At 54.3% G+C, this 53,932-nt stretch carries 67 protein-coding genes and 2 pseudogenes (1 of these 69 cut by a window edge); 16 read left to right on the forward strand and 53 right to left on the reverse strand.

The genetic code is table 11. The annotated features are described in order from the left end of the window. From ACJBF3_RS21780 to ACJBF3_RS21890, 23 genes are all read right to left on the reverse strand, one after another. Positions 1-2,755 (reverse strand): host specificity protein J (locus ACJBF3_RS21780; RefSeq protein ID WP_406545249.1); only part of this gene is annotated, 2,755 nt, incomplete at its 3' end. A 55-nt stretch (positions 2,756-2,810) separates the two neighbouring features. Continuing rightward, positions 2,811-3,404, reverse strand: coding sequence for a tail assembly protein (locus ACJBF3_RS21785; protein ID WP_045418842.1), 594 nt, complete (start codon positions 3,402-3,404; stop codon positions 2,811-2,813). Continuing rightward, on the reverse strand, positions 3,392-4,123 hold the full coding sequence (locus ACJBF3_RS21790) for a C40 family peptidase (RefSeq protein ID WP_406545250.1): 732 nt from the start codon (positions 4,121-4,123) through the stop codon (positions 3,392-3,394). Before ACJBF3_RS21790 ends, ACJBF3_RS21785 begins: the two co-directional genes overlap by 13 nt. Before the next feature lie 12 nt (positions 4,124-4,135). Beyond that, positions 4,136-4,906: a phage minor tail protein L gene (locus ACJBF3_RS21795; RefSeq protein ID WP_406545251.1), complete on the reverse strand. Its 771-nt coding sequence runs from the start codon at positions 4,904-4,906 to the stop codon at positions 4,136-4,138. Beyond that, a complete protein-coding gene (locus tag ACJBF3_RS21800; protein WP_024160043.1) occupies positions 4,906-5,256 on the reverse strand; it encodes a phage tail protein in 351 nt (116 codons plus the stop codon). Before ACJBF3_RS21800 ends, ACJBF3_RS21795 begins: the two co-directional genes overlap by 1 nt. Before the next feature lie 97 nt (positions 5,257-5,353). Further along, positions 5,354-5,782 (reverse strand): hypothetical protein, encoded by a 429-nt coding sequence (locus ACJBF3_RS21805; protein ID WP_406545252.1) that lies wholly within the window; start codon positions 5,780-5,782, stop codon positions 5,354-5,356. After that, positions 5,779-6,273: a Panacea domain-containing protein gene (locus ACJBF3_RS21810; RefSeq protein WP_205416902.1), complete on the reverse strand. Its 495-nt coding sequence runs from the start codon at positions 6,271-6,273 to the stop codon at positions 5,779-5,781. Before ACJBF3_RS21810 ends, ACJBF3_RS21805 begins: the two co-directional genes overlap by 4 nt. A gap of 494 nt (positions 6,274-6,767) precedes the next feature. Further along, positions 6,768-7,154 carry a hypothetical protein gene (locus ACJBF3_RS21815; protein ID WP_406545253.1) on the reverse strand — a complete coding sequence of 129 codons (387 nt, stop codon included), beginning with the start codon at positions 7,152-7,154 and terminating at the stop codon, positions 6,768-6,770. A gap of 56 nt (positions 7,155-7,210) precedes the next feature. After that, positions 7,211-10,264, reverse strand: a complete 3,054-nt coding sequence (locus ACJBF3_RS21820; RefSeq protein WP_406545254.1) for a phage tail tape measure protein — start codon at positions 10,262-10,264, stop codon at positions 7,211-7,213. After that, the gene (locus ACJBF3_RS21825) at positions 10,264-10,551 is read right to left on the reverse strand and encodes a DUF1799 domain-containing protein (RefSeq protein WP_016247126.1); all 288 of its coding nucleotides are present in this window, start codon (positions 10,549-10,551) and stop codon (positions 10,264-10,266) included. Before ACJBF3_RS21825 ends, ACJBF3_RS21820 begins: the two co-directional genes overlap by 1 nt. Before the next feature lie 17 nt (positions 10,552-10,568). Continuing rightward, positions 10,569-10,907: a phage tail assembly chaperone gene (locus tag ACJBF3_RS21830; protein ID WP_406545255.1), complete on the reverse strand. Its 339-nt coding sequence runs from the start codon at positions 10,905-10,907 to the stop codon at positions 10,569-10,571. A 65-nt stretch (positions 10,908-10,972) separates the two neighbouring features. Continuing rightward, the gene (locus ACJBF3_RS21835) at positions 10,973-11,905 is read right to left on the reverse strand and encodes a phage tail tube protein (protein ID WP_406545256.1); all 933 of its coding nucleotides are present in this window, start codon (positions 11,903-11,905) and stop codon (positions 10,973-10,975) included. Between the two features lie 46 nt (positions 11,906-11,951). Next, on the reverse strand, positions 11,952-12,383 hold the full coding sequence (locus tag ACJBF3_RS21840) for a phage tail terminator-like protein (RefSeq protein WP_232477516.1): 432 nt from the start codon (positions 12,381-12,383) through the stop codon (positions 11,952-11,954). 7 nt (positions 12,384-12,390) lie between these two features. After that, positions 12,391-12,990, reverse strand: a complete 600-nt coding sequence (locus ACJBF3_RS21845; protein WP_406545257.1) for a hypothetical protein — start codon at positions 12,988-12,990, stop codon at positions 12,391-12,393. A 1-nt stretch (position 12,991) separates the two neighbouring features. Next, positions 12,992-13,345, reverse strand: a complete 354-nt coding sequence (locus tag ACJBF3_RS21850; protein WP_045286695.1) for a hypothetical protein — start codon at positions 13,343-13,345, stop codon at positions 12,992-12,994. Between the two features lies 1 nt (position 13,346). Beyond that, the gene (locus ACJBF3_RS21855) at positions 13,347-13,829 is read right to left on the reverse strand and encodes a DnaT-like ssDNA-binding protein (RefSeq protein ID WP_406545258.1); all 483 of its coding nucleotides are present in this window, start codon (positions 13,827-13,829) and stop codon (positions 13,347-13,349) included. Between the two features lie 2 nt (positions 13,830-13,831). Further along, positions 13,832-14,137 carry a hypothetical protein gene (locus tag ACJBF3_RS21860; RefSeq protein ID WP_406545259.1) on the reverse strand — a complete coding sequence of 102 codons (306 nt, stop codon included), beginning with the start codon at positions 14,135-14,137 and terminating at the stop codon, positions 13,832-13,834. A 39-nt stretch (positions 14,138-14,176) separates the two neighbouring features. Continuing rightward, complete coding sequence (locus tag ACJBF3_RS21865) at positions 14,177-15,316, reverse strand: P22 phage major capsid protein family protein (RefSeq protein WP_406545260.1); 1,140 nt, start codon at positions 15,314-15,316, stop codon at positions 14,177-14,179. A 17-nt stretch (positions 15,317-15,333) separates the two neighbouring features. Continuing rightward, positions 15,334-16,086 (reverse strand): DUF6651 domain-containing protein, encoded by a 753-nt coding sequence (locus tag ACJBF3_RS21870; RefSeq protein WP_406545261.1) that lies wholly within the window; start codon positions 16,084-16,086, stop codon positions 15,334-15,336. A 124-nt stretch (positions 16,087-16,210) separates the two neighbouring features. Next, a complete protein-coding gene (locus tag ACJBF3_RS21875) occupies positions 16,211-17,314 on the reverse strand; it encodes a phage minor head protein (RefSeq protein WP_406545262.1) in 1,104 nt (367 codons plus the stop codon). Between the two features lies 1 nt (position 17,315). Next, positions 17,316-18,716: a DUF4055 domain-containing protein gene (locus tag ACJBF3_RS21880; RefSeq protein ID WP_406545263.1), complete on the reverse strand. Its 1,401-nt coding sequence runs from the start codon at positions 18,714-18,716 to the stop codon at positions 17,316-17,318. Between the two features lie 4 nt (positions 18,717-18,720). Beyond that, positions 18,721-20,025, reverse strand: coding sequence for a terminase large subunit domain-containing protein (locus ACJBF3_RS21885; protein WP_303757357.1), 1,305 nt, complete (start codon positions 20,023-20,025; stop codon positions 18,721-18,723). After that, positions 20,003-20,992, reverse strand: coding sequence for a terminase small subunit (locus ACJBF3_RS21890; RefSeq protein WP_406545264.1), 990 nt, complete (start codon positions 20,990-20,992; stop codon positions 20,003-20,005). Before ACJBF3_RS21890 ends, ACJBF3_RS21885 begins: the two co-directional genes overlap by 23 nt. Before the next feature lie 58 nt (positions 20,993-21,050). Here ACJBF3_RS21890 and ACJBF3_RS21895 point away from each other — a divergent pair, with 58 nt between their 5' ends. Continuing rightward, positions 21,051-21,482: a hypothetical protein gene (locus tag ACJBF3_RS21895; RefSeq protein WP_231107245.1), complete on the forward strand. Its 432-nt coding sequence runs from the start codon at positions 21,051-21,053 to the stop codon at positions 21,480-21,482. A gap of 27 nt (positions 21,483-21,509) precedes the next feature. Here ACJBF3_RS21895 and ACJBF3_RS21900 read toward each other — a convergent pair whose 3' ends face one another. The 21 genes and pseudogenes from ACJBF3_RS21900 to ACJBF3_RS22000 form a co-directional block, all read right to left on the reverse strand. After that, a complete protein-coding gene (locus ACJBF3_RS21900; protein ID WP_406545265.1) occupies positions 21,510-21,980 on the reverse strand; it encodes a lysis protein in 471 nt (156 codons plus the stop codon). Beyond that, positions 21,977-22,417, reverse strand: a complete 441-nt coding sequence (locus ACJBF3_RS21905; protein WP_063409928.1) for a lysozyme — start codon at positions 22,415-22,417, stop codon at positions 21,977-21,979. Before ACJBF3_RS21905 ends, ACJBF3_RS21900 begins: the two co-directional genes overlap by 4 nt. Before the next feature lie 96 nt (positions 22,418-22,513). Continuing rightward, on the reverse strand, positions 22,514-22,795 hold the full coding sequence (locus tag ACJBF3_RS21910; protein ID WP_074162809.1) for a phage holin family protein: 282 nt from the start codon (positions 22,793-22,795) through the stop codon (positions 22,514-22,516). Then, positions 22,782-23,168, reverse strand: a complete 387-nt coding sequence (locus ACJBF3_RS21915; protein WP_213839338.1) for a phage holin family protein — start codon at positions 23,166-23,168, stop codon at positions 22,782-22,784. The genes ACJBF3_RS21910 and ACJBF3_RS21915 overlap by 14 nt, the downstream gene beginning before the upstream one ends. Positions 23,169-23,642: 474 nt before the next feature. Beyond that, complete coding sequence (locus ACJBF3_RS21920) at positions 23,643-24,452, reverse strand: antitermination protein (RefSeq protein ID WP_406545266.1); 810 nt, start codon at positions 24,450-24,452, stop codon at positions 23,643-23,645. Then, a complete protein-coding gene (locus tag ACJBF3_RS21925) occupies positions 24,449-24,589 on the reverse strand; it encodes a YlcG family protein (protein ID WP_406545267.1) in 141 nt (46 codons plus the stop codon). The genes ACJBF3_RS21920 and ACJBF3_RS21925 overlap by 4 nt, the downstream gene beginning before the upstream one ends. Further along, complete coding sequence (locus ACJBF3_RS21930; RefSeq protein ID WP_116330018.1) at positions 24,586-24,942, reverse strand: RusA family crossover junction endodeoxyribonuclease; 357 nt, start codon at positions 24,940-24,942, stop codon at positions 24,586-24,588. The genes ACJBF3_RS21925 and ACJBF3_RS21930 overlap by 4 nt, the downstream gene beginning before the upstream one ends. Further along, positions 24,939-25,219, reverse strand: a pseudogene (locus ACJBF3_RS21935) (hypothetical protein). Before ACJBF3_RS21935 ends, ACJBF3_RS21930 begins: the two are co-directional and overlap by 4 nt. A 2-nt stretch (positions 25,220-25,221) precedes the next feature. Continuing rightward, the gene (locus tag ACJBF3_RS21940; RefSeq protein WP_406545279.1) at positions 25,222-25,428 is read right to left on the reverse strand and encodes a hypothetical protein; all 207 of its coding nucleotides are present in this window, start codon (positions 25,426-25,428) and stop codon (positions 25,222-25,224) included. Next, positions 25,428-26,027, reverse strand: a complete 600-nt coding sequence (locus ACJBF3_RS21945; RefSeq protein ID WP_406545268.1) for a DUF1367 family protein — start codon at positions 26,025-26,027, stop codon at positions 25,428-25,430. The genes ACJBF3_RS21940 and ACJBF3_RS21945 overlap by 1 nt, the downstream gene beginning before the upstream one ends. Positions 26,028-26,431: 404 nt before the next feature. Next, a complete protein-coding gene (locus tag ACJBF3_RS21950; RefSeq protein ID WP_048986190.1) occupies positions 26,432-26,665 on the reverse strand; it encodes a DinI family protein in 234 nt (77 codons plus the stop codon). Positions 26,666-26,808: 143 nt separating this feature from the next. After that, positions 26,809-28,884 carry a DNA cytosine methyltransferase gene (locus tag ACJBF3_RS21955; RefSeq protein ID WP_406545269.1) on the reverse strand — a complete coding sequence of 692 codons (2,076 nt, stop codon included), beginning with the start codon at positions 28,882-28,884 and terminating at the stop codon, positions 26,809-26,811. Continuing rightward, positions 28,881-29,138 carry a hypothetical protein gene (locus tag ACJBF3_RS21960; RefSeq protein ID WP_214596935.1) on the reverse strand — a complete coding sequence of 86 codons (258 nt, stop codon included), beginning with the start codon at positions 29,136-29,138 and terminating at the stop codon, positions 28,881-28,883. Before ACJBF3_RS21960 ends, ACJBF3_RS21955 begins: the two co-directional genes overlap by 4 nt. A 1-nt stretch (position 29,139) precedes the next feature. Continuing rightward, positions 29,140-29,448: a hypothetical protein gene (locus ACJBF3_RS21965; protein WP_252053121.1), complete on the reverse strand. Its 309-nt coding sequence runs from the start codon at positions 29,446-29,448 to the stop codon at positions 29,140-29,142. Beyond that, positions 29,445-29,639: a hypothetical protein gene (locus ACJBF3_RS21970; protein ID WP_252053123.1), complete on the reverse strand. Its 195-nt coding sequence runs from the start codon at positions 29,637-29,639 to the stop codon at positions 29,445-29,447. The genes ACJBF3_RS21965 and ACJBF3_RS21970 overlap by 4 nt, the downstream gene beginning before the upstream one ends. A gap of 17 nt (positions 29,640-29,656) precedes the next feature. Beyond that, a pseudogene (locus ACJBF3_RS21975) lies at positions 29,657-29,896 on the reverse strand (DUF977 family protein); the annotation flags it as partial. Continuing rightward, positions 29,883-30,575, reverse strand: coding sequence for a DUF1627 domain-containing protein (locus ACJBF3_RS21980; RefSeq protein WP_406545270.1), 693 nt, complete (start codon positions 30,573-30,575; stop codon positions 29,883-29,885). The gene ACJBF3_RS21980 and the pseudogene ACJBF3_RS21975, both read right to left, overlap by 14 nt. A gap of 41 nt (positions 30,576-30,616) precedes the next feature. Next, positions 30,617-31,306, reverse strand: a complete 690-nt coding sequence (locus ACJBF3_RS21985) for a replication protein P (protein ID WP_406545271.1) — start codon at positions 31,304-31,306, stop codon at positions 30,617-30,619. Next, complete coding sequence (locus tag ACJBF3_RS21990) at positions 31,290-32,282, reverse strand: replication protein (protein WP_406545280.1); 993 nt, start codon at positions 32,280-32,282, stop codon at positions 31,290-31,292. Before ACJBF3_RS21990 ends, ACJBF3_RS21985 begins: the two co-directional genes overlap by 17 nt. Before the next feature lie 435 nt (positions 32,283-32,717). Beyond that, positions 32,718-33,260: a toxin YdaT domain-containing protein gene (locus ACJBF3_RS21995; protein WP_406545272.1), complete on the reverse strand. Its 543-nt coding sequence runs from the start codon at positions 33,258-33,260 to the stop codon at positions 32,718-32,720. A gap of 2 nt (positions 33,261-33,262) precedes the next feature. Next, complete coding sequence (locus ACJBF3_RS22000) at positions 33,263-33,490, reverse strand: YdaS family helix-turn-helix protein (protein WP_214596928.1); 228 nt, start codon at positions 33,488-33,490, stop codon at positions 33,263-33,265. 115 nt (positions 33,491-33,605) lie between these two features. Here ACJBF3_RS22000 and ACJBF3_RS22005 point away from each other — a divergent pair, with 115 nt between their 5' ends. The 10 genes from ACJBF3_RS22005 to xis all read left to right on the forward strand — a co-directional run bounded on the left by ACJBF3_RS22005 (position 33,606) and on the right by xis (position 41,449). Beyond that, a complete protein-coding gene (locus ACJBF3_RS22005) occupies positions 33,606-34,019 on the forward strand; it encodes a helix-turn-helix domain-containing protein (protein WP_406545273.1) in 414 nt (137 codons plus the stop codon). 17 nt (positions 34,020-34,036) lie between these two features. Next, a complete protein-coding gene (locus tag ACJBF3_RS22010; protein WP_406545274.1) occupies positions 34,037-34,411 on the forward strand; it encodes a helix-turn-helix domain-containing protein in 375 nt (124 codons plus the stop codon). Between the two features lie 412 nt (positions 34,412-34,823). Further along, positions 34,824-35,021 carry a DUF1482 family protein gene (locus tag ACJBF3_RS22015; RefSeq protein WP_213839327.1) on the forward strand — a complete coding sequence of 66 codons (198 nt, stop codon included), beginning with the start codon at positions 34,824-34,826 and terminating at the stop codon, positions 35,019-35,021. A gap of 10 nt (positions 35,022-35,031) precedes the next feature. Beyond that, complete coding sequence (locus ACJBF3_RS22020) at positions 35,032-35,190, forward strand: YdaE family protein (protein ID WP_250133110.1); 159 nt, start codon at positions 35,032-35,034, stop codon at positions 35,188-35,190. A 138-nt stretch (positions 35,191-35,328) separates the two neighbouring features. Further along, positions 35,329-38,700 carry a RecE family exodeoxyribonuclease gene (locus ACJBF3_RS22025; RefSeq protein ID WP_406545275.1) on the forward strand — a complete coding sequence of 1,124 codons (3,372 nt, stop codon included), beginning with the start codon at positions 35,329-35,331 and terminating at the stop codon, positions 38,698-38,700. A 9-nt stretch (positions 38,701-38,709) separates the two neighbouring features. After that, a complete protein-coding gene (locus ACJBF3_RS22030; protein ID WP_406545276.1) occupies positions 38,710-39,795 on the forward strand; it encodes a RecT family recombinase in 1,086 nt (361 codons plus the stop codon). A gap of 34 nt (positions 39,796-39,829) precedes the next feature. Then, positions 39,830-40,186: a hypothetical protein gene (locus tag ACJBF3_RS22035; protein ID WP_127851136.1), complete on the forward strand. Its 357-nt coding sequence runs from the start codon at positions 39,830-39,832 to the stop codon at positions 40,184-40,186. Beyond that, positions 40,179-40,889, forward strand: coding sequence for a hypothetical protein (locus tag ACJBF3_RS22040; protein ID WP_406545277.1), 711 nt, complete (start codon positions 40,179-40,181; stop codon positions 40,887-40,889). Before ACJBF3_RS22035 ends, ACJBF3_RS22040 begins: the two co-directional genes overlap by 8 nt. Further along, a complete protein-coding gene (locus tag ACJBF3_RS22045) occupies positions 40,876-41,118 on the forward strand; it encodes a DUF4060 family protein (protein ID WP_042889500.1) in 243 nt (80 codons plus the stop codon). The genes ACJBF3_RS22040 and ACJBF3_RS22045 overlap by 14 nt, the downstream gene beginning before the upstream one ends. A 46-nt stretch (positions 41,119-41,164) precedes the next feature. After that, on the forward strand, positions 41,165-41,449 hold the full coding sequence (xis, locus tag ACJBF3_RS22050) for an excisionase Xis (protein WP_022651668.1): 285 nt from the start codon (positions 41,165-41,167) through the stop codon (positions 41,447-41,449). Here the strand turns inward: xis and ACJBF3_RS22055 are convergent. The 6 genes from ACJBF3_RS22055 to rseD form a co-directional block, all read right to left on the reverse strand. After that, positions 41,427-42,656, reverse strand: a complete 1,230-nt coding sequence (locus tag ACJBF3_RS22055) for a tyrosine-type recombinase/integrase (RefSeq protein ID WP_406545278.1) — start codon at positions 42,654-42,656, stop codon at positions 41,427-41,429. The genes xis and ACJBF3_RS22055 overlap by 23 nt on opposite strands. 431 nt (positions 42,657-43,087) lie before the next feature. After that, positions 43,088-43,564: a SoxR-reducing system protein RseC gene (gene rseC / locus ACJBF3_RS22060; protein ID WP_023308850.1), complete on the reverse strand. Its 477-nt coding sequence runs from the start codon at positions 43,562-43,564 to the stop codon at positions 43,088-43,090. Further along, entirely contained in the window at positions 43,561-44,514 is a 954-nt protein-coding gene (rseB, locus tag ACJBF3_RS22065; protein WP_023308851.1) for a sigma-E factor regulatory protein RseB, read from the reverse strand. Before rseB ends, rseC begins: the two co-directional genes overlap by 4 nt. Beyond that, entirely contained in the window at positions 44,514-45,164 is a 651-nt protein-coding gene (rseA, locus tag ACJBF3_RS22070) for an anti-sigma-E factor RseA (RefSeq protein ID WP_045326111.1), read from the reverse strand. The genes rseB and rseA overlap by 1 nt, the downstream gene beginning before the upstream one ends. A 31-nt stretch (positions 45,165-45,195) precedes the next feature. Beyond that, entirely contained in the window at positions 45,196-45,771 is a 576-nt protein-coding gene (gene rpoE, locus ACJBF3_RS22075; RefSeq protein ID WP_045326113.1) for an RNA polymerase sigma factor RpoE, read from the reverse strand. Further along, positions 45,768-45,851, reverse strand: a complete 84-nt coding sequence (gene rseD, locus ACJBF3_RS22080) for a rpoE leader peptide RseD (RefSeq protein WP_223605340.1) — start codon at positions 45,849-45,851, stop codon at positions 45,768-45,770. Before rseD ends, rpoE begins: the two co-directional genes overlap by 4 nt. A 344-nt stretch (positions 45,852-46,195) precedes the next feature. Here rseD and nadB point away from each other — a divergent pair, with 344 nt between their 5' ends. Then, positions 46,196-47,815, forward strand: coding sequence for an L-aspartate oxidase (nadB, locus tag ACJBF3_RS22085; protein WP_045326114.1), 1,620 nt, complete (start codon positions 46,196-46,198; stop codon positions 47,813-47,815). Here nadB and ACJBF3_RS22090 read toward each other — a convergent pair. Continuing rightward, positions 47,800-48,537: a tRNA1(Val) (adenine(37)-N6)-methyltransferase gene (locus ACJBF3_RS22090; RefSeq protein WP_045326116.1), complete on the reverse strand. Its 738-nt coding sequence runs from the start codon at positions 48,535-48,537 to the stop codon at positions 47,800-47,802. The two genes, nadB and ACJBF3_RS22090, sit on opposite strands and share 16 nt — an antisense overlap. A gap of 132 nt (positions 48,538-48,669) precedes the next feature. Here ACJBF3_RS22090 and srmB point away from each other — a divergent pair, with 132 nt between their 5' ends. Then, a complete protein-coding gene (gene srmB / locus ACJBF3_RS22095) occupies positions 48,670-49,998 on the forward strand; it encodes an ATP-dependent RNA helicase SrmB (RefSeq protein WP_023344704.1) in 1,329 nt (442 codons plus the stop codon). 52 nt (positions 49,999-50,050) lie between these two features. Here the strand turns inward: srmB and grcA are convergent, their stop codons facing one another. Then, positions 50,051-50,434, reverse strand: coding sequence for an autonomous glycyl radical cofactor GrcA (gene grcA, locus ACJBF3_RS22100; RefSeq protein WP_008502190.1), 384 nt, complete (start codon positions 50,432-50,434; stop codon positions 50,051-50,053). Positions 50,435-50,747: 313 nt separating this feature from the next. Between grcA and ung the strand changes: the two genes are divergently transcribed. Continuing rightward, positions 50,748-51,437 carry a uracil-DNA glycosylase gene (gene ung, locus ACJBF3_RS22105; RefSeq protein WP_045326118.1) on the forward strand — a complete coding sequence of 230 codons (690 nt, stop codon included), beginning with the start codon at positions 50,748-50,750 and terminating at the stop codon, positions 51,435-51,437. Between the two features lie 39 nt (positions 51,438-51,476). Here ung and ACJBF3_RS22110 read toward each other — a convergent pair whose 3' ends face one another. Next, the gene (locus tag ACJBF3_RS22110) at positions 51,477-52,607 is read right to left on the reverse strand and encodes a tRNA/rRNA methyltransferase (RefSeq protein ID WP_045326120.1); all 1,131 of its coding nucleotides are present in this window, start codon (positions 52,605-52,607) and stop codon (positions 51,477-51,479) included. Positions 52,608-52,811: 204 nt separating this feature from the next. Between ACJBF3_RS22110 and trxC the strand changes: the two genes are divergently transcribed. Both trxC and tapT read left to right on the forward strand, forming a co-directional pair. Next, positions 52,812-53,231: a thioredoxin TrxC gene (trxC, locus tag ACJBF3_RS22115; RefSeq protein ID WP_045326121.1), complete on the forward strand. Its 420-nt coding sequence runs from the start codon at positions 52,812-52,814 to the stop codon at positions 53,229-53,231. A 69-nt stretch (positions 53,232-53,300) separates the two neighbouring features. Further along, positions 53,301-53,932, forward strand: partial view of a tRNA-uridine aminocarboxypropyltransferase gene (gene tapT, locus ACJBF3_RS22120; RefSeq protein WP_045326122.1) — the 5' portion only. 67 nt of this gene lie beyond the right edge of the window; the window shows 632 of its 699 coding nt (coding positions 1-632); its start codon is at positions 53,301-53,303; its stop codon lies off the right edge, out of view.

Below are 53,932 nucleotides of genomic sequence, written 5' to 3' on the forward strand. Positions count from 1 at the left end.
GCGCGGTATCAGCCGTCGCAACGGTCTGCTCAAGCTGTGAGAGGGAAGACGACACGTCACCAACCGTGCTAGAAAGTTCATTAACGCTGGTCTGAACCTGCCCGATGTCCTGCGCATTTTTGGCGATATCCTTCGCCTGCTGCTCAAGTTCATCGTTGGCCTGTTTGATATCGTCAGCCATGCCAGCAATTTTTTCATTGCTGTCCACCGCATTCTCGATCAGGTCTTTGAACGTATCTGAGCCTTTCATGTCCTCCAGGATTGCATCAGTGATATCGGAAACATCTATGCTGGCCTGCCCGCGCACCCAGTCGGTCCAGTCACTCTGATTCCCGATGCGGTCAACCAGTCGGGCGCGATACCAGAATTCCTGCCCTGCTTTCAGCCCCATTTGCTGATAGAGCTTCTGTGGATACGGAACCGCGGCCAACAGCATTGGATTTGCCCCATCGACTGAAGCGCTGTATTGCAGTTCCGTGCTCAGGGTGTCGGCGGTATCTGCGGGGAAACCCCATGTAATGTTGATCCCAAATACAACATCCTCTGTTGCAGTTAGTCCGACAGGTTTAGGCACTTCACCGGTGCGGCCGGTAAGATGGGTCAACGCAGACGTGGCCCAAAGGCTGGACGCTCCCCCAGAGTTAATCGCACGGACGCGCACAAGGTAATCGCCCTCGAAAATACCAGGCACTTCGATATTTCGTAACCCGGTTTCAGGCACGTTTACCCATTCGTTATTTCCGCGCTTCCACTGTGCCCGGTACGCTATGACGTCCGACTGCAGTTTGCCGTCTTTATCAACTGGTGCATCCCATGAGGCGGTTAGCGTGGCCACGCGCTGCCCCTGGCGAACCGCATCATAGCTCGATACCACGATGTTGGTCGGCTGGTTAACTAGCCCGGTCGGAATCAGGCTTATCGGAGGAGTATCGAGGCGAGCGTTGTTATCAACGGCGTCGTATTTCGACGCGTTATACTCCGCACCGGTAATGGTGAAGGTGTTTTCCTCATCATCAAATTTTAGGTTCGTTACCCGGAAATACTGCAGGCGCAGCTGACCAGCATCAATGACGAATACGGCATCAGGTAATGGCGCCGCCGTGAACGGCGTGGACAGGATCAGCTGCGTGCCATTTACGGCCTGTATCACCCGGCTTTCAACGGTACCGCCCTGGGTGCGAATCATCAGCGTATCGCCCGCCACCGCACTGGTGCCCCGGTCAGTGGTCACGGCCTTAAGACCAGCGTTATACCCGGTGATACGCCCGCCGTAAACGCGCCCTGACAGGCGTTCATCTGCAAACGCAAATACGGTGCCCGGCACGAATACAAAGCCATCAAGTCCAGTCTGAAGCGTGATAATGCGGTCAAGGGAGTTGGAATACACCGCCCACCCGCCACGCCGCTGCGCCTCGCTCTCACGCGTACAACCGATCGCAGTGATTTGTGTCTGCTTAAACTTGAACTGCCTCACCAGTTCCGGAAACATCACTGCCGTGGTGCGGTCCTGGTAGTGGTTATCCGGATCGCTGAAGTTAATCAGCGCGCTGGAGAATAGGTTTTTCTCACTGCCACTCGAGTACACCGGCTTACCCACCACTGATGCGCGAGTGAGGATCTGCAACTTCGTAGTGTCCGCCGGCATGTCAGAGACAACATTGAACATGTTGTTGCCCCAGAAAGTCATTCCGTTGAAGCCCGCGGCAATATCTTTAATCACCTGCCAGGCATCAGCCTGGGACTGGATGTAAACGTCAAACATGAAGCGTGGCTCGGTACCGCTTCCGCCTTTCCCATCGGGTACCTTCTGGTCGCAGCGCTGGGCGATGCGATAGAGCTCCCACTTATCGAGCATTTCTGGCGTCACGCGGCGCCCAAGGCCGAAGCGCGGCTCAGTCAGAACATCGAACCAAATCCACGCCGGGTTATTCGTCCAGCCCCATTTAAACGTCCCGTCCCATGTTCCGCTATAAGTCCGCGCTATTGGATCATAGTTCGAAGGGATTCGGATGATGCGCCCCTTCGGCATGCAGGAAATCTTAGGGATGTTGTTGAAGGACTTTGCGTTAAAGGACACGTACAGCAGCGCTGTGTGGGGATATCGCAGGCGAGCATCGATCACCTCAGTAATCGCTTGCACCTGCGTTTTGTTCTGCAGCATCTGGCTGGTGCTGTCATCGGTGTCACGCACCACTCGAATTTGCCAGCCAGTGCTGGCTTTGGGAAGATTAATACGGTGGGTTAGTTCATAGAGCGAGCTGAGCTTCTCTGTGACGGTTTTAGTCATGACTGTCGAGTAAGCGCCACCGTCCACCGCCAGATCAATATGGTACTGAACCGTAGTGCCGACAATATCCCCATCGTTTTCCTGCTGCTGTAACCCAGGGATGCCAATACGAACCAGCACCGCGTCAATCTGGGTGTTACTCAGTGCGCGGGTCCATGGTGTGGCCTTTGTCAGCGATACCCCAACCGTAGTTTCATTCTCGACTGCAGGGAATCCCGGTATTGGTGTCTGGGTCTGTGTGCCAGGCCGGAAATCCCATGACACATTTTCAAAATTCATCGTTCCGTCGGGGTTTCCCAACGGCGTACCGTCCAGGAATATCCGGGTCGCATCCAGGCCACCAGCAAACTCACCTTCTCCGAGCGCCAGCAGCATGCGACAGCGCGCCATTGACTGCGCCGAATCGGGCTGTTCTACGGGTGTGTGCTGTTTCTGGCTGCCACCCTTTGCACCAGTGATCGCTTCCATATTACATCCATAAAAAAAGCACCCAATTGGGTGCTTGATATTCAGAAAGGAGTTTTCAGATGTCTTCTGCAACTATGCCGGCACTGATGATGGCACCGCCAATCTCGCGCTCACCATAAAGAAGCGCGACCGGGTTACCCATCGCAAGGGTATTCACCGAGCCACCGAAGGCATATGAGGGTTTATTGTCAGGATCGTCTCGCCCCTGAAGTCCTTTGGGCTGAGGCGAAAGCATCTGGTAAATCCCACCAGCCATCATTCCTATACCAGCGGAGACCATCCCTGCGCCAATTACACCTGCTGAACCGAACGTCATGCCAGTGACGACGATGCCCGCCACAACCATGACGGCACCCAGTATCGTCTGGAACAAACCTGCTTTTTTTGCCCCTTCCATCACCGGTGCTATGCGAATATCGGTACTTCCGGCCAGGTTCTTAAAATCATCCGCGCCAATGTTGCGCCTGCCGCGAAACACCGCGAACGTCATGCCATTCTTTTTAGCGTTCAGAAGATAGCTTTCCAGCCCGTCCAGATTGATGCAAAGCGCCTTAACAGCTTCAGCTGATGTCTGCACCGCCAGCCTGTGAACACGGCCAAACCGGGCTCCCAGCACACCGTACAATCGAATCGTGGTTAAACGCGCCATGGCTGAATCTCCTGCGGTAGCTCTTTGTGACGGACGCAGATCATCGTCCTGTCTTTGAAATAACCGCGCGCATACGGCGTGATGCAGGATGGCTGGCCGTACAGGTGGTGCAAAAGCTCGCCCTCTTCGGTGATGATCCCCGCGTGGTTCCACTTGTCGGACTCGATCTGCATGATGACCATGCACCCTGGCCCTGGTTCGCATTCGATAAACCCTTCCCGCTCCCAGTTATCGAAATAGAGGTTGTCCGGGTACTGGCTTTCCCACCACGGATAATCCACGCGGAAATCGTTCAGCATGACACCCTGTGTGGCGTGCCAGTCCATGACCAGCCCCCAGCAGTCGTGTGAGCCCAGAATGAACGGGCGGCCAATTAGCGGGATCGCATCAGGGGTAATCTCAGCGTACTCATCACAGTCCGGCGCGTAGATGCCCCAGACCACACCGGAGTTATTGCACTGCTGGCGATCGAGTTCAGACGGGATAGGCCGTGCTCCATCGCCAGGATGGGAATGGATGACGCGGATAATGGTTCCTGCATCCTCAGCGTTCGCCCAGTGTTCGCCGTCGATTCTGAAATGCTCGGTTGGATTTTCGTGGGAGTTTGGTACAGGAATATAGCGCTGGCGACGGCCAGACTGAATAACGAAGCCGCAGCTCTCGCGCGGGGATTCCTCCAGCGCATGAGCCCGGATAGCTGCCAATATGGTTTTATTCATTGCTACGTCCGGTTATCGGGTGAAGAGAACGGTTGCCGGAAAGCCGCCAAAGTCGAGTATTGCCGCGTTAGGATCTGCCAGGCCGGCGCCAAATCGTTTACGGCAGTCACTGAAGCAACCACCACATACATCAAGGGCAGGATCTGAAACCTGATTCCCCTTCGCGTCGAAATATGCCGTACCGTTATAGGTGCATCCATCGCCGCTCCGGTACTGCCCGCGTAGCGCCCATTCGCAGAGCGAGGTGATTTGTCTGGTTGGGATAACAAGCCCCTGCAAGTCAGCGGGGCTACTGAGTGACCATGAAACCACTTCGTCGTCTTCGGAGGTTTTCGTGTCAAGCCAGAAAGTCTGAAGCGTGAACATCGACGGGTCGGCGGTCGGGTTCACCCCACCAGGGTAATTCACGGCATCGAGGTAAACCGAATAGGTGTCGATAATGCTCACTTTGGCATTAACCATGTCTTTAAATTGCAGGCATAGCGCCGTGATATGACCGTCGAGGTTGGAAACGCTGAGTGTCGGCTCTGCGGCCTGGTCTGTTGAAAGCTCCAGGCCTGTTACCTGAAACGGCCAAAAATCGTAGGTCTTGCCACCGAATGCTATTGGCTTTGGTCCGAGCTTTTCTTCATCACCATTGGCAGCGTCGATCTCTTCCGGTGTATGGGGGAAAGGTGCGTAGTGGAAACGGTGAATACCGCCACTGAACTCTGAAGCGTCAACTTCAACCAGGCGTACTCTGCCACCCGGTGCCAGCATCGCCGCCTGATCGACTAATGCCATTATGCATACACTCCGTAAGCCCGTTTGATGGTGAACGTCAGCTCAGCAAACTTGCTGCTGATCTGATTTTTCCGTACGGAATCGGCGACTACCCGATAAAGCCCCTTCGCTTCGCCGGGCGGCGTGATGATAAAAGCTTTAACGGTATGAGCCAGGAGGAAGTCGCGCACTGCGTTTACCTCAGACTCACTGCCAACGTGTTTCATTGGCACCTGGATTGCCGTGGAGTTGATGCCGTTCTCGGCTACCTGTTCGTAGCCATCGCCAAACTGCGCTGCACGCACTGTTTGACTATATTCAATCGCGCCAGCACCGAGCTGCGAGCGCCAGCTGTAGGTTTCAACCGCCATATTTACTCCATAAAAAAACCCGCCGAAGCGGGTTTATTAAAATCAGTAATGTATTAATTAATAGCAATAACTTAAATGTTTAGGTGTCAAAGATAGATTACGCAGCGTCATTTGCCGCAGAAGGGACACAATATTTCTGATAGTAGTTTCTTATCACGGGTTTTACATGTGGAGAAATCTCGAATCCAGTGAGGATGCGTTGAAAGGTGCTTTCTTCACACGGCTGATGCACCCGAATATCTCCAGAAGTTACGCCATGAATTACAGTTTCGGCACCAAAAATTTCAGCTCGTCGATAAAAAACATAGCTAGGGTGTCTTATAAATGGGTGGTCGCCTACATCTAGGACACAGGAATGGTCAGGCTCAAAAGCATCAGTAATTGAAGTAAGATTTACAGCAAGAAAAGTTTCTTTCACCATCTTAGGATAGTAGACAGGATCGTTACAGATAAAAAAGATATGCTCCTTCGAGCCAGAAAGAAGGAGAATTGTACCTTTTTGAACTGGGGAAAAATCCACTGTCATTTCAACCCACTGGCTATCCTATCAAGTTCTGAGAATTCTCTCATTCTGTCCGCTAAATGTCTAACCTGTTCTTCTGGTTTACCAAGTGCACGAAAAACATTTTCAGGATTAATTGTAAAGGCACCGCCTTTAGGGTCACACCATTCGGCACAGTGATCATGGGTATAATCTCGAATTTGCCATTTTCCCATATGCCCGAACTCTTGATAGACGCGGTCTATAACAGAAAGGTCTGCATCACTAAGTTCATCAAGATCATCACGCTGAATTTCACGTACCTGCAATTGAAGATCGTAATGGTCGGCATCTGTGATCCAGTTGTTCCAGCCTTCATCACCTCTAGCCGCACCTTTCATTAAATCCAAGGAACGAGACAACACAGGTCCGTGAGGCATCGCGACCATCAGATCACCTGTTAAAGGCTCACCAAAACGGTCCATTGAAAGACGATCGGATAAGTACATCAATTTCATGAGCTTCAGATATGCCATGCGTCCACCTTCTTTCGAAAGTAGATAGGCAGCTATCTGAGCTACTCTTTCTTCGCAAAACATAATAGAACCTCTAAATCATTAATGAATGTACATCTCTACAACGATTTTATAGCCAGCTATAACTTTTAAGCAATCTTCATTTCGTCAAGATAGCCCCACGTTCGACGATGATCGCAATGACCACTTTGCACGTTAGCACCATTTTCGACGATATTACCCCACGGGTATAAGTAAAGTAATATCACGTTCAGCGGAGATAGGTGGGGCCTATGATCCGACTTGAGCTTTCAAGAATGGCAAAAATAGCACTTTTTGCACAAAATGCATGGCTTAGTTGGAATGCATGACAACAAAGATTGCTGTAGTATTTCGCCCCCTCAGAAAGCGGTCGCTCGCATTTTAACCGCATATACCCCACCAACAACAAAAAGCCCCGCGTATGCGAGGCTCGGGTTGGGTGATTTGGGTCAAGATTAGTTAGCTATTTCGACTTAACTTCCGGCCATCTCTTCAATTCGATAATCGGTTTTACCGTCTTTTTCTTCGATGCACACAGCTCTAAATTTCTGCTCAAGCCCGAATTTGTTCTTGGCGCTAAATTCCTGCGTGGCGTAAAACTTGCCGTCATTGCCGAGCCATCTGTTAGAGCCAAACGCCGACATATCCAGGGTGCTTTTATTGATCACTGACTTTCTAACGTAAGCTTCGCAGGCATTACGAAGTTCATCTAGTTTTTTATCTGCAAGTTCCTTGGCTTCTTTTTGCTTTTTTTCTTGCTCGGTTGGTTTATTAACCACCGCAGCAACAAAAATTACAACAACAAGAAGCAGCAACAGCCCAATGGTTCTTAGGATCTTCTTGATTATTTTATTTAACACAATCATCCCCTGATCATTATGGTTTTCAACATATTAACCAGGGGATGACGTAAACACTACCTGCCTTTGCTGAAGTTGTAGATCATGCCACCCGGCTTAAGCTGTTTCTGAACTACCTGCAGTGCGGCATTCTGCATTTCCTCGGCAAGCGCGCGCCCCATGGCATCACCAGAACTGGAAGTTTGCGTTGTAACCGAACCACCAGCATCTACGTTAACAGTGGTATTGATAATCGGGGCCATCCCGCCGCCACCCTGAGCACGCACTCCCAAGCGTCCGGCAGAATCCCTAGTTAGGGGCATGATTGCTTCAGCACCAGCCTCTGCGAAGACGCCGCCTTTCGCAAACTTTGATGCGCCCTGGAAGGTGAAATGCTGAGGAGTGTCGTAAACACCGTTCACATATTTACTGAGGCCAGGAGAGTCATAGACACCACCTTTAGCATTGAAGGTTACGCCAGCAGCGGCGTTTGCATATGCACCACCAGGCGTGCTGCCACCGCCACTGCCACCGCTTATCCAGCCCATCGCAGCCTGCACCGCATAGGCAACCATCAGCCTGTTTGTCACCTCAACAATCATCTTCAGCATCGATTTGCCGAATTCTTTTATTGAGGCTTTTCCCGTCGTCATTAAGCTGGTTAGCATGTCAGATAGACCTGTCAGCGTCGAACTAGCCACGTTCTTCACTGCGTCGTAGGTGTTGGTAGCGGCATCCAGATATTCATTCCATCCAGCAACAGCCCCAGACTTCCAGTCGCCGCGCAGCTTATCCTCTTCAGAGTAATAATTTCTGAGGGCTGCCAGTTCTTTCTCATAGCCAGCATCATCAAGCTTACCACCACCGTTGAGCCAGCCTTGGCGGAGCTGAGCCTCTTCCATCATGCGCTGGCTCTGACGGCTGCTTAGGCCTGCACTGCCACGCAACGCTTCTGTCTTTTCCGACATCTGCGTGACGTATTTATTCGCCTGCTGCGCCAGGCCATTAATCTTCTGCTGAGCCTCAACTTCCTTGTTCTTCTGATCCACCACCTTGGCGGCGTTCAGAATGGCCTCACGGCTCGACAGTAGAGATTTCTCCTGGGCGGTCAGCGCGCGTGTTTTGGCAGCCTCATCCAATTCAGCAAAGCGAGATTGCTGTTTGCTGAATTCGGTATATCTGACCTGCGTCTCCCCAGTCTTGCGCAACGTTTCGAGTGTTTCAGTTAACGTTCTGGCCTGGGCGCGGTAGTTCTCAAGAGTGCGATCGCCAGCATCCAGCGTGGCTTTTGCCTCTTTGGTCTTTTTGGCTGAGTCTTGTGCAAGCTTCGAGACTGCGTCTCTCGATTCTCGACTTGTTCCGCCATCTCCTTTTAAGTTGGCCCCTCGCGCTTCAGCTTCATAGTTTGCCTGTGCGTTAGGCGCAGTGACACGCTTCCAAAGCTCGTTATAGCGCTTTTTGTTCGCCTCAATCTCTTTGTCCGCTTCCGCTCCAGCCTTTTTCATTGCCTCAACGTCCATGCCGAGGAAATTAGCCAGCGCACCGCCACCCGGGATTTTATCTGCCCAGCCAGCGATGGTGCTGGTGAATTTGGAGTCCAGAGAGGTGATATTGAGGAACAAGTCTTTAATCGAGGACTTAACCAGTTCGAATATATCGATAATCTGGTTTCCCCACGCGCGCACGGTAATACCTATGTCGCCAAAGGTGTCTGAAGCGCTTTTCTTCAGATTTTCCCACGTTTGACCAATATTATCGGTCGCTTTGTTGGTCTCCTCTGCACGCTTTGCCATGACGCCTGCAAACAGCTCAATAGCTTCGGTAACAGCCGCCTGCTCACCCTTCTGCTTACGCAGCTGGATAATGTGCTTGATCATGGCTTCATCAACGAAACCATATTGTTCGTTGAGGCTGGCAAGCCCTTTAACCGGATCGCTGACAATCTTTCCGAAGTCGGCCATTGCCGCTTTGGTATCGTTTCCGGCCTTACCCATTAGGGTTATGGTCGTTGCGACCTGCTTCATCTGGCTGGCGGTATATTTCCCAGTATCGTTCAGCGTAACCAGCGTATCGACGGTGGAGCTGATCGATGTATTCGTCTTTCCAGCCACTTCCTCAGCGGCCTGGTTGAGCTGCTTCATTGAGGAGAAGCCAGCCCCACCCATCATGATGACAGAGCGTGCCACCTGGTCAAATTGCTCCGAGGAGTTATACGCTGCGGCAGCTAGCAAGCCGATCGTGCCAATCAGACCACCAAGTGCGATCGTGGTAGGGTTAATCATCCCAGCCATGCTGCGAAGGTATTCGCCGACGCCGGACAGCGCCCCCTGAACCGAGCCGAACTGGTCTTTAATCTGCCCGCCCTGTTGCAGCAGGATCAGGAACGGCGACTGCCCACCAGCCAGCTGCGTGGCGATATCGGTGAATTGCGCCGGAAGCGTGCGCATTGCCGCGCTGTACTGACCAACGGAGATTCCAGCACGCCGGGCAGCCGCTTCCTGCCGGGATAGCGCCTCTGGTAGTACGTCAGCGACAACAGAGAGGCGCTCACGCGTCTGGTTGAGGATTGTGTTGAAGTGCTCGAACTGAGCACCGTTAATGCGCCCTGCTTCGAAATGGGCCACCAGCTGTGCGTGCTGCTCATCCAGCGAGCTGAATGCACGAATCGTCGGATCGATTGAGCCCAGCAGGTTCTTCAGCGCGGCTGATTGCTTCTCTGCCGCCTGAGTGGCCGCCAGCTCTGCCTGAGCACGCGCCGCGGCTTCTCCGGTGTCGGTCAGCTTGAGGCGGGTGTCATCCAGGATTTTGTTGTAAGCCTGAAAGGTATCGTTATCCAGGAAACCTTTGGCCTGGAATTTCCGCAGCGATTCTTGCTGCTCATCCAGGCGGTTTAAGGCCTTGGTAACCGGGTCGATATTCTCCAGCAGCCCTTTGAGCGCGTTCTGCTGCTCCTTGAGGCCTTCACTGCCTTGCTTCGCAGATTCAGCGCCAGCGCGGAACACGCTATTCAGATCATCTGCTTTATCTACGGCACCGGCCGCCGCCTGGCCGAGTTTATCCAGTTCGTTGCTGGCTGTTTTCAGGTCAGAAACATCGGCCCGCAAAGTAATCGAGGCGATCTGGTCTGTCATTATTTCGTCTCCTTATGCATTACCTTGAGAGCCTCGCTTTCCATAATTTGAAGATCAGCCATGCAGGCCGCCGCATCCTCAACCCCGTGTAACTCGAACATCCAGGGGAGTACGTTGTAATCAAGGCCGGTCGCCCCGCTCGCGCCGACTCGCCACTGGGTCGCCAGGGAAGAGAAGATGGTGAAGGACCTCCACACCGAGGGCAGGATCCCCACCTCTTCCTCCACGTCCTCAGGCGTCAAACCAAAAGCGCTCAGCTCCGCGAGCGTCGGTCCCGGCGTATACAATGCTGCGGCGACCTGCCTCAGTTTTTTTCGCGGATACCCATCAGCTCTTTGGTGTATGCCAGACCTATGCTGTCGAACGCGCGTGGATAGTTACGCAGAAGGACAATAACGTTTTCGCGGTTGTACTCATCGGGAAGCGCCCACCCGTCGACAATTTCCATGAGGTAGTCGGCCTGCGGCTCGATAGCATCCTTTTTACCTTCGGCGGCCTTTTGCAGCTTCTCGTCCATGGAGCGCAGCTCTTCCAGCGTCTTATGGCGGAAAGTGAACGTCAGCTTGCCGTCTTCGGCGCCGGCGCGCGGAATGCTCGCGGTCACAGAAAAAGTTGGGTTGGGGATCAGGGAAAATTTGGTCATTTCGGTTCCTTAGAAAGACTTTGGTTTTAGTAGCGAAGAAAGCCCGGCGTACCGGGCTCAAGTGGTTAGCTGACCGTGACGGCGCAAGCAGCAGAGGTGATAGTTTTGCCCGCCGCGTCAGTGACTTCGCAGGTGTAAGAGCCAGCATCTCCGGATGCCACAGATGGAATGTTGAACGTCGAGGCGGTTTTGCCAGGAATGGCGGAGTTTTCTTTCTTCCACACGTAGGTGTAAGGAGCCGAGCCGCCTTGCATAACCACAGCCAGGTCCAGCGCCGAGCCAGTAGAGACCGATTTGGTTGCCGGCAGGTCAGTCAGGAACGCCAGCGGCGTAACGGATGAATCGGCGATCGGGTAAATCTGCATATCCGATTCGAAGTTCATACGCGCTTCGTTGCTCTCCACGGCGTTGATTTCGGTCTTAGGCACCTTCTGGAAAGACACTTTGGCAGAGTAATAACGGTCCGCTTTGCCGCGCGGGTTATGGAACCACACAGCAGTGGTGTCGCTGGATTCGTCAAGTTCACTCAGACGCTTGTAAATTGCCAGCAGCGGATCGTGCGCGAAGGTGTAGACCTGCACCACGGCGTTTTTGAAGGTCGGGATGGTACGGGCCTTATCGTCTTCCAGGAACTGCACGCTGATGGTCTGCTGGTCACCACCCTCAGTGGAAAGGGTCATCACCTGCGGCATCGTGATCCACGTGTCGATTTTACGCAACGTGCCCGCGCCAGTGCCTGCCGGGAATTTGGTGGTGTCAGAGGTATCGAACGAATCCAGCACGATTTTGGTACCGGCTACGGATTTAACGCGCAGCACCATATTATCGAGTTTTAGCCAGCCGGAGCTGACCTGCACTACATCGCCCGCCAGGATGCCAGCGGCAGATGCAACAGTCAGTTCGCATTCAGTAGCGTTAGAGGCAGCGGTAAAGGTGATGGGAGCCTGATAGGCCTTGGCCACGTTCACACGCGAGCCGTTAGGGATTGCGAATGCCATAGCACTCTCCTGAATTTAGGTAATAAAAAACCCGCCGGGCGGCGGGTCAGTAATCAGCGCGGTACTGCATGCTGACAGGGGTGGTGTAGGTGATAGAGCCGGTAGTGCCGTTGGGTGATGATGTGGGGCGATCCTGTATAGGTTGGCGCACCTGCGGCGGGCCATTGATATAAACGGTCAGGTCACCATCCACCAGCGGCAGCCCTTCAGGAAAAGCATCTGCGACAGACTTTGTCAGCCCTCTGGCCAGAGTCACGCCGCTACCTGCTGGTGCAATGATATTGAGCTGGAGAATGCCCTGGTATGTACGCAACTGACCTTCCAGGTCCTGCCCCACGGTTTGCGCAGGTAGGACATAAACGCGCCCGTAAGGGGCATCATCAGGCGGGGTAAAAGCGATGTTAGGCCAGGCGATCGGCAATCCGAGCGACTCAGCGATAATCGCCACCCGGCTCTCCAGCAATTCAGCAATTCGCATGGACTGGTCACCGGCCATTGCGCACCTCGTTCATTGCCTCGCGGAAGTATTGGGCTGCATCCAATGCGGTCAACCCGACCATACCGCCGGGCGCCTGGTTTGAATGTCCGTTTTCCAGTGCCTGGGCATATGGCAGGTTGTTAGTGAAGTAAATCGTGCTCACTTGCCCTACTCTGAACACCTCAAGCACCGCCAGACCGCGGGAGTTTGACCCCTGCCCCGAAGCGTCCGGGGTATCGTTCGTCTCTGTTGGCTGGCTATCGAACCCGACATACCAGTTGTTCTTGAACCGACCACCGACATAGCCCTCAGGCTTTTTGATGTCCATCGAGTCGTTTACACGCAAACCGCGCTTAAGTCGTCCCGATTTGGTCAGGTTGGCAGGATCATCGCGAAGGGCAGCATTGTGTTCACGCACTGCAGTGTTATAAGCAGAGGCCGTTTGGTTCACTTGCCAGGTCTCCGGCTGCCCGACTGGTGAAATCTCCACCAATCTCCCCAGGATTTTGATACCCGTCCGGCGCACCGCCTCGTCAATCTCCTGCTTTGAGCCATCAACGAACAGCTGAATAGCAGCCAGGAACGGCTGATTTACGGAACTGGTCATATCAGGTCCTTAGCTGGATGTTATAGGAGATCAACACGTCTGCCGGCTTAACCGGATTCGGCTGTACCACGCGCCACTTTTGGCCGTCGATATCAATGATGTCACCGATGCGCACCTCAGTTTCAAACGTGGCCGCCAGCTTCTTATCGCCTGTAGCAATCAGAGAGCCGTCGATTTCACGAGTTGAGTATTCAGTGATAACGCCGGTAACGGTCGCGATAACAGGCTCGGTGGTAATCTCTTTCCCGTACTGATCGCGGGTAGTGGTGCCGCCTCGGGTCAGTTGGTAGGATTTGCCGTTATCCTTCAGGAGCCGCGTTGCCGTAGCGCGCATGCGGCGATAGTCGATTGCCATGCTACCCCCTTTCGACCCTGACTTGGTTGCCGCCCACTACAAGCCCGCGCAGTGCGGAATAGAACCATGGGAATGACGGAGAAGCTTTATTCGTTCCCGGCTCATACTGGACTGCAACCGCACCCTCGACGCGCTCCATCGTCACCGCCCCACCGCCAGCGACCGACGGGGTGAGGTCAATCTCCTGCGACTCGATAGCCAGGCGGCATTGAGCATCAATCAGGCGCTGTGGAATCGCATCATTCGGCAGGTCAACACCATCGAAGCGCACGCCGGAACGCGGCCAGGATAGAGGCTGTGATGCGCTGGAACGCTGACCGCGCCAGGCCTTCCCTTCCAGAAAGTCCATTGCCTGCATCAGCAGCTGGCCGCACTCATCATCATCTGCAGGAATGCTATATCCGCGCCCGGCGGCAAATGCCCGCAGGTCTGACACGCTGGCGTAGCTGTTGAAGCCTGGAGAGTTGGGATCGGCAACCAACATGGTTATTCCTCCAGACGCCAGTCCAGCGCGAGCCAGTTATCCACTTCATCAGGATGAACATCTGCGCGCAGAGGGCCGCCAGGGAATTCTGGGGTGTCACGTACCATGACTGCCAGCTCAATACCCTGCTGTTCCTGCTGCTGTTCCTGCTGCTGTTCCTGCTGCTGTTCCTGCTGCTGTTCCTGCTGCTGTTCCTGCTGCTGTTCCTGCTGCTGTTCCTGCTGGGCAGGATTTTTATTAGCGGCCTGCTGAGCTGCAAGCTTTTCCGCTTCACGCTGAGCGCGCTGCTCTTTGGTTAATCCGGCCATTGGGCCTCCTGAAAAACAAAGGGGCCGAAGCCCCCTGGGTTAACCCATGATGATGGCGGAATGACGTGGCGCCACAGCAGCCACACCCCACGCCAGACCCACTTCATAACGCACCTGACGGTACTGGCGGTACAGCGCCACCTGGAAGGTGATGCCAGATACCGGGTCGGTCACATTCATGACGTCATCAGCGGTATCGCCACCTTCAGGCATCGCCGGGGTACGGCTGGCCAGCAGGAATGCCCCGCGGTCAAACGCCATGTTCGGTACGAATTCGCTCAACACGGTGACATCAGCCTGGTCTGCCAGATCCTGACGGAGGCCCGGCGCGCTAATAGTGATAGTGGAAGACGTAGCCGCAACGACCAGATACTGATTGTCATCACCGGCGAACTTCACCGCAGTACCTGCAGCAATACCGCCGGTGCCAGCAGAGATAGCGATGATGATATCGCCCTCTTTCTTCGCGCCATTGACCTTATAGCCAGCAGCAGCGCTTTTCCCCGTACGCTTGATGTTGAAGGATTCGTGGAGGTTGAAGCCCATGATGCGACCGATAACACCTTCACGCAGCAGCTGGTCGGTTCCCGCTTCGTTTGCTTTGAAGAGGACAGCCTGTTTACCACGGATGGATGCCATCGCTTCGCCAGCCAGCACCATACGCAAATCGGTAGTAGGCGCACCGTTGTCGGTCAGAATTTGACGCGCCAATGCGGCATCTGTCAGATCGTCCTTGATGCTGAACGGAGTATCCTTCGGTGCGCCAACAGCGCGGGAAGAGTTGAGGTACAGGGCTGCGAGGTCAGCATCCACTTCGTTCGCCAGCGCGCGGAAAGCCTGTTTGAACTGGTCAGCCAGGATGGTGTTGTAGGTACCAGCTGGGCCCAGAGCCAATTGCTCTTCACCATTCCATTTCACCGGGGCCATCTTGGATTTGGTGATTTTGACATCCACACCACCGATGGTCTGGTCGCCAGAATTAGGTGCTGACGGACCAGGGACAATGTCTTCAGTGGTGGCTGCAGGTGCGACTGGCGCACGTACGGTCTGGTCTTTTGCAGCAGCATCCGCTTTCGCGTCACGCGCTACCGCAGGAATAAAACCAGTTTGCTCGCGGGACACTACGTCCAGCGCGGTATAGATGGTCGGGATCAGACCAGTAAGGGTATTGCCTGCCATTTATGGCTCCTTTCAATTTAATCGACGATGCTGATGCCGTCTTTCAGCGCTGCTTGCTTGCCAGCGTTATCCAGGGAATCAAACGCACCGCGTTTCATGGTTTTTTGCCCGGCCTGGTGCTGCGACTGTTGAGAACCACCGCCGCTGTTACCGGACGCTTTGAGGATGTAATCTTTCTGCGGATGCGACTCGACCAGAGACTCCAGGGCCTCATCAAAGCTGGCTAACTCGCCGGGCTTGGTGCGAGAGAACACCTTATTGCCCTGGCCGTCGTAGGCCACAACCTTCCCTTCTTCGATTTTGAAGTTCTGACCGAAGTAGGAACGCACGAACTCAGTCGGGATCGCCATCTTCTCGGAAATGAACTTAGAGCCACCGAAGCGGCCGCCGATCATCTCGTCGTAGAGTTGAGTTTCCAGCTGCTGGTTCTTGCTGTTCGCTTCGTCCAGCTGCTGTTGGAAAACTTTGGTGATCTCCGCCTTTACCTGGTCAACGGCACCAGCATCGATCAGTTTTTTCTGGTCGATTTTGGTCATCATCTCCAGGGCTTCGAGCGCCTTGGCCGGGTCGGTGATGCCCGAGAATTTCGCGAGATTGGCTTCCGCCGCTTCCTTCGCTTCGCGGTGCGTTTTCGCCTCGCCATTCAGGGAGGTGATTTTGGTCATCGCTGCGACCGCATCGAACGGGATCTCTTTGCCATCATCATGGATGTACACAGGCATACCGTTTTCAACGACCACATTTCCGTTAGCATCAAGTTTCAGTTTCATTGTTTTTGCTCCAGCCTTCCGGCCATACGTAATGGGTCATCCGACCCGGGCACCGCGTCGCATCCGCTCAGCGGCAGGCATAAAAAAGCTGCCCGTAGGCAGCCTGATGTTGATGGGGTTTGTGTTACTGGAACGCCGACGTATCCACGCGGCGTAGCTCGTCCAGGGTCAGGAACTCCCCGGCATCGTTGAACATCTCCGGCACGGTGATTTTGCCGTCACGCAGCATCTGCGCGCGAGTAACGCCCAGCACCTGCTCCTGCCGCGCGTAAGGCTGCCTCGCAAGCCATTCGGCATAGCTGGTATGCGCTGGCACCTGTCCGTCCATTGAAGCGCGCGTGGCGTTGCTCAGCTCGCCTGAGGCTATTTGCATTTCCTCCCACGATTTAGTGATCAGGATTTCGCAGGAGCGGCAACAAAAGTGGATTTTGCCGGGTCCGCGCAGATACGGAATTGCATGGCCCAGCGGCTTTCCATCGAGCGAGTAGAGTTTGCGGTCGCGGATGATGCACCACTGGCTGGTGTGGGTGTCCAGAGTCGAAGACCACTGCTTGGCCTTTACGATATCGCTGTTGGCCTGTGCGAACTCCTGGCGCGCCGTTGCTGCCATATGATTCACCGCAGTGCGGGCAACAACAGCAAGGTCACGACGTGAGGCATTGATAACCCCGTCCTGGCGGTTAAGTTGCGGCGTGCCGGCGACGCGCTTCACGATCTGCTCGACAGTTTCACCCTGAAGAAATCCGGTACGCACGGCACTGGTGATTTTATCCAGCCGATCGGATTCAAGCTTTTGGCCCCACTCTTTCAGCAATCGCCCCTGAAAAGGTTGTGCCACCGCAGAGGCGTAGACCTGCTCTGGGGGAATGCTTTGCAGCGGGACGTGTTTCAGCACCTGCCCGGGTATAAGGTTGCTGAACAGGTCCATCTGATACCCGGTCTCATAATCCGTGTAACGTGCCAGCTCACGCGCCAGGGAAGCATTAACCGGGTCGTAGGCTTGATGGTTCAGTTCACGAACACCGGCCAGTAGAGAGGCCAGACGACGCGCACTGTAGGTTTCAGCGCGCTTGCCATCCAGCAGCACCAGCAGCCTGGCGGCCAGTTCAGCATCCAATTTGTTCAGCAGCGCGACCATGCGCCGGGCGACGCCGGTACCGTAACGCGTCACGTACAAGCCGTGCGCGATTGTCTCGTCCAGTAGCCTGTCATTCACGGAACGGGCCATTTCACACCCCCGGCGGTGGTTCACTCAGTGACGCAGACTCGGCCAGCAACTCGCTCAGCACCGTATCAGGATCCGCATCGGCATCAATCAGGTTGAGTTTTTGCAGGGCTTTAATCGCATCGATACGGCGAAGGTCACCGCCCTGGCGCAGGGACTGAATAGCCAGCGCAGCAGGCGGGTTGAATTCTTTCGACTCAACATCCAGCTCGGTGCGCACATCTACGTTGCCGCCCTCCTTCTCGCCGATGTACTCAGCCATGATCTGCAGGATGTTGTCGATCGCGTCTTCGAGGCTGGTGGCCATAGTGTAGAGCGGCGACTGCTCCTGCATTTTCTCTTCGGAGGTCTGATCCACCGATTTGGTAGAGGTGTTCTCCGTGCGCAGCAGCTTCGCGCCAGCCTGGCGCATCTGCTCCACCAGCTCTGCCAGCGACTCTTTGCCGGCACCGATAGAGGAGCCAGTGTGCTCGACGTATTCCAGGCCCTGCTTTTGCCGATCGGAGAATGACGTGGCAGACGAAGACCCAATTACCAGCTCTTCTCCCTGCTCAAGCCCGAACACCGTCAGTATCGGCACCCGGGCGACGTGCAGGATGTTGTCCTGCTCACTTTGGCTCTGCCAGTGCTTGATATTCAGCAGGGCCATATTGAGTAGAGGCGGTGAACCACACATAAACCCGGTGCGCTTGGTGTAGAGCGTCACCAGGGTGATATCTTTACGAGAGGTCTCCCATTGATCGAATATTTCCCAGTTCGCCGCGCCCTCGGTACCTCTGGACTTGCGGTAGATTTCCACCTTTCCCGGCGTCAGATAACGTATCTGTTCCACCTTTGTTTGCCCGAAGTCGTCACCGTCCTCGACAACCACCTCTTTGATGCGCAGCGCGGTGAGCACCAGCTTACCGTCCGCCATCTTCGACTTCCATCCGATTACCTGGCGGGGATTTAGCATTGTGACGTACGGGCGCGCTCCGGTAGCTTTCTCATCCGCTTTGGTTTTCACCCTTTCTGGGTCCACCCTGGGATAGTCCACCAGCGCATGGGAGAGGCCATACTGCATCGCAAGGCCGAAGAATGACTGAGCCCAGACATCGAGGCGGGTGCCTTCCAGGTCGATGTTCTTCGCAAACTCGCGCAGTTGATCAGGAACGTTCTCGGCCAGCTTAATCGGCTCGGCAAATACGCGCCCTATGTTTTGCTTAATGGTCTCTTCGTAGGCGGGCAAAAGCGTGGCCACGGAGAGGCGTTTTTTATAGTCCTCTTTGTCTTCTTTCGGCCAGCGCGGGAGATATGCCTCGCCCAGTTGTCGCATATAGAGCGTGCCGCCCATCAGGGCATCATTGATATCCCACGCCTCGACCATGTTCCCATAGTCCAGATTGGGTGTTGAGATGTCAGGCATGGAGTTACATCCGTAGTTGAGTGACTTTTCCGGTGGGTTTGATGATCGGGAATTGCTTCACGATGAAATAACCACCAGCGTCGTTTGGGTGATCGTTGTCGGCTGATTTATCCGGCTCGCCGTTTGCCGCCCATACCTGCTGTTCAAGGCTGTCTGTATACACCGGGCAGCGAGCAATGTTAACTTTGTAGCGGCGCTCACCGTTGCCGTTGCAGAACATGGCATTCATGGAGTTAATGCGATCCTTTACCGGCGGGTTGGCTGCGTTCACCACCACGCTGAATCCGGCCTGCTTGAGCTGCGCAATATCGGTGGCGCTGGCGTTATTGGACTTTCGTGAATCGCCGGAGGCATCCGGATAGATGTAAATCTGCCTGGAGGCAACATAGCGCCCGCCCTCGTAGCGCCAGAACTCTTCCTGGATACGCTTTATCATGGCCGGTGTGTCATAAACTTTTATCAGCTCACGTACCGCGCGCGGCTCGCCATTGCGAAGGACGTGGACGATGGCCGCCATTTTGCCTACGTTAAAGTCCATGCCGATATAGAGCGGTTCGCCTGCCTGTTCTTCATCAATACAGTTATTCAGACGTCGATCGAACTGGTGATAGATGGTGCCGCTGGTCAGGTTGGTGAAGCGCCCCCTCAGATACGCCTTAATCAACTCCGGCGGGTAGGAATTCATCAGCGAAGGAATGTAATCCGCGGGCAGGTTCTTCGCGTTGTCGAACGTGCTGGCCTGAATCAGTCCGTACAGCGCCGCAAGCTCTGGTTTTTCACGCACCGCCTTCACGAATTGCTGGTAAACGAATTTGAACCCCTCCGGCGTTGTCGTGACGTCAATACCGTTACGCAGCCCATCAACCTTGTAACGCATACGGGCGATGATTTTTCGCCATGCTTGCTGCGCTTTGGCAGCCGCCATGACATCCAGCTCATCCACCATCGCGTTACCGATTTTGAAACCAACTATCGAGCCGGGCTTCTCCATCGAGCGGCATATTGTGGTCCCGCGGAACCGCCGCCCCTCGTAGAAGTGAACCTCTTTGTTCCCCTCATTGATTTTTACGCTCAGCCCCCAGTCAAAGGCCACCTCTTCGATCGTCGGGTAGAAGATGTCACGAATCTGCGGGTACGTCGGCGCGAAATAACCCTGGTTGATTTTCGGGTGTTCCCACATCCCTTTGCAGATGCCGCCACAACCCACCCACGTTTTACCGGAACCGAACCCGGCAACGTAGGCTTTAAACTTGTGCTCCATCGCGAGGAAGCGCGCCTGAGGAATGTTAAGTGTCGGGCTGATCCCCATCTTCTTCCCTCGCATCCACTACGTTGATGTTGATCTGCACTGGTGTTGGTTCGTCATCATCACCATCACCGGCCAGCTCTTTGCGGAGTTTCTCAATCTCCAACTGCCGGCGGTCGATTTCGATTTGCTGGAGGCGCTGCGCGAATTCGCTATCGGCCAAGCCCAGGCGCTTCATTACGGCTTCGTACATACGTTCGCGGCTGATTGCCGTTATCTCGACACCATTCTTCCCTAGCTTGACGCCGGAATACGCCAAAGCAGCGTCAGGGGGGAGTTTCCTGGTATCAGCGAAGTAAGGCTGGCCAATGCCATCGCCATTGCAGCGCGGGCAAGCAGGGTTAGGCTCACGGGTGTGGTCATAGCCGTAACCACCAACATCGACGGGCTCGCGTTTATCGCGTTCTGTAGCTTCCAGCCGCTTCTCTTCGAACTCCACCATATCGCGCCACTGGTACTGGTGACCGAAGCCCCAGCAGTAACGACATGCGCCGCGGCGATACTGTGAAAGCTGATTTGCATCGAAAGTGGCGAGTTGCCACATCTGCGCGAGCACTTCATCGGCACTGCCAAGCGTGCGCGCAATAGAGGCTTTCTGCTGCCGCGCAATGGCATGGGCAACGTTAGGATTCGTTATGAGCTGGCGACCGTAGTTTGGGTCACTATAACCAGCACGTGCAGCTGCAGCGGTGGCGTTGTTGTCCTTCAGGTGTTCCGCGACAAATAAGCGCTGCTGAGCGGTAAGCCCATCATCATCCACCAGCTCATTTGCGCTTTTATCTTTCTGCGCAGTGCGCATTTTTTTCTGCGCAGGTTTTTGCGCAGTTTGCGCAGAAGGTTTTTTGATATATCGACGTGCGGTAGCGTAGTTCAGTCCCTGCGCTTCACACCATTCCTTTGGTGATACGCCGGTTGCGGCATGTTCGGACAGGAACCGTTGCTGAAGCTCGCCCCAGTCCGGTTTTGCCATTCTTTCCATTCCTGTTTCAGATAACCATTATCAAGCCCACCAGCTGATGAGCTTTGTAGTGGTTAACAGTCAGCGTCACTTTGGCCAGCTGATAAAAAACATAAAGCCGATGAATGCGAAAAACAGCCCAGCGGCTGCTGCAACAACGATTAGAGTCCAAACAAGAATTGTTCCGATGGTTGCGATCACTTGGACCTCGCTAATTTTGGTTTCTGGCAGTTCGCCTGCCACGCTTTGTTATGCGCCAACTTGCTTTTGCTGGCTTGTAGATGGATATTGCTGGGATGAAACACATGGAGATAACCAAATGAAGCAGATTCTTTTTGCGTGGTTTGTTTTAACAAATACCTTTGCCTGCATCACCGCCAGCATTAACGTGAACAACTCACTAATGCTTGATTCAGCTGTGCCGTGGATTGTTGGGATTTCTCTTGCAGCAATCACTAATTACTTATTGGCTAAAAAACTGAAGAAAAGCGGTTTTCTTTAGCACATCCTTAAGGCATTGATGTATTGACTATTTCAGGCACTGCGTGCGGATGTAGTCCTGCAGATAGCCGACCTGCTTCGTCACTGTGACGATTCGCTCTCTGAGGTTGAAATAATCCCGTTCAGCGGAGTCAGTAAGTCGGGGGCCGGTAGCATCGCCCAGGCCGCCGGTGCTGGTCGTTCCGTTCGCGGGACAGTTTGCGTTGAGCTGCAGCCGACGCTTGCCAGAAGCAACATCGCGCTCAAGCTGATCGATAGTAGCTTTGGCATCAGCCAGTTCTCCGGTGTATTTGGCATCCAGCGCAGCCAAATCTCGCTGGCGCACCTGCATATCTTTGATCGTGGAGTTAGCCAGGTTGAGAGCTTTGGTGGCTTTATCGCGCTGGTCTTTGTAGGTGATAGCATTGTCTCGGTATCGGTTGACGAAGAACGTCAACACACCAATTAGGACCACTACCAGCAATTGCATCCAGTAACGCTTAACCAGCGCGCTAATCATGACAGGAACAGAGCGCGCTCCGCCTCGCGCCGACGGGCCAGGCCATTCAGGACTTTACCACCAGCTTTATTCCAGCGCAGGAACTCATCAGCTGCGCCAGCGTAATCACTGGCGTTGAGTTTTCGCAGGAGCGTAGATGTTGACAAAGACCGGGCACCGAGATTGTAAGTGAAAGACACCAGAGCATCGAATTGCCCCTGAGTCAGATCGACTTTAACCAGGCGGGACACGTCACTTTCGTAGCTGACTAGTCCTGTCTTCAGCAGGCGTTCTGCCGTTTCCTGCTTAATCGTCATCCCGGCGCGGATCGGTTTGCCGTCGACAGGCTGAGTCCACCCATAGCCAATTGTCCACACTCCGACGCTGTCCTGGTACGCGGTGAGCTTGCAGCCTTCGAACTGCTTGATTAGGGCAAAGCCTTTATCACTAGTTTGCATTCTTCATCCCCGTTATGTGTTCCCAGAAGTACGTCAGTGCCACGAAGCCCATCGCTCGGCTGATACTTACCGCCTTTTGAAATTGTGATTGGTTCATTAGTGCCTCAGTGCATCAACCAGGCGCGCAACGTTGCCTCTTACGGCCACCAGCACGGAAAGGAAAATGATGTTGGCCCCAATAGTGGCCCATGACGAATGAGGATAAATCCCACACAGGTAAGCCAGTGGCACAGCGCTGTACGTGACGGTAATCAGCCAGGCTAAACGCGAAACCCACGGACGATGCCGGGAATCACCTCGACGGTAAAACATCAGGGTAACCACCACTCCGGCGCAGAGCAGGGCGTTTAATGTTGCAGTTGGGTCATTTAGTACCACCTGAACCTCCCCGGCGCGTTATCAGCGCCACCAGCGAGCCGACATCCTGGTTGTTCAGGAACGTCAGGATTTTGACGGCTAATGCGGAAATGATTACGGCACCGATGGCGTCAAGAGGTTTATCACTATATCCGGTCCAGGCAGACAGCTTTGAGCCTACCAGCCCGGAACATAAGATCCCGGCAATGTACGACACGACAAAATATGCCAGTCGACGGGTCGCACTCAGATCAGCAGCTGTCGCGATATAGAATACAGCTCCTGCAAATGCGCCAAAAACCACGCCATAATCGGTACCTGTAAGCAGGCCATAGATACTGGCACCCGTCAGAGCACCACCGGCTAAGCCAGTGCCGGAAATCGGATCGGACATAGGTCCCCCTCAATGCTGTGAATCCTCTCAGTAAATTTGAGGGGAAATAAGAAAGCCCCGCATATGCGAGGCTCTAAAAATTCTTTGCCACTTCCCGGAGTGGCCACGCTCATGCCTTTGAGGTGCTGTCGCTTAATCGCCGCTCATAACCGGTGCGCGTTTGGCGTTCGCGCTGCTTTACCGAAGCTACTTTTAATTAGAACCTTAACCCGATGCTATGCAGGCTCGCTCAATGGCGACTCAGGGCAGCATCATGACTGCTGCATGGCCTTTCGGTTGCGGTCTGTCCGTTTTAGTTGTGCATTTTCTTCCCTCCAGAAATGCAAAAGCCCCACGGCGTAAACCGCAGGGCTGAATTTTCATGCTGGCCGAAACGATTGAACGGATTCCCAGCGTTAGAGTTGATTCTAGACGAAAATTCCGCGAACCTCAATATCTTTTTTCTATAATGATTCCGATTTGTAGAAATTCATCCTACTTTGTAACTGACTTTAAAGCTTTGTCTGCATAACCTTCTTGCCTGTGGCATTCCTCCACCAGCAATTCAAACAGCGGTTGCACATGATCGTAAGCAGTGGTTTTTTTTACATCCCATACGGTACGAACGCCTTCCAAAACATTGGAGAATTTAAGTCGTGCATAACCTCTCCCCGTGCACCGGTCACAAACTTTCATAACCGGCACGCCCTGTTCGTCAGTTTTCTCCTTATCCAGCACCTTCCCTTTACCGTGGCAGCGACAGGCATTACTGATAACGCCTTTACCTTTGCACGCTTTGCATAGAACCCTCGCGTTCTCCCGAACTGATTTCCACTCCTCCCAGTACGAGGGGAAAACGCCCTTGGTAACTTTTGCCCATTTTGGTGGCTTTCCGTCCGGGTACTGAATTTTATTGGTGAAAACTTCGACTTCGGTAAAGCCGCTACCATCGCAGCAGTCACATCTGCGCACACTGGCCGCGCTGCGCGCATAATCCTGGTATGCAAAAGCACACATAATTTCGAGCACGCGTCGGCGAACTTTTTCATCGAGTTCTTTAACTGATTTGAAGCGTTGGGATATCTCAACAGCTGAATCATAGAGCGCCTCCATCGCCCGGTCTGGGCTACTTATGCCAATCTTTGCCAGGTAGAGATCAAAGCCAAATCCGCACTTCGCGTTAACCAGCCCAAGTGCGGCCATCACGTCAGTTCCGGTCAGGCAGTCGGTGGCTGTCGCCCTCGAGGAGTCACTGAACATCGGTGATTTAGGCGCGAAGTATTTAGCGATTGATTCGAGGTTCATTGGGCTGCTCCTGCTGAATGATAGATACGAACAAAATTACGAAGAATGCGGTAATCCACCAGCACCGATCCCCGGTAGCGGTAAATGCGAAGGCGCTGCCAGCGCGCGCGGAGTTTATCAAGCGTTTCTGGCTTCATCTGGCCTCCTCGATAATGATTTGCCCGGTTTCTCCCCAGATTTTGGTAACCCGTCCGTCCCAGACATGGCTATCCTCGTCAAACACTGCATCCAGCAAAGCTTTCTCCAGGTTGTCTTTGTCCGGCTTTTGTTGATGTGGCTGGCCGACATATTGGGCCCGCTTTGCCTTACTCCAGCTCTTTGGCATGGGGATAACGAAAGTGACGTGATATCCGGACTCAGGCAAACGGATGCCCAGCAACCTGACATGCTCTTTGTATGCCCAGTACGCTGCAGTTTCTGGTCGTTTATGCCATCGGTCACGCTGAGTCATTCTGGGCTTGCCAATCGGCGTAATTTCGTAAATTTTCATGCGGGCACCACCAGCCCGCGGCGGGCAACTTCAATCACTGTCAGAACAATCGCGCGGTCCATAAGCTGCCGGCGCTCTTCCCTGTTCAGCTTATTCCCGTTATCAATGCCGTCATGACAGCAAACGCAGAGCGCAGCTGTCGCACAGTCATCGGTTTTTAATCCCATGCCTTTCCCTTCGTTCCGATGTGCCACCTGCGTTCCCCATGCCCACAAAGAACACAACGCTCGATCTGCCCGACGGCGGCGAGCCACTTTTTGCTGCGATAAATAGCCATGCTCACCCCCATATCCGGTTTTGCCACTGGCGATTTATACGCGGTGGTTTATTGCCTTCAGGCAGCCGGGCACTGACGGTCCAGGTGAGATAATCGGGGTTCAGGCTGCGCTCTACCTTTACGCCGCGGCGCTGATATTTCGCCATGAGTTCATCGGCCTGCTGGGTTGAGCAATCGGTATGATGGAACCAGGTATGCTTCATCCCCATCACCCCGCGAAGCTCATGAGCTGCGCAGCGGCGTTCTCTGCCTCGCGCTGGTCCCTGAACGCTTTTGACAATATCCAGCGCCAGAGGACATCGAGCGCGGCTTTGTACAGCTGCTGGAACTCGGTTTCGTCCATGTTCGCGAACGAGATGCTGCGAGGATGTTTCTGAAGAGTGCCATCCGGTAGCTTTATGGCGTCGTAATGCCCGGCCTGAATCGTCACCCAGGCGCGGTATGCATCGAAGGATTTACAGAGGCTGATCCCGTTCGTGACGCGGCGACTCGCTACCTGCTCAAGATAGTGCTCAGCGGCATCTAGTAGTGCTCCTTCGTTGCCGCCATAGGAGGCCAGAAATTTAGCGTAGCCGGTAACCAGCTTGCGCTCATTGGAGGAAATCGCGCCGCCGGTCGGCTCCCAGTATTCGAAGCCCAGATTCAGCAAAGCGAAGAAACGGCGATGAAACGCTGGATTGCGTACCTGTTTGAAGTCGGCCACCAGCACGGCGCCGAGCTTGATTTTTGATTGCAGAAAATCGCTGCTCTCCGGCGTAGCCGGGATCAGGATCCCTGAGGACTGTTTGATGAGTTGTAACTGCGCCATGGTTTTCACTCCGTGGCGCATCGATGTCAGGTTGCTGGTTGTTCAGGCCAGCTCAAGAATTATGATTGCGTACGTAGTGACAAGTCAATTTTTTGAAGTCATTTCCCTTACAACTTCCATTATGGTTTCCTTCGACCAGTATCGATCGTCCCTGCTTAGTTTTCTGTGAGTTATGGAACTGTCGTTGGTGGAAATTATATACCGCTCCTCCGCCCTCATACTGAACGTCAGCAGCTCTTTTCCTTTCCCATCGGTTATGGTCACTCGTAGATCTGACTGAGCTACACCCTCCACGAAATCCCCCTGAGCGACATACAGACGCGATTAGAAATTGTCGGCAGCAGCATCAAAGGGATTCGCAAATTGCGGTATTCTGAAAATGCGCGCTACCCCTGTGTGCAATCTTAATAGAACCAGTCGTCTGCACTTTCCCAGGTTTCCTGAAGAATCCCCTCGACCGTCTTCTTTGCTTCCTTTTCACCGCCGTAAACACTTAGCCCATCCGAACCTGCACGACGAATAACAAGGCTGCAATCTTCAAAATGATTCTGGAGTCGTTTTAAAAGTTCTTTTTCCAGCGCCGGTACTGCGCCATTAGGAAGTTTTTTAGTACGATCAATGGTTAATTCAACTTTCATTGTGGCCTCCTTTGCTTGCACTGTATTTTTATACAGTATACCTACATGAAAAAATGGTCAACGCCTTAAGAGCACAAAATGTTAATCCCATGTCAGGAAGTAAAAATAAAACCCGCCGTAGCGGGTTGAATAATAAGCCTTTTCTATGCTGCAATTTCTTTCGATTGGCAGAGTTCAGGGAGATTTGCTCTCACCAGCGCCTCGGCGAACGGCGGCGGAACGGCATTACCGCAGCGGGCTACCTGCTTATCCTTCGCATACTTCACGCCGCGGTAGTCTCTGTCGATGATGTACCACTCAGGGAAGCCCTGCGCCCGGTATAGCTCATGTGGCTGCAGCATGCGCATGCCAATATCTACTATGCGATACACCACCCCTTCGATGGTCACCAGGCCAGTGCTTTCCGGTCCGCAGTATTCGCGTAGGAACTCCAGCACCTGCTGCGCGCGCTGCTCGTCGTACCCGTCTACGGCCAGCATGGTTTTAACCTCTCCGACATGCGTGCCACCAGCGGTAATGGTCGGCATTGGCTGGTCGGTGCGCTGTCCGTCCCGACAGGTGCCTCGCAACTTCACGAGGTGAGAGGTAACCGCGGCATGGTGATTTCCCGTGGTGATGGTATGCGTTGGCTTCCCCATCTCTCCGCCCGGATGGCCAGTGTTATTGACCATCAAGTGCGCAGCGACAACTGCATGGTGATCAACAGTTGTCACTGAATGCATCGGCTCGTCCATACCCACCCCGGCCCCCTGGTAATTCCCGCCATAGTGCTTCACCAGATTCGCGGCCACCAGCCCGAACTTGCCGCCACCGGCGACGACCGTGCCCAGTGGCTTATGCAGACCTGGGACACGAGGCTCCTGCCCAGGGCGTTCGCCATAGCCCATCTGAATAAGCGTGGGCATCACCAGCTGCGATTTTCCGCCGCCACCAGCAGTGATTGTCGCGCTGGGTTCGTCTGCCCGATGTCCTACGCTGGCGCCGAACTGCCTGGCGATAACAGGGGCAACCACGCACGCACGGGACTGCTTCATGATGGTATGTGCTGGCTTGTCCAGCGGTCGCGGCTTCGCCTGGTATTCACTGCCGCCGTTGCCAGCCAGGAACGGTGTAAGCGCTGCCTCAACTACTCCGAGAGCATGCCCATTGCCGCCCGGGCGCCGGGATGTGCCAGCGGTGACCGTTGGTACCGGCTCAGTTACTGGTTGCCCGGTGGCGCCGGTGCGGAACTTGGTCAAGTGCGGCACGGCTATCGCATATCCATGGGTTTTGGTAATGGTCTGCAGCGGTTCCTCCAGCGCCTGGCCGCGGAAGCAGTCGTATTTACCTTTCGTCGTGGTGTGGTTGCACTTCACGATAAACGGCGCCGGGTTATCCAGGACAAAACGCTGTATGCCGCGGGCAATACGCTTCAGCGTATTCTCCGCCAGCGGCTTTTTGCGCTCAAAGATTGACGGCGCACCAATCGACCAGTCGATGCACTCTGCAGCGGTGCGCCATGGCGCCAGCCTGCCCATTTGGACAGCAGGCGACTTCGGATCCGCGTGGGTTGCTTGCGGCCAGGCGACCGGCTTCCCATCCCGGCGCATCACCATGAAAAAGCGTTTCCTGATGGTCGGAGCGCCATAGTCGCATGCACGCAGTTCGCGATAGTCCACGTCATAACCGAGCCCGGCCACTAGCTGCTGCACCTGCTCACTCTCCGGTGACAGCTGCAGGAACTCGCAGCATTCCAAAAGCGCAGGATGATCAGCGGGCACTCCGGTGCTAAGCATGCCGATAAACGCCTCGAATGTTTCACCGGCGCGCTCAGGATCCGGTCGCATCTCTCCGACCAGCAACGGCCCCCACGTTTTAAATTCTTCAACGTTCTCCAGCATCATTACGCGCGGGCCTACTTCCAGCGCCCAGCGAATAACGATCCACGCCAGTCCGCGAATCGCTTTCTCAACTGGCTTAGCGCCCTTGGCTTTTGAGAAATGACGGCAGTCCGGCGAGAACCAGGCGAGCCCTACCGGGCGACCTGCAGTAGCAATCTTCGGCTTTACCTCGTACACGGATTCGCAATAGTGCAACGTGTCCGGATGGTTGGTAGTGTGCATCGCCACGGCGTTCGGGTCGTGATTGATCGCGATGTCCACGCTCCGGCCGGTAGCCAACTCAATGCCCGTACTCGCCCCGCCGCCTCCGGCAAAGTTATCAACGATAATCTCTCTCACGCGTATTCCTCCATGGCGGCGGCCAGCGAACGGGCAGCAGCGACAATTGACGGTACCGGCATTCGTTCCAGCCACATCCGATTGATGTGATGCTGCAGGCGGCGCTGGTGGTGCGCCGGGAGATCCCCGGCGTTTTCAATCTGGCTGTAGACCATTCCGACTTCGGCAGGCCAGACAGTTTCTGATACCTCCACAAGCAGCAGGCTTTCCAGTTCAGCTACTCGCCTGCAGGCGTATTGCAATAACGGGTCCATATCAGCCCTCCTCGTAGAAGCGGACACCGGCATTAGCAAGAGCAGCCAATACATCATCGCGTGCATACCATTCGCCGTCAGGTTCTTCTGAGCAGGAATATGACTGCACGTCAAAGCGCTGGGGCAGCTTCACCTCCCGCGCCTCCAGCTCAGCATTCCGCTGGTCTTTGGCTTCCAATTCACCAAGCAGCGCCAGAACGCGCTTAGCCAGCCAGCATTTCTCTTCGTCGCCGTAAGGATTGTCAGCAATCTCTCTGAGTCGACCAGTGCTGATATCACCGCCATCAGCGCGGTAAGGTTTAGGTGTCATTTGGCTGCTCCAGGAATGAAGTAAAGCACCCAGGCATAAGCAATCAATGCCACCAAAATCCGTACCGCCAACATCGGTTTGATGAAACGGAAGGGGTTTTGCCACATCACAAAAGCCATTACCCCCAGCGCTGCTGTAGAAATTCCGATAACTACCAACGTAACTTTGATCAACTCCCATGCCTCACTCATTCTGATGCTCCCCTGTGCGTAAAACGCTCCCTGTCAAAGTCGATGACAGCTCGCTGGTCGCGGAAAATGCCGCACCGGCCGTGGCGGATGAGGTTCCCCCGCTCCACCGCAACTCGGATGTATTTCTCAGCGGTGGTGCGATGCAGGCCAAACATTTCAACGATGTCTTTGGTCGTTGCGTGGCCATACTTTTTCACCATCTCGATGATCCAAGCGATGAACAGGCTGCGTTCCTCATGGGTCTTAGGCCTTGCCATTCTCCACCTCCGCGTTTACCAGCTGCTGCACGAGATTTTTATGCCGACCAACAACGCGCACCGCATCGCGCAGTTTCTCCAGGCTCGCCAGCTTGTTTCTGGTGCGGCGGATTTCGCGGGAGATCACCCGAGCGGTCGGAATGGTCTGGGCAGTTGCTCGCCCTTCGGTGAACGAGGGGATCTCCCTGATAATCTGCGCGATATCCTTCGGCTGCGCGGTAGCGGCCAATTCAGGCTCAGCACTGACTGCAGTTACATATTCAGCAGCAGGTTCTGGCTCCGGTTCGGGCGAGGTCGCTGGCAGCGACCACGTTACGCCTTTGCCCTGCCCGTTCTTCACCACAAGGCCCACGCGTTCCAGCGCGCGCATTACGGAGGTCATGCCGCGAGCGTTACGGTTCACAGCTGTTGCCAGTGAAGGGGTATCCATGGCGCCATTCTTTGCCAGGAGACTACGAATAACAGCCGGGTCAACTGGTTCAGGCGCTTCGCCATGTAGTGCAGGCTTAGGCTGGGGAACGAAAGCAACACGCTTAGCATCTTTAGCCGAGCCAATGAACCAGCCACCGTCGGAGAAATCACAAAGACCTTGCTCGCGCTGTTCGCGCAGCATGTTCAGAGCCTCGACAGGCTCGACATCCAGACGGGCAGCCACTTCGCGGTAAGTCGCCCGGCCCATTTTTTCCAGTACTTGAATTACGGTTTCCATGGGAACTCCTATTAAATAAACCCAGCGCTTTTGCGTTGTTCGTATTGAGCCTTCAGCATTTCTGCTGGCGTAGGTCCGCTTGCTTTAGCGGGAGCGGCGATCGCGCGGCGAACTGGTGGAATGGGCTTACCTTCGGAGACACGTTTTTCCCAGTCTGCGAGACATTTTGCGGCCGCCTGGTGCAGCTCCTTTTCTGTCATCTGGCGATCGGTACTCTGGCGGCGAAGCTCAATGCAAATGTGATAGAGAACAGGCGCTGGCCATGGGTATTGCTCGCTGGTCGGATATCGGAACACCAGACGGCGCCATTTCCAGTATTCGGCCATCACTTCGTCAACCGTAATGCCCAGCAGGCAGATTTCCTCTTTGCACCAGGCAACGAACTGACCCGGAGAAGGTAGAAATGGTTTCTCCTGGCGGCGTGCCACTCGCAGACCGGCGCTCACCTGCTCCATGGTAGTGATCCCATTTTCATGGAATGCCAGCACCCACTGACGACGCAGCTCGTTGAATTCGGCCTGGTCGTTAAAGCTGTGTACGCTGGCCGGGAACGCGGCGCGCAATGCGCTGAATAGGGCGTTAAAAATTTCGGCCGTCTGCTCAACCTGCGGGCGTTCCGCTGGCGCTTCGGGCATACCGTTTGCGATGCGGCGGAAATTTTCGCGATCGCAGTTCATCAACTGCTCAGAAAGACTTTTCATCGAACACCCCGTTTATCCAGTCTGTGTTGTTGAAATCGATCTTGCCCTTCGCTGTGGACTTCGTTGCCTTTCCACCGCTGCGCAGGCGCTTGGTTGTCAGGTCGTCCCACTTCCTGCGCAGGCTGGAAGGGCTCAGGATGTTGTCTTTCCAGAAATCATCCTTGTTGGCCCACTTGAACAGGTCGCAAATCTCGAAGTGAGTACGGTTGTCCTGCACGCGCATCAGACGGATTGTGTTAGCCCATTCGACCCACTTCGGCTCGCTAAGGCTGGAATTCACCGTCAGGCGCAGGGAATGAATCCAGCGAGCGGCTTTGAGATCGTCAGCAGTTCCCCATGACTTACCTGCAGGCGTGTAGATGCCGTCAGCAGCTTCAGGGTGACGAGAGAGGAATTTTTGAGTTGTCTCGTTTCGGGATTCTTCAGAATTCCGAGACGAAGAGATCTTATTATTTATATTGTTGTTATTACATTGTTGTTCATGATTCTCGGTGAAATGCGCGGCCTTATTCGCGGGTAAATGCGCGGCATACCCTCCGCAAGCCGCACCACTGCTGGCTTCGTCATGCGCGGGGTAATGCGCGGGGAATTGCGCGGGGAATTGCGCGGGTAATTCGCTCACTTTTTGAGCGTATTGCTCATAATTTGTGATAGTTATCACAGTGCCTTTTCGCTTCTCTCCAGAGCGAGAAATCATTCCTTCACGCTCGAAAATATCCAGCATTCTATCCACGGCGTGACGACTACATGGCTTCCCGTCCCTGTCGCATAATTTCAGCCCCAAATCGGCCGAGGTGGTTACCAGTTGTCCGGTTTGTAATGGCCACTGACGGCCTTTAAAGTTCGCCGTGTAGGGCTGGCGCGCAGCCCCCAAAAGAAGGTTTTCCCACAGCGTGCGCAGGAACACATCTTTCGCCCAGGGCTTCTTCAGTACGCTCCGGTACAACGGGATGAATCCGGTCTTCTGGTTCTCCATCCGGTTGCTCCTGATGGCACTACGTGCCGAAAAATCGGCATAAGCGACATTCGACATGCTATGCCCCTTTTGCCTGGTGTTTAGTACATGCGTTTGTCATAATGACCTCGCAATTACGACGCGTTTTTGCACCCGAAAGCCGTTGGTGTTCGCGCACCGCGGCTTTCACCTTTTCAGAACAGACCCTGCAGCTTTTCGCGCTTAACGCGTTTCGACTCAAACCGATCTGCCGGAACTGTCTGTTTCTCTGCCCATAACTTCGCGTGACGCAAAACATCATCGAAAATCCTCCCCTTACGACTTGCCTGAGACATTCGCCTGTACATATCGACGGCCTGTAATGCCCCCCCTGCGCGACAGCTGCGGTGAAGCCCTGCCGGATAAGTTCTTCGCGAACGTGCTTTTCAATAAATTCGACATGATTCACTGCGCACCTCACATGACGCCTGGGCCCATGACCGCGAGACCACTCAAAACCTGAACAACAGCCTCCCCTGGTAGAAGCGCCAGCAGGTGTTCAATGCCCTCTCTCACCTCTTTCACCAGCTGGTGCTGTGGCGCCTTCAGAATTACCGCGCGTTTCGCTTCGCTGATTTCCTTCTCCATCGCTGCATACCGCGTCATAAAGCAGTCCTGAAGTACCAAGCGACCACGGAATTCAAGTGGTAGAACGGCGAGGATCGCGGGCGAGAGCAGCCTGATGTTTTTGCGGGCATACTCCGTATCTCCATCGAGCCAACGGAAGAGTTTCTGACGCTTACGGCTAAGGTCTTCGGGAAAATCCAGCCCGGCGCCGCCCTGGCTCTCCCATTCCTCAACGATGATTCCTGCAACAACATCCTGGTTATCCAGTGATGCGGCCCAGGCGCGGACGGCATGGCGGATCTGTTCGTGCTTATCTGCCGCACTTGGCTGATTGCGATTTATCATCGCCACCGGAGTTATTCCGGTATTTTGTTGATATGAAATGGCATGCATGGTCAGGACTCCTGTTTTGGCAGCCCGTCTGTAGGATTTGGATAAATGTCACTGCGTACTTCATGCGGAGTGATTTTCCAATCAAGGAACTTGCATAACGGTATGACGCGATGTGAAGGAACCTGACTTTTTAGCCATAAACTTACCGTCTGCGGCTTAGTTGCAAGTGCCTCAGCTATTTCTGTTTGGTTCTTAATCAGACAGATCTGACGTTTCAAATGTAGATTCATAAGCTCCCCTTGTTGTCTTCAAGGAAAACTATATCTTCAAACTTAAAGCATTACTAGTTTTTCTTGTTAAAGACTTGAAGTGCTGATTACAAGGTTGGTTTGTAGAATGGATGGCATGAAAGAAGAAAATAAAAATTTCGCTTACAGGATGCAGGTGATTCTGCAGGAAACAGGCTGGAACCTATCGGAGCTGGCCCGACGGGTTATGGTATCCCCTCAGGCAACGCAGCAATGGTCAAAAGGGGTAACAACAGCGCGAGGAGAGCGACTTAAACGCCTTGCTGCTGTAACAGGAAAACCTACTCATTGGTTTTTCCTTCCGCAAGGAAATGAGCCATCAGAGCAAGAGTTAACTGAACTCTCTCAGCTTCACCAGTTAGATGACAAGGAAAAGGCGCTCCTTTCACTCTTTAACCAGATGCCAGAGGCAGAGAAAAACCGCTTGATAGTTCATGCCAAAACAATACTCTCAGAACTGGATTTGCTGAAAGGTGATGTCGCCAACATCATCAAAGATATACAAAAATAAGTAAGGACGTGCACGTCATGTCAAAACAGTTGTTAGAAGTTTTTTCCATAAAAGTTCAGCAGGTGATGAGGGAGCATAAATGGAACAAGTCAGAGTTAGCACGCCGACTAAAGCTCTCTCACACGGCAATAAGTAAGTGGGTAAATGGGCAGAACTTAGCTACTGGAGATCGCTTGAACAGACTCTCTGTCGTAACAGGTAAGCCTCCGCATTGGTTTTTCACTGACGAAAACAGCAGCACCCAACCACAAAGTGACTCAACAGGCATTCAATACAAAATATTGGATCAACAGGAACAAGCGCTTCTATCTGTTTTTAGTAAACTCAACGATAAAGATAAGCTTAACCTTATGGTTCATGCTATCGAACTTTCCCAAAAACACTCCTCCTAACTTCCAGCTCACCAAACCTTCAAATAAGCCCTTTACATAACGGCGACTCTTTACATCAAAGCCCCCACCCTTAATTTAAAGAAAAACTATAAATCACGCTTTACACAATCTAGTTTTACTTGTAACCTTCATTCCATCGACAACACGCGCACCGTTGTCAGGTTAAGAAATGTTCCGCCAGCCTGGCGACAAGGGCAAACAAGGGGATTGAGATGAAAGGCAACCCATCAGTACCAAACAGCGGTCGCGCTGTTCCAATGCGCAACCAACGAACCGGAGCAGCATGGCTGGTCTCTTTTAACTACAGCGACGGCACTTACTGGCATGAACCGCAGGGAAATCTGCGTCACATACGCCGGCCATATGCCTCACGCAGCATCGAACCGCATCTGGTCCCGGCAGGTACGCACTGATGAATACTCTTTTTGCATTAGTGCTGACCATTGGCATGACCAATGGCGATTTCCAGGACGTAGTGGTTGATGTCTATGAAAGCCAGCAGCAGTGCGAACAGGCAGCGGTTGAACAGCACGTGACAGGAAACTGTTACCCGGTAGAAAAAATTGTACGCGCCGATGAGGTTCCAGCAGACACCACGGCGAAATTCTGAGGAGACGATGATGTTGAAGAAATGCGCGTACTGCCGCAAGTCGATCGAGCAAGGGAAGGAAGTTAAAAACGAACTGCTCTTCATCCACGGCTCGCAGCTGAAACGCGAACAACGCGATTATTGTTCTGTACGTTGCGCTTCGTTCGACCAGATGGCTCACGAAGCATAACGAAAACCCCGCGCAAGGCGGGATTTACGTCCGGTGCCACCGACCAAAGTTACACCGGAATTTATACCAAACCAAAAACACACCCAATGGGCGCTATCTCTGGCCCGGGGATCTTACATCCAAAAATGAGGATCTGACATGGAATTTTTCCATCTGCTTAAAGCCAGTCAGAAGTCTGGTAAGAAAGATGCAGTGATTTGGTTCACTGCGAAAAGTGCAGCGCGCGCCAATCTCCAACTCGATGTGGCTCTGGAAGAAGCCGGAATTGAAGAAACTGGCCGCGGTAAAGACTACGCAAAACCGATCCGCACCGATTTCCCGGTATACAACGACCTGCCAGAAGAAGGCGCAGTGGATTACACATGGTGCGAGCGCTACGAACTGCAGGAAGACGGCCGTACCTGGCTGCCAAAAGCTGGCGCTGTGTCGCCTGAAGTCGTGGGCAACACGGCCGCACCGGAAACGACCGTTAAAGACGAAACTACCGACGAGAGTGTCCCGCTTGAAAACCGGACTCCAGCGGTCCGTTTTGCCTTCCACCTGACCAGCGACAAATATCAGACGCATATCAGCAAAGAGCAGCAGCTGGCTGCCAGCGAAATGTCACTGGATGAAGGCAACACCTATCTCCAGAACCTGCTGCTGGCTAAGAACGACATCCCTGAAGTTGCCGAATTGAGCCTGAACGCTGAGTGGAAACTGGTTCAGGCGATTAAGCAGGTCTTCGCTCCAGATGAAGCGCACGAAGCTGAACTTATCGCTGCATTCATGGCTGACTGGACTCGAGCCGATGCCGGCGACCGCAATCAGTTAGTTGAAGAGTGGAGAGGCGGAAAGCTTTCTCTCCTCAAATCAGAAAGCACCAGCAATGCCGGTGTTGCAGCAGTTCAGGATCTCACCGTTGATAACGGTATCCAGATTGGCGAGTACGACGACGAAAACACCCGTTATCCAGTGTGCAGAATGCCGTTCCGCAAACAACTGCTGTCTCAACTGACAGCGGACCAGATTCGCCATCACCTCATCCGCGAAGAGTACGACGCTATCAGCGCGCTGGAGATGGACACTGACAACAGCTATGCCCAGAACCTGCTGCTGGCGGCAGAAAACTGCGAAGAGATTAAGGGCTACGATACCAAGGACCTTTGGCGCTACACCGACGCCATTCGCAAGGTATTCAGCCAGGAGAAACGTCACGAACTCGCTTTGGTTCTCCGTTTCACCAGAATCTGGGCGGAAACTGATTACATTGACCGTGGCATCCTGGCGCGCGAATGGGCTGCCGGAAACCGCATCAGCAGCGTGCAACGTACTGATTCCGGCACTAACGCTGATGGTGGCTATGTTACTGACCGTGGCGAAGGCGCACACCATACGCTTGACTCTCTCGATCTTGAGATCGCCTGCGCCCTGCTGCCGATGGACTTCAACCACCGAGAAATCCCGGGCAGCATCCACCGCCGCGCCAAGGAAATTGTCGCGCATAAAGAAGAACCATGGAAATCGTGGAGCAAAATCCTGCGCAACCAGCCCGGCATTCTGGCGGTGAACCGCGCGGCCATCTTCAACCTGGTGCGCATCGCACCGGAAAACATACACCTGAATCCGGTTGCTCATCTGGAATTCGTTAACCAGACGATGACGGCTGAGTTCAATTCCGCTGTTGAGTTACTGCCATTACCCGTTGCAAAGAACGAAGCATCAGCAGTAGGCATGGAGCCTGATACACGCAAAACCTGCTGCACCCACGAAGAAAATTTGAAGCGCGTACGTGAAGAAGGTGCACGTAAACGCGCTGAAGAAGCAGCCAATAAGCCAAAAGTTGAAAATCTCGGAGGTGGAATCTTCTCCATCGATGCCCTAATGGGTGGAACTACCGATCCGGTCATCAATACCTCCTCAAATGAAGTTCAAAAAACGGAAAACGCAGCGGAGACCACCAGCGATGTGCAGATGGAAACGACTCAGCCAGAGAAAGTCGAAAATACTGATCCGGTACAACCAGGCGAAGGCGCTGATGCAGCTGATACGCAAGCAGTTACCGTAGCACCGGCAGAAATACTTGCCGCTGCCGCGCCAAGCCTGGCGAATCAGGAACAGGCGAGCGTTGACCATAAAACAGATTCAGCCAGCCAGAATAGCGTTCCTGCACACCAGAATGAGCCAGGACAGGAACAAAGCGAGCCAGAACTGCAGCAGGGACAACCAGCTGTTGAGTATCCTGCTTATTTCGAGCCAGGCCGCTATGAAGGGCTGCCGAACGAGGTTTACCACGCCGCCAACGGCATCAGCTCCACCCAGGTGAAAGATGCCCGTGTGTCGCTGATGTACTTCAGTGCGCGCCACGTTGAGAAAACCATCGTCAAAGAGCGCTCCGCGGTGCTGGACATGGGCAACCTGGTGCATGCGCTGGCGTTGCAGCCTGAGCAACTGGACGCAGAATTCAGCGTTGAACCGGTAATCCCGGAAGGCGCATTCACAACGGCCGCGACCCTGCGCGCCTTTATCGATGAGCACAATGCCAGCCTGCCGGCGCTGCTGTCTGCCGACGACATCAAGGTGTTACTGGAAGAGTACAACGCCACCCTGCCGCCGCAGGTTCCGCTTGGCGCTAACCTGGAAGAAACGGCGCAGAACTATATGGCGCTGCCAGCTGACTTCCAGCGTATTGATGGTGACCAGAAGCAGACGGCGATGGCAATGAAGGCTTGCATCAAAGAGTACAACGCCACCCTGCCGCCGCCGGTTAAAACCAGCGGTAGCCGTGACGCGTTGCTGGAGCAGTTGGCAATCATCAACCCTGACCTTGTGGCTCAGGAAGCACAGAAACCGGCACCACTGAAAGTGTCCGGTACTAAAGCAGACATGATCCAGGCCGTGAAGGCAGTCAAACCAGATGCCGTGTTTGCCGACGAGCTGCTCGATGCCTGGCGCGATAACCCGGAAGGGAAAGTGCTGGTCACCCGCCAGCAGCTGAGCACTGCGCTGAATATTCAAAAAGCGCTTCTGGCACACCCGACCGCCGGCATGCTGCTGACCCACCCGAGCCGCGCCGTCGAGGTGAGTTACTTCGGCTTTGATGAGGAGACGGGCCTGGAAGTTCGTGTGCGCCCTGACCTTGAGATCGACCTGGATGGCGTGCGTATCGGTGCTGACCTGAAAACCATCAGCATGTGGAACGTTAAGCAGGAAAGCCTGCGCGCCAAGCTGCACCGGGAAATTATTGAACGTGATTATCACCTGAGCGCGGCTATGTACTGCGAAACCGCGGCGCTGGACCAGTTCTTCTGGATTTTCGTCAACAAAGACGAGAACTACCACTGGATCGCCATCATCGAGGCATCCGCTGAACTGCTGGAGCTGGGCATGCTCGAGTACCGCAAAGCGATGCGCGTTATAGCAACCGGCTTCGACACAGGGGAATGGCCAGCGCCAATCATCGACGATTACACCGACGAACTGAACGACTTCGACCTGCGCCGCCTTGAAGCGCTGCGCGCTCAGGCTTAAGGGGGATTTATGCAAAATACTAATGTTACGGTTACTGACCAAAACACTGTTGTTAACTCAAACGTGGCTTTGTTCGATTCACAGTATCTGAACGCCATCAGCACGTTCGCGCAGATTATGGCGCAAGGTGCCGCGACTGTTCCTAAACACCTTCAGGGTAATCAGGCCGACTGCATGGCTGTAGCTATGCAAGCGGCGCAGTGGCAGATGAATCCCTTTGCTGTGGCGCAGAAGACGCACCTGATTAACGGTGTGCTCGGTTATGAAGCGCAGCTGGTTAATGCCGTCATTTCGCGCAGCGGTGTGCTGGCCAGCCGCTTTGAATATGAATGGTACGGGCCATGGGAAAAAGTTGTTGGAAAATTCCACATCCGTAAAGGCGAAAAAGGCGAGTACCGAGTCCCGGGCTGGACCCTGGCTGACGAGGCCGGTATCGGCATCATTATCAGCGCAACGCTAAAAGGTGAAGATCAGCCGAGAGAACTGGATTTACTGTTGGCTCAGGCCCGCACCCGAAATTCTACCCTATGGGCTGACGATCCTCGCCAGCAGTTGGCGTACCTGGCTGTCAAACGTTGGGCGAGGCTGTTCTGCCCGGATGTGATTCTGGGCGTTTACACCCCGGACGAGCTCGATGATCGCCGTGAAGAACGCGAGGTAAACCCAGCGCCGGCGCAGCACGTAAGCCTTGCTGACATTTCAGGTGACCATGTCACTACGACTGAAACGGCACAGGAACCAGCTCAAAACATCGAAACACCGGCCAAGGATTTCCGCGACCGCATTGATGCCGCTCAAGATGTGGATAGCGCCAAAGCGCTGCGTGCCGACATCGAAACAGCGAAAGCGACGCTTGGATCCGCACTCTTTACCGAGCTGAAAAACAAAGCCGTGAAGCGTTATTACCTGGTGGATGCGCGGAACAAGGTGGAAGCGGCGATCAACTCCCTGCCCCAGCCCGACGAGCCGAATGCCGCTGAACGATTCGCGGAAGCCGAGCGCGTGCTGGCATCTTCAAAGCGTCACCTGGGCGACGAGCTGCACGATCAGTTCAGCATCACCCTGGCGGATATGAAACCGGAATACATGGCCTAAGGGAGGCGGGAGGGTTCGCCCTCCCGGTAACGATATGAGCAAATCATTAAATGCACGCTGTATCCGCCGCTGGGAAGTTGAGTTCAAAGGCCTTTGTGATTCGAAGGTGAGCCCGTGGTGGCACAAGCGCGATCTCCGCGGCTACATCCGTGAATGCGCTCTGACAACTGCTGACTGCATGGTAGAGAACCTGGCCTATAACAACGCAATGCATGATTTTTTTGCTGAAAACGGCGATGACGGTGGCTGGTCTCCAGAGTTTTCGGTCTGGTACGACAGCAGCCGTCGTGAGCAGTATCGGAAAGAAGCACTGAGCTACCTCAATGAAGACGCCACCAACGACGAGATCGACGAAGAAATTCAGAACGAGCTGGAGGCCTGGAATGACTGAGCGCGGAATGATTTTTAACGGTGAGATGGTACGCGCCATCCTCGGCGGCCAGAAGACGCAGACGCGGCGGATTGTTAACTGGCGTGGACTCAGTGAAGGTTTGAATCTGAACTTCTCAGGCTTGAGAGTTTGCGAATATCCAAAGGGCTGGGTTATTGAATCTGAAAGCCGCTCTTCCACCGAATGGCGATGTCAGCCGACACCTTGCCCGTTCGGCGCAGTCGGCGACCGCATATGGGTACGGGAGACCTTCCAAGGTCCGCTATTTGATTTAGAGCAAATGGAAGCCTACCAGGAAGATTCTTCAAAATTCCATAAGCCAGAATTTTGTGTCTACAAAGCTGATGGTAAGCCAGCACCGGAATATTTTGACGCTGACGACAATCTGCATTGTGGCTGGCGGCCATCAATCCACATGCCGCGCTGGGCGTCCCGCATCACGCTGGAGATCACCGGGGTGCGCGTTGAACGGCTGAACGATATCAGTGAGGAAGATGCGCGAGCGGAAGGGATTATTGACGGTGGTTGCCTTAATTGCGGAGAGCCGGAGCCGTGCAATTGTTCGAACCCAGCACCTGACGCGACGGATGCCTTTGCCTACCTGTGGCAATCAATCTATGGACAAGAAAATTGGAACGCTAACCCATGGGTCTGGGTGATCGAGTTTAAACGTATCGAAGGAGATCTCCATGCGACTGATTAATCGAGGTAACCAGCAATCACCGTTAGCGCGTCAGGCATGCGACATCGCGCTGGCTGCCCACCAGCAAAGATACGGCGAATATGGGCGCAGCAAAATGAAAGAGACGTATACGGTGAAGGTTGAAGGCGTGAAGGTCTGGGTGGAGGTGGTGAACCGCAAGGCGAGCTATGTGGCCACGGCAATGACAGGCATGCGCCGCTTGCGTGCCCTTCCCGGCCAGGCGTCCTGATAAAGAATTATCAAACGGCCCCAGTTGGGGCCTTTGGAGAACGAAGATGAGCAAAGCAACGAATAAATTTGAGCTGATGAGCACCAAAGACATCTGCGGGCAGCTGTGTATTTCCTCACGTACGCTCGAACGCTACAGGAAAAGAGCCCCAAACGAGAACCCATTTCCTGAGCCCGATTGCGCTTACATGGGCGGCCCCAATAAATGGCTAAGAACCAAAGTCACCGCCTGGCAGATTAAAGAGATGTCACGATCAACCCGTAAGCCGATGTCTCACCTGAATCTAACCCGTGATGATAAAGGCCGTCTCACCCGACCTGACGCGGCGTGAACTCCAGAATGTCGGGCTCGACGATGCTCATAAGTCGGGCCCACCACTTACCATATGCCACTCTCATTTCCTCAACATAGGTGTGCTTGTCGTACACCGACCACACGCCAGGCAGTTTGTGCCCGAGCATTATCTCAGCGATATGCGGCTCGGTTAGCTCTGAGAAATTCGTTCGCGCAGTCCTGCGCAGATCATGAATAGTAAAATGTGGGACCTGCTCGTTATAAGCCTTGAGCATGAACTTAACCAGGTTACTGCTGATGCTCATATGAAAGCCTTCACTCATCGGCTTGTCTTCATATTTTGAAAAAACAAAGCGTCCTGGCGCCAGCTCAATGGCCCGTTTTATCAGCGGGAGCATTTCCGGGATGATAGGTCGAATTATTGGTTTCTTTGTCTTCCGCCCTGTCTTGTGGTTTTCCCATGGAACAGTCCAGATCCCTTCTTCAAAATCAAAATGTGCGACTTCAGCCTGCCGGAGTTCGCCGACCCTGCACGCCCATATCAGTGACAATTTATAGAGGATCTTGTTTCGCTCAATGAGGCGGGAATCCTCAATGGCTCGCCAGACTATCGCCAGCTCTTTGCGGTCCAGTGTTCGCTCACCCATTTGTTTCTGGATGCCGAAATCACGGCCAGACATCTCTGAGAGAGGGTTAACCTCGAGCAGTTGCCGTTTTACCGCCCAGGAATAACACTGTCGGCCATTGCTGATTACGCGCCGGGTGATCTCGCTGTACCCCTGGGCCAATCGGTCAAGGACAGTGAGCCAGTTGTGCAGCGTGAGCTGATGCGCAGGGTATTTCCCGAGCTTGGGGAAAACGTGCAATTCGAATGTACGTAAAATCTGCCCTGCCGTTTCTTTCTGAACGCACACCATTGAATGCCATTCGCGAAACAGCTCTTCGAAGGTGTACTGGCTGTTAATCTTGGCTTTGTCGAGGCTTTGCCTGATCCGTGGGTTTTCGCCACGGGCAAGAATGGCGGCCCACTTAGCGACTTCATCGCGCGCGGCTTTTAACCCGAACTCTGGATAGCTGCCGATCGTCATCTTGTCCTGTTTGCCCAGGAAGCGGAATCGGTAGAAAAAAGTAACAGCCCCCTTTTTGGAGATGCGTACCCACAGACCATCCCGGTCTGCCTTTTCTTCAACTTTGTTTCGTTCGCGCCCAAGGCACGACTTTAGATAACTATCTGAAATAGCCATGTTTTGTCCCTGCGTGTGTCCATCAGAACGGGAGGTGATGTGTCCATCATAGGATATGGACGCGCTGGTGGACACAAAAACCATGACTTATGATGTCGTAGGTTGACTGTACATGCAAACAGTATTGTTTTTGGGAAAGCTGATTTGATGGGGATCTAGAGGTGTTTTTGTCGGAGGTTTGCGGAGGCTGGCGGGGTATCAATTATCGATGTGAGCAATGATCGAAAAGTTACGTATGTTCTTCATATAGTTAAATAATTATGCCTTACGAATTCCTGGAGGCCGCTGTTCTTAGCCTGACGTTTTTCAGTGCGAAAACGCAGCATTCTACACTACATCCTCGCTACCTGGAAATGCACTTAGAGACAGGTATAGCGTGAAGAAAGGACGTTTTCTGTTTTAGGGTGTAAAAAATGATAAAGCCCGATGGATCACCGGGCCTCAGAAGAGAGCGTTTCAACACGAAGCTGATCGGGTGCCAGCCCTACGCTAAGAATGACCGGCTGCCACTCCTCGCGCGCGGCAAGCGTCGGAGAGAGGCCTTTGGCCAGCCAGAACCCTCCTACGCCGCCCAAAGCGGCCCCGCACATGGCGGCCACATCGGTACCGAACAGCATCTGAAACAGGCCACCCATGATAAACAGCCCGACCAGCGGAGAGAGATACACCAGCATGGCGGAGCTGAGCAGGCTGCCTTCCGCAATACCCAGCTCTACCTTCTGCCCCGCCATCAGCGGCTGTTCGCTTGGCACAGAAATCGTGTGCGAGGTTTGCGGCCCGAGCTTATTCAGCACCCGGCTACCGCAGCCGGCGCGGGATGCGCAGCTATTACATGAGGCTTTGACATCGCAGCTCACCAGCGCAATGCCGTTCTGCCACGAGACGACCGTCGCCCACTCTTTGATCATTGTGCAGCCCTGAATTTAATACTGTCGGAAATGCGCTTCGCCGTTTGCGGAGGGAGTTCACCCACAATGGTAATCTCGGCGTTATCACGTACCGTGGTACTCACCGTACGGCGCCCGGTACGCAGCATTTGCTCAGCGCTGTTTGCCGTTGCGCGATTGATGTTTACGGAGAAGCTGAACAAGCCGTCGGAATAGAGGCGCGATTCCACCGGCGTTTCAATGGTTGGCAGCTGACGACGGCTGCTGGACACCTCGCTAAAACCCTGTGGGATCCAGGCAGGTACCCAGTTGAAATTAACGGAATCTCCGGCAGGAACAGAAAGCAGCGGCGGCAGGCTGGCCTTCGCCAGATTCTGCATGCTGTTGCCAACCTGATTGTTCACGCTGAAGGAGATCACGCGGAACTGCTCCAGCGTTTCACCGTCGCGGTCAAGGAGGTCAACACGCATGGGGAGTTTGGTTTCGGCGTCAATCCAGACGATATAGCTGTAGCGCGTACCATCGCGGGCGACAACGCGAATCACCTCGCACAGCCTGTCCGCGATGCGCGTACGCCCTACCGAGATAAAATCGTAGTAAGGAGCAAGCCGTTTGAAGTCGGTATAAATGAGCGACGGCAGAGAATCAACGATATAGTCGCCATTCAGCGTGAAGGGCTCCAGGCCGGGCTCGAAATAGCTGATTTCGTTACCACGCTGGACAACTTCCCGACGCGGGCCATCCATCTGTAAAAGCTGGGCGAGCGGCTGGTTATCAAGACGGGCATGACGATAGCGTAACGACTCGACGCCCTGCTTATTGATGCTGATAAATGCCAACTCGTAGTTGAGTGACTGGCTGGCCAGATTCATTTGCTGCAACAACGCCCCGGATGAAACATCAGCCGAGGCGTTGGCAGAGAAGAACAGGCTACCCGCCATCAGAGACATGGCGAACCAAAGTTGCTTCATTACTGCGATTGCGTTCCTAAAGTTTGGTTTCCGGGCACCTGCACAGCGGCTTGCTGTGTCTGCGCCTGCTCAAACTGAAGCTGTTCAGAGTGCAGACGACGCTGCAGCTCGTAATCCTGCAACATCGCATTAATGCGACGGCGCTGCTCCTGAACCTGCTGTTGCTGACCGCCGCTGGCGGAAGCCTCAGCCGGAACACCCAGGCTTACCGGGCTGGCTTTGCCCATCATCGGCAGTGTGTTAAACACTGGCGCTTCTGGCTGCTGATTAGTTTCAGACTGAGTATTATAGTGCTGGACGCCAACGATAACTGCAAGCGATACGCATGCAGCCACACCCATTTGGGTAAGCTGGCTGGCCCACGGGCGCACCTTTTGCCAGAACGGCATTTTCTGCCACTGGTGAGGCGCGGGTTGAGCTTCAGGAATCAGCGGAGTGGTCTGATGAACAGGCTCATTCTCAATTGCCGCCATGACGCGGGCTGAGATATCGAAATGGAGAACCTCGCCGGTATCACCGCGAAGGGTGTCACGGATGAGATGGTAACTCTCCCAGGTCTCTTGCATTTCGGGTGAATGAGACAGCTCGTTGAGCAGCTCACTATCCACCGTTTCACCATCCATTAAAGCGGAAAGTTTTTCTTTCTGCATGCCTAATACCTTTTCCAGTATCCCGCTATCGTCAACGCCTGATAAGCGGTTGAACTTTATTATCAATAGCTTCTCGCGCACGGAAAATTCGTGAACGTACCGTGCCGACCGGACAATCCATGATAGCGGCTATCTCTTCATAGCTCAGACCATCCAGCTCCCGTAACGTAATTGCCATGCGTAAATCTTCCGGGAGCGACTCGATCGTGCGAAAAACGATTTGTCTCAGTTCTTCTGACAACATTAAGTTCTCAGGGTTCGAAATTTCTTTCAATGCGCCGCCACTTTCGTAGTTTTCGGCGTCGATTGCGTCCACATCACTTGAAGGCGGACGACGGCCCTGAGCGACCAGATAATTCTTTGCCGTATTGACAGCAATACGGTACAGCCAGGTATAAAAAGCACTATCTCCCCGGAAAGAATCCAGCGCGCGATAGGCCTTAATGAAAGACTCTTGCACCACATCAGGCACATCGCCTGACGGTACATAGCGGGAAACCAGGCTCGCCACCTTATGCTGGTAGCGCACCACCAGTAGGTTAAAGGCTTTCTGATCTCCCTTCTGGACCCGTTCAACCAGGACCTGGTCCGTTAACTGCTCGCTCATCCGAGGTAATGTCTCCCCAAACCTAAATTCCACGCGTTATCGAAACGCCACTCTAAAAATACCGCACTTTGAGCAAGCACCGAATTAGAGTGTCCGATCGTCAATAAGTTCCGTAACGCCTTTGTTTTTGTTCATCGCGCCGCAGACTGTTCATTTTCTCTCATTATAAGTCTGTTCACGATACGCACCACTTTCTGACAAGAAACATCTTTTTCCCGCCAGAAGAGTAACGCAACACAGGCATTATTTCACCACAAAATCTGACGCTAACGATCTGCTTCGCAAAATAATTTCACTTATTTAGCCTCCGTTTACCTCCCCCTGCGAGTTTAGTCATTGCAACAGCCTTTAAAAATAAACGTGCGATAAATCGCACTCAGGTGCTATTCTGACCCAACACTGTTTAGTAAATTAAACAACCATCATGAACACAACACCTGAACTGCATTGTGATGTCCTGATCATCGGCAGCGGGGCTGCCGGTCTCTCTCTGGCGCTGCGCCTCGCGGAGCATCAAAACGTTATCGTTCTGAGTAAAGGACCGATAAGTGAAGGCTCTACATTTTATGCCCAGGGTGGGATTGCCGCCGTGTTTGACGAGACGGACAGCATTGCATCCCACGTAGAAGATACGCTGATTGCCGGGGCCGGGATCGTGGATCCGCACGCCGCAGAGTTTGTCGCCAGCAATGCCCGTCACTGCGTTCAGTGGCTCATCGACCAGGGCGTCCTATTCGATACGCAGGTTCACCCCAACGGTGAAGAGAGCTACCACCTGACGCGCGAAGGCGGTCATAGCCACCGCCGCATCCTGCACGCCGCAGATGCCACCGGTAAAGCAGTGGAGACCACGCTGGTTGGCAAGGCGCTGAGTCATCCAAATATTCGGGTGCTTGAACGAAGCAATGCCGTTGACCTGATTATCTCCGACAAAATTGGCCTGCCGGGCACGCGTCGCGTAGTGGGGGCGTGGGTCTGGAACCGCAATAAAGAGAAGGTGGAAACCTGCCGGGCGAAGGCGGTGGTGCTGGCGACGGGCGGAGCCTCAAAAGTGTATCAGTACACCACGAATCCGGACATTGCCTCCGGCGACGGCATCGCGATGGCCTGGCGCGCCGGCTGTCGGGTGGCGAACCTTGAGTTCAATCAGTTTCACCCAACCGCCCTGTTCCACCCTCAGGCGCGCAACTTCCTGCTCACGGAAGCCCTGCGCGGTGAAGGCGCCTATCTGAAACGCCCTGACGGCACCCGCTTTATGCCCGACTTTGACGCCCGGGGTGAACTGGCGCCGCGCGACATCGTGGCCCGCGCCATCGACCATGAAATGAAGCGTCTTGGGGTGGACTGTATGTATCTCGATATCAGCCATAAGCCAGCCGAGTTCATTCGCCAGCATTTCCCGATGATTTACGAAAAGCTGCTCACGCTTGGCATTGATTTAACGCGCGATCCGGTGCCCATTGTGCCAGCCGCCCACTATACCTGCGGTGGCGTCATGGTTGACGATCATGGACATACTGATGTGGATGGCCTGTATGCTATCGGTGAGGTCAGCTATACCGGGCTGCACGGCGCGAACCGTATGGCCTCGAACTCACTGCTTGAGTGTCTGGTCTACGGCTGGTCTGCCGCTGAAGACATCATCAAGCGCATGCCCTACGCTCGCGAGACGGAGCGCCTACCCGCCTGGGATGAAAGCCGCGTTGAGAATCCGGACGAGCTGGTCGTGATCCAGCACAACTGGCATGAGCTGCGGCTGTTTATGTGGGACTACGTGGGGATCGTGCGCACCACGAAACGTCTGGAACGCGCGTTGCGCCGCATTACCATGCTGCAGCAGGAGATTGATGAGTATTATGCCAATTTCCGCGTATCCAATAATCTGCTGGAGCTGCGCAATCTGGTACAGGTTGCCGAGCTGATCGTTCGCTGCGCGATGATGCGTAAGGAGAGCCGCGGATTGCACTATACCCTCGACTACCCGAATCAGCTTCCTGAATCCGGCCCGTCAATCCTCGCTCCGCAGCTTTACATAAACAGATAAAACGCCTGGGTCAGGGCAGTGTAATCTTCGGAATAACGCTGGTCTGGCCCACGGATCACCATTCGGTCATTAAAGCATTCACCCTCTTTTGGCGAGAGCGCCAGCAGCACGCGGTGCGGCAGTCGGCCTTCCGTATCGGAAATATCGGTACGCAGACGCAGCGTCCAGCCGATCTCCTGCGCGATACCGATGAACGTGTTGCCGGTGCTCTCTGGCAGGACCACGCAGAAAAAGCCGTCCTCGGAGATGAGTTCTGCCGCACTGGTGAGCAGCGCCTTATGATCGAGAGAGCCGGTATAACGCGCCTGTTCACGCTCAGGGGTACCGCACTCAACGCCGGGCGCGTAGTAAGGCGGGTTGCTGACGATCAGATCGTAACGTGACGTTTGCTCCGGTGCCCATGCGAGCACATCTGCGCATTCCACTCTCATTCGGGCCGCCCAGGGAGATTCGGCCATATTGTCGCTCGCCTGCTCTGCGGCCTGTACATCCAGCTCGACGGCATCAATGGTGACATGTTCTTCCGTACGCTGCGCCAGCATCAACGCCACCAGCCCGCTGCCGGTACCGATATCAAGAATACGCTTAACGCCTGCGACAGGTGCCCACGCGCCCAGTAAAATACCGTCGGTACCGACCTTCATGGCACAGCGATCGTGAGCGACAAAAAATTGTTTAAACGTAAAACCATCGCGGCGCAGCTGCGCTTTGAGTTGAGACATGTCAGAGCAACCTTCTAAGTGAAACTGGAGTAGCATAGGGGAAAGCGAAGTGGCCGAAAAGCGATATCCATACAAACAGATGAAGATTACAGCCGTAACGTCTATAATCAGCGCCCCACACAGAGGTAGAACATGACTGTAACGACTTTTTCCGAACTTGAACTCGATGAAAGCCTGCTCAATGCACTTGAGAGCAAAGGCTTTACACGCCCGACCGCCATTCAGGCAGCGGCCATCCCGCCTGCGCTTGAGGGCCGCGATGTGCTCGGTTCTGCGCCAACCGGCACGGGGAAGACAGCAGCCTATTTGCTGCCTGTGTTGCAGCATCTGCTCGACTTTCCGCGTAAAAAATCTGGCCCGCCGCGTATTTTAATCCTGACGCCTACGCGCGAGCTGGCCATGCAGGTTGCCGATCACGCGCGTGAACTCGCGGCAAATACCCATCTGGATATCGCCACCATCACCGGCGGCGTTGCGTACATGAACCACGCCGAAGTGTTCAGCGAAAACCAGGATATCGTCGTGGCAACGACGGGCCGCCTGCTGCAGTACATTAAAGAAGAGAACTTTGACTGCCGTGCGGTTGAAACGCTGATCCTCGACGAAGCCGACCGCATGCTGGACATGGGCTTCGCACAGGATATCGAGCATATTGCGGGTGAAACGCGCTGGCGTAACCAGACGATGCTGTTCTCGGCCACCCTCGAAGGGGAAGCGATTAAAGACTTCGCAGAGCGTCTGCTGGAAGATCCGGTGGAAGTATCGGCTACGCCGTCCACCCGCGAGCGTAAGAAGATCCACCAGTGGTACTACCGCGCGGATAACCTTGAGCACAAGGTTGAATTGCTGAAGCACCTGCTTAAGCAGGAAGATGCCCTGCGCACCATCGTGTTTGTACGTAAGCGCGAGCGCGTGCACGAGCTGGCTGAGATGCTGCGTAACGCCGGGATCAACAACTGCTATCTTGAAGGCGAGATGGCGCAGATCAAGCGTACCGAAGGCATTAAGCGTCTGACCGACGGTCGCGTTAACGTGCTGGTTGCGACAGACGTAGCCGCACGTGGGATCGACATCCCTGACGTCAGCCACGTCATTAACTTCGATATGCCGCGCAGCGGCGATACCTACCTGCACCGTATTGGCCGCACCGGCCGCGCGGGCCGCAAAGGGATTGCGATTTCACTGGTTGAAGCGCATGACTACCTGCTGCTGCAGAAAATTGGCCGCTACGTTGATGAGCCGCTGAAAGCGCGCGTTATTGATGGCCTGCGTCCAACCACGCGTGCGCCGAGTGAAAAAATGACGGGCAAACCGTCCAAGAAAGCGCTCGCGAAACGTGCTGAGAGAAAAGAGAAAGAAAAAGAGAAGCCGCGCGTGAAGCAGCGCCACCGCGATACCAAGAATATTGGTAAGCGCCGTAAGCCAAGCTCTGCCGCACCAGAGACAAAAACCGAAGAGTAAGAAAAAGCCGGGGATTTCCCCGGCTTTTTTATTACCCCCCGTAGCTGAAGCCTTACAGGCTTTCAGTAAAGGTACGCGCGATAACGTCGCGCTGCTGTTCTGGGGTCAGAGAGTTGAAGCGAACCGCATAGCCGGACACGCGAATGGTCAGCTGCGGGTATTTTTCTGGATGCTCAACCGCGTCCATCAGCGTTTCGCGGCGCAGTACGTTTACGTTCAGGTGCTGACCCCCTTCCACGCGCACTTCCGGTTTCACTTCCATTGGAATTTCACGGTACTCGATTTCGCCCAGCTTGCTCACCGGCACGATTTCATCTTCGGCAAAACCCGCTTTCGCAACGACGCAGCGCGCTTCGTTCTTCTCGCTGTCCAGCAGCCAGAAAGAGTTGAGCAGATCGTCATTTGCAGCTTTAGTAATCTGGATACCTGTAATCATGTGTTGCCTCCCTAGGCTACCTTAACTGATGTCGGCCTCTCGCGGCCAATTGGTAAAACCATTGTTTCTTGTGTGTATATATATCATTCACACTCCGGTGATTTATTGATTTAAATCAACAAAAACACCAACCACATAAAGAGTGTGGTTTTAATTTATTGTTTTAGATCAATTTCACCACCTGACCAATTCAACTTACCTCGTATCTATTCAAAATAAATTTAGTCACTTAGCGCGCATTTCAGCGCGTAATTTTGCTCACCGGGGTTAAACAGGTAAGCTAGGCACAGATTGAGATTCGCAGGAGAGCGAGATGACGACACCTTTAACCTGGCATGACGTGCTGGCAGAAGAAAAGCAGCAGCCCTATTTTATCAATACGCTCAGCACCGTTGCGGCTGAGCGTCAGTCCGGACAGACGATTTACCCGCCGCAGAAAGACGTGTTCAACGCCTTTCGCTACACCGAACTGAGCGATGTGAAAGTGGTCATTCTGGGTCAGGATCCCTACCACGGCCCGGGGCAGGCGCATGGGCTGGCGTTTTCCGTTCGTCCCGGCGTGGCAATCCCCCCTTCTTTGCTTAACATGTATAAAGAGCTTGAGGGAACCGTGCCCGGGTTTACCCGGCCAAATCACGGCTACCTGGAAAGCTGGGCGCGCCAGGGCGTGCTGTTACTGAACACGGTGCTTACCGTACGGGCAGGCCAGGCGCACTCGCACGCCAGCCTGGGCTGGGAGACGTTCACCGATAAAGTCATCAGCCTGATCAACGCCCATCGGGAAGGGGTGGTGTTTTTACTCTGGGGATCGCACGCGCAGAAGAAAGGGGCGATTATCGACCGCCAGCGTCATCACGTGCTGAAAGCGCCGCACCCGTCACCGCTGTCTGCACACCGCGGTTTCTTTGGCAGTAATCATTTTGTTCTGGCGAATGAATGGCTGGAAAAACGGGGCGAAACGCCGATTGACTGGATGCCTGTGCTACCGGCAGAGAGCGAGTAGGATTTGAATGTGCCGGGTCAGGCCCGGCACATAAGAGGCTTAGGCCTTATTCTGACGCCACCATTCGGCCAGCAGTACGCCGGTTGCAACGGATACGTTCAGACTTTCCACATTGCCCGTCCCATCGATTGAGACGCTCAGATCCGCACTCGAGAGCGCCGCATCAGACAGACCGTCGCGTTCCTGGCCCAGTACCAGCACCATCTTGCGTGGCAGCGTCGCCTTAAACAGCGGGGTACCGGCATGGCTCGAGGTAGTCACGATGGAATAGCCCGCTTTACGGAACTGCTCAAGGGCGTCCAGCACGCTGTCGCCGGTGATCGGCTGTACGTGCTCGGCTCCGCCTTCCGCAGTACGGATCGCGGCACCGGATTCCAGCAGCGCGGCATCCTGCAACAGCACGCCTTTCACGCCAAAGTGTGCGCAGCTGCGCATCATCGCGCCCAGGTTGTGCGGGTTGCCCACATCTTCCAGCGCCAGCACGCAGTCATCGGCATCCGCCTGGCTGACCCACTGCTGTACGGTCGTGCCGTTACGTTTTTTGATCAGGAAGCAGACGCCGCCGTGGTGTTCAGTGCCGGAGGCTTTGGTCAGCTCGGCATCATCCACAACGTGATAGGCTTTGCGGTTCGCGGCCATCCAGCGCAGCGCTTCTTTGAAGCGCGGGGTCACGCTCTGGATAAACCAGGCGCGGACGATACACTCAGGACGGCTCTGGAACAGCGCCTGGCAGGCGTTTTCACCGTATACGCGGGTCTCTTCCGCACGCTGGCGGCGCAGCACTTCCGGATCGATAAAGCTTTTACCGCTGATACCGCCGTGATCGGCTTTTTCCGGCGTCTCATCGCCAGGGGCGCGAGAAACGGTGCGCCACGGGGAAGCGTTATCACGTGAGAAGTCATCACGGGGGCGATCGTCACGTGGACGGTCACTGCGTGTGCGGTCGGAGCGAGGACGGTCATCGCGTTTGCGATCGTCACGTTTGCGGTCATCACCGCGGGTATTTCTGTCATCGCGGGCGGGGCGACGGCCACCGTCTGCACGAGAAGACGCCGGACGCCCGCCACCTTTTCCGGTACGCGGATTTTGGGTGCGTTTATCAGAGTCATCATCACTGCGGACATACATCACTTTGACCTTGCCGCTTTTGTTTTTCATTTCGTCGTTCATGCTTTTCTCCACCAGCGCTGCGCGAAGCGCGCAGATTACCCGATGTGCCAGCGCATAGCCATAATTTCGTACAAAAGCCTGCGACTATTGTTCTCATTGAATAAAACGCATTGTTGTTTCAAACAGGCTCATTGATAATATGTAACATATTAGAAACATTATTGGCGTTTTGCCGCCGTCCCGCGGCTCTATCAGAGGTTAGTTATGAATACCGTATGTGCCAACTGTCAGGCTCTTAACCGCATTCCGGACGATCGGATGGAAGATGGTGCGAAATGCGGACGTTGCGGCCATGAATTGTTTGATGGCGATGTCATTAACGCGACGGGTGCTACGCTGGACAAACTCCTCAAGGACGATCTGCCCGTCGTGGTCGACTTCTGGGCGCCATGGTGCGGCCCATGCCGCAGCTTCGCGCCGATCTTCGAAGACGTGGCCGAAGAGCGCAGCGGAAAGATACGTTTCGTTAAGGTCAACACGGAAGCCGAGCCCGAACTGAGCGCCCGTTTTCGCATTCGCAGCATTCCAACCATTATGATTTTCAAAAATGGTGAGGTGATCGATATGCTCAACGGCGCGGTGCCTAAAGCGCCTTTTGAGAGCTGGTTAAACGAGTCGCTGTAACATTCACGGGGCACATCTTGTGCCCCGCTCCCGCCTCTGCGAAAATAGGGTTTTTCCTGCATTTCGCCCATGACTGATAACGCCGTTCTTCAATTACGCGCCGAACGCCTTGCGCGCGCCACCCGACCGTTCCTCGCCCGGGGTAACCGTATTCGCCGCTGTCAACGCTGCCTGCTGCCGCTGAAGGTTTGCCTGTGCGAGACGCTGGCCCCGAGTACGGCGGAGAGTCGTTTTTGTCTGGTCATGTTCGATACCGAGCCGATGAAGCCCAGCAATACGGGGCGTCTTATCGCCGATATTCTGCCGGATACCGCGGCGTTCCAATGGTCCCGTACGGAGCCGCCTCAGGCCCTGCTCGACCTGGTGACCAACCCGGACTATCAGCCGATGGTCGTTTTCCCCGCGTCATATGCAGGTGACGATCGCCAGGTGCTTTCGGCCCCGCCATCCGGTAAGCCGCCGCTATTTATTATGCTGGACGGCACCTGGACCGAAGCGCGAAAAATGTTTCGCAAAAGCCCGTATCTCGACGCGCTGCCGGTGATTTCTGTCGATCTTTCCCGCGTTTCCGCCTACCGCCTGCGTGAAGCGCATGCTGACGGGCAATACTGCACCGCCGAAGTGGCCATTGCCCTTCTGGATTTAGCGGGAGATACCGCTGCGGCTGGCGCGCTGGGCAACCATTTCTCATGCTTCCGGGA

It is taken from the genome of Enterobacter sp. PP-008-ECC_S150 (genome assembly GCF_045257065.1).
GTDB classification, from domain to species: domain Bacteria; phylum Pseudomonadota; class Gammaproteobacteria; order Enterobacterales; family Enterobacteriaceae; genus Enterobacter; species Enterobacter chengduensis.

Bases quoted from the DNA above. Each gene is read 5' to 3' on its own strand.
- ACJBF3_RS21930 (WP_116330018.1), bottom strand. From the start codon at position 24,942: ATGAAAATTTACGAAATTACGCCGATTGGCAAGCCCAGAATGACTCAG.
- ACJBF3_RS22055 (WP_406545278.1), bottom strand. From the start codon at position 42,656: ATGGCTATTTCAGATAGTTATCTAAAGTCGTGCCTTGGGCGCGAACGA.
- ACJBF3_RS21945 (WP_406545268.1), bottom strand. From the start codon at position 26,027: ATGGCGCAGTTACAACTCATCAAACAGTCCTCAGGGATCCTGATCCCG.
- ACJBF3_RS22025 (WP_406545275.1), top strand. From the start codon at position 35,329: ATGGAATTTTTCCATCTGCTTAAAGCCAGTCAGAAGTCTGGTAAGAAA.
- ACJBF3_RS21925 (WP_406545267.1), bottom strand. From the start codon at position 24,589: ATGAAGCCAGAAACGCTTGATAAACTCCGCGCGCGCTGGCAGCGCCTT.
- ACJBF3_RS22000 (WP_214596928.1), bottom strand. From the start codon at position 33,490: ATGAATCTACATTTGAAACGTCAGATCTGTCTGATTAAGAACCAAACA.
- nadB (WP_045326114.1), top strand. From the start codon at position 46,196: ATGAACACAACACCTGAACTGCATTGTGATGTCCTGATCATCGGCAGC.
- ACJBF3_RS21905 (WP_063409928.1), bottom strand. From the start codon at position 22,417: ATGCAAACTAGTGATAAAGGCTTTGCCCTAATCAAGCAGTTCGAAGGC.
- ACJBF3_RS21850 (WP_045286695.1), bottom strand. From the start codon at position 13,345: ATGGCAATCGACTATCGCCGCATGCGCGCTACGGCAACGCGGCTCCTG.
- ACJBF3_RS21805 (WP_406545252.1), bottom strand. From the start codon at position 5,782: ATGACAGTGGATTTTTCCCCAGTTCAAAAAGGTACAATTCTCCTTCTT.
- ACJBF3_RS21915 (WP_213839338.1), bottom strand. From the start codon at position 23,168: ATGTCCGATCCGATTTCCGGCACTGGCTTAGCCGGTGGTGCTCTGACG.
- ACJBF3_RS21800 (WP_024160043.1), bottom strand. From the start codon at position 5,256: ATGGCGGTTGAAACCTACAGCTGGCGCTCGCAGCTCGGTGCTGGCGCG.
- ACJBF3_RS21790 (WP_406545250.1), bottom strand. From the start codon at position 4,123: ATGAATAAAACCATATTGGCAGCTATCCGGGCTCATGCGCTGGAGGAA.
- ACJBF3_RS22010 (WP_406545274.1), top strand. From the start codon at position 34,037: ATGTCAAAACAGTTGTTAGAAGTTTTTTCCATAAAAGTTCAGCAGGTG.
- rpoE (WP_045326113.1), bottom strand. From the start codon at position 45,771: ATGAGCGAGCAGTTAACGGACCAGGTCCTGGTTGAACGGGTCCAGAAG.
- ACJBF3_RS21845 (WP_406545257.1), bottom strand. From the start codon at position 12,990: ATGACCAGTTCCGTAAATCAGCCGTTCCTGGCTGCTATTCAGCTGTTC.
- ung (WP_045326118.1), top strand. From the start codon at position 50,748: ATGACGACACCTTTAACCTGGCATGACGTGCTGGCAGAAGAAAAGCAG.
- ACJBF3_RS21940 (WP_406545279.1), bottom strand. From the start codon at position 25,428: ATGGGGATGAAGCATACCTGGTTCCATCATACCGATTGCTCAACCCAG.
- rseC (WP_023308850.1), bottom strand. From the start codon at position 43,564: ATGATCAAAGAGTGGGCGACGGTCGTCTCGTGGCAGAACGGCATTGCG.
- ACJBF3_RS21900 (WP_406545265.1), bottom strand. From the start codon at position 21,980: ATGATTAGCGCGCTGGTTAAGCGTTACTGGATGCAATTGCTGGTAGTG.
- ACJBF3_RS21885 (WP_303757357.1), bottom strand. From the start codon at position 20,025: ATGGGGATCAGCCCGACACTTAACATTCCTCAGGCGCGCTTCCTCGCG.
- ACJBF3_RS21950 (WP_048986190.1), bottom strand. From the start codon at position 26,665: ATGAAAGTTGAATTAACCATTGATCGTACTAAAAAACTTCCTAATGGC.
- ACJBF3_RS21965 (WP_252053121.1), bottom strand. From the start codon at position 29,448: ATGACACCTAAACCTTACCGCGCTGATGGCGGTGATATCAGCACTGGT.
- ACJBF3_RS21875 (WP_406545262.1), bottom strand. From the start codon at position 17,314: ATGGCCCGTTCCGTGAATGACAGGCTACTGGACGAGACAATCGCGCAC.
- ACJBF3_RS21890 (WP_406545264.1), bottom strand. From the start codon at position 20,992: ATGGCAAAACCGGACTGGGGCGAGCTTCAGCAACGGTTCCTGTCCGAA.
- ACJBF3_RS22035 (WP_127851136.1), top strand. From the start codon at position 39,830: ATGAGCAAATCATTAAATGCACGCTGTATCCGCCGCTGGGAAGTTGAG.
- ACJBF3_RS21920 (WP_406545266.1), bottom strand. From the start codon at position 24,452: ATGAACCTCGAATCAATCGCTAAATACTTCGCGCCTAAATCACCGATG.
- ACJBF3_RS21835 (WP_406545256.1), bottom strand. From the start codon at position 11,905: ATGGCATTCGCAATCCCTAACGGCTCGCGTGTGAACGTGGCCAAGGCC.
- ACJBF3_RS21785 (WP_045418842.1), bottom strand. From the start codon at position 3,404: ATGGCGCGTTTAACCACGATTCGATTGTACGGTGTGCTGGGAGCCCGG.
- trxC (WP_045326121.1), top strand. From the start codon at position 52,812: ATGAATACCGTATGTGCCAACTGTCAGGCTCTTAACCGCATTCCGGAC.
- ACJBF3_RS21820 (WP_406545254.1), bottom strand. From the start codon at position 10,264: ATGACAGACCAGATCGCCTCGATTACTTTGCGGGCCGATGTTTCTGAC.
- ACJBF3_RS21810 (WP_205416902.1), bottom strand. From the start codon at position 6,273: ATGGCATATCTGAAGCTCATGAAATTGATGTACTTATCCGATCGTCTT.
- ACJBF3_RS21995 (WP_406545272.1), bottom strand. From the start codon at position 33,260: ATGCATGCCATTTCATATCAACAAAATACCGGAATAACTCCGGTGGCG.
- ACJBF3_RS21860 (WP_406545259.1), bottom strand. From the start codon at position 14,137: ATGGCCGGATTAACCAAAGAGCAGCGCGCTCAGCGTGAAGCGGAAAAG.
- xis (WP_022651668.1), top strand. From the start codon at position 41,165: ATGAGCAAAGCAACGAATAAATTTGAGCTGATGAGCACCAAAGACATC.
- ACJBF3_RS21855 (WP_406545258.1), bottom strand. From the start codon at position 13,829: ATGTTGGTTGCCGATCCCAACTCTCCAGGCTTCAACAGCTACGCCAGC.
- grcA (WP_008502190.1), bottom strand. From the start codon at position 50,434: ATGATTACAGGTATCCAGATTACTAAAGCTGCAAATGACGATCTGCTC.
- ACJBF3_RS22045 (WP_042889500.1), top strand. From the start codon at position 40,876: ATGCGACTGATTAATCGAGGTAACCAGCAATCACCGTTAGCGCGTCAG.
- ACJBF3_RS21980 (WP_406545270.1), bottom strand. From the start codon at position 30,575: ATGGGCCGGGCGACTTACCGCGAAGTGGCTGCCCGTCTGGATGTCGAG.
- ACJBF3_RS21960 (WP_214596935.1), bottom strand. From the start codon at position 29,138: ATGGACCCGTTATTGCAATACGCCTGCAGGCGAGTAGCTGAACTGGAA.
- ACJBF3_RS22015 (WP_213839327.1), top strand. From the start codon at position 34,824: ATGAATACTCTTTTTGCATTAGTGCTGACCATTGGCATGACCAATGGC.
- ACJBF3_RS21870 (WP_406545261.1), bottom strand. From the start codon at position 16,086: ATGAAACTGAAACTTGATGCTAACGGAAATGTGGTCGTTGAAAACGGT.
- ACJBF3_RS22030 (WP_406545276.1), top strand. From the start codon at position 38,710: ATGCAAAATACTAATGTTACGGTTACTGACCAAAACACTGTTGTTAAC.
- ACJBF3_RS21880 (WP_406545263.1), bottom strand. From the start codon at position 18,716: ATGCCTGACATCTCAACACCCAATCTGGACTATGGGAACATGGTCGAG.
- ACJBF3_RS22040 (WP_406545277.1), top strand. From the start codon at position 40,179: ATGACTGAGCGCGGAATGATTTTTAACGGTGAGATGGTACGCGCCATC.
- ACJBF3_RS22090 (WP_045326116.1), bottom strand. From the start codon at position 48,537: ATGTCTCAACTCAAAGCGCAGCTGCGCCGCGATGGTTTTACGTTTAAA.
- ACJBF3_RS21970 (WP_252053123.1), bottom strand. From the start codon at position 29,639: ATGAGTGAGGCATGGGAGTTGATCAAAGTTACGTTGGTAGTTATCGGA.
- ACJBF3_RS21830 (WP_406545255.1), bottom strand. From the start codon at position 10,907: ATGACCAAATTTTCCCTGATCCCCAACCCAACTTTTTCTGTGACCGCG.
- srmB (WP_023344704.1), top strand. From the start codon at position 48,670: ATGACTGTAACGACTTTTTCCGAACTTGAACTCGATGAAAGCCTGCTC.
- ACJBF3_RS22020 (WP_250133110.1), top strand. From the start codon at position 35,032: ATGTTGAAGAAATGCGCGTACTGCCGCAAGTCGATCGAGCAAGGGAAG.
- ACJBF3_RS21985 (WP_406545271.1), bottom strand. From the start codon at position 31,306: ATGAAAAGTCTTTCTGAGCAGTTGATGAACTGCGATCGCGAAAATTTC.
- ACJBF3_RS22005 (WP_406545273.1), top strand. From the start codon at position 33,606: ATGAAAGAAGAAAATAAAAATTTCGCTTACAGGATGCAGGTGATTCTG.
- ACJBF3_RS21990 (WP_406545280.1), bottom strand. From the start codon at position 32,282: ATGGAGAACCAGAAGACCGGATTCATCCCGTTGTACCGGAGCGTACTG.
- ACJBF3_RS22110 (WP_045326120.1), bottom strand. From the start codon at position 52,607: ATGAACGACGAAATGAAAAACAAAAGCGGCAAGGTCAAAGTGATGTAT.
- ACJBF3_RS21865 (WP_406545260.1), bottom strand. From the start codon at position 15,316: ATGGCAGGCAATACCCTTACTGGTCTGATCCCGACCATCTATACCGCG.
- ACJBF3_RS21795 (WP_406545251.1), bottom strand. From the start codon at position 4,906: ATGGCATTAGTCGATCAGGCGGCGATGCTGGCACCGGGTGGCAGAGTA.
- rseB (WP_023308851.1), bottom strand. From the start codon at position 44,514: ATGAAGCAACTTTGGTTCGCCATGTCTCTGATGGCGGGTAGCCTGTTC.
- ACJBF3_RS21840 (WP_232477516.1), bottom strand. From the start codon at position 12,383: ATGCGAATTGCTGAATTGCTGGAGAGCCGGGTGGCGATTATCGCTGAG.
- rseA (WP_045326111.1), bottom strand. From the start codon at position 45,164: ATGCAGAAAGAAAAACTTTCCGCTTTAATGGATGGTGAAACGGTGGAT.